Annotated in this window: 42 protein-coding genes (1 of these 42 running past the window's edge); 22 read left to right on the top strand and 20 right to left on the bottom strand. The window is 62.0% G+C overall.

Translation table 11 applies throughout. The features are described from left to right. On the top strand, nucleotides 1–809 hold the 3' portion of the coding sequence (locus tag JO015_03750) for an FKBP-type peptidyl-prolyl cis-trans isomerase (protein MBV9998208.1). It extends 115 nt beyond the left edge of the window; the window shows 809 of its 924 coding nt (coding positions 116–924); its start codon lies beyond the left edge, outside the window; the stop codon is at nucleotides 807–809. Between the two features lie 167 nt (nucleotides 810–976). On the opposite strand, the gene aspS is transcribed toward JO015_03750, so the two are convergent. Further along, nucleotides 977–2,743: an aspartate--tRNA ligase gene (aspS, locus tag JO015_03745; GenBank protein MBV9998207.1), complete on the bottom strand. Its 1,767-nt coding sequence runs from the start codon at nucleotides 2,741–2,743 to the stop codon at nucleotides 977–979. After that, nucleotides 2,721–3,992: a histidine--tRNA ligase gene (hisS, locus tag JO015_03740; GenBank protein MBV9998206.1), complete on the bottom strand. Its 1,272-nt coding sequence runs from the start codon at nucleotides 3,990–3,992 to the stop codon at nucleotides 2,721–2,723. The genes aspS and hisS overlap by 23 nt, the downstream gene beginning before the upstream one ends. 306 nt (nucleotides 3,993–4,298) lie before the next feature. On the opposite strand from hisS, the gene JO015_03735 reads away from it, so the two are divergent. From JO015_03735 to pyk, 3 genes are all read left to right on the top strand, one after another. Next, on the top strand, nucleotides 4,299–5,549 hold the full coding sequence (locus JO015_03735) for an MFS transporter (protein MBV9998205.1): 1,251 nt from the start codon (nucleotides 4,299–4,301) through the stop codon (nucleotides 5,547–5,549). Nucleotides 5,550–5,667: 118 nt separating this feature from the next. Next, nucleotides 5,668–6,063: an ACT domain-containing protein gene (locus tag JO015_03730; protein ID MBV9998204.1), complete on the top strand. Its 396-nt coding sequence runs from the start codon at nucleotides 5,668–5,670 to the stop codon at nucleotides 6,061–6,063. A 269-nt stretch (nucleotides 6,064–6,332) separates the two neighbouring features. Next, nucleotides 6,333–7,799, top strand: coding sequence for a pyruvate kinase (gene pyk, locus JO015_03725; protein MBV9998203.1), 1,467 nt, complete (start codon nucleotides 6,333–6,335; stop codon nucleotides 7,797–7,799). Nucleotides 7,800–8,209: 410 nt separating this feature from the next. Here pyk and JO015_03720 read toward each other — a convergent pair whose 3' ends face one another. Both JO015_03720 and JO015_03715 read right to left on the bottom strand, forming a co-directional pair. Continuing rightward, nucleotides 8,210–9,103 carry a TraB/GumN family protein gene (locus tag JO015_03720; GenBank protein ID MBV9998202.1) on the bottom strand — a complete coding sequence of 298 codons (894 nt, stop codon included), beginning with the start codon at nucleotides 9,101–9,103 and terminating at the stop codon, nucleotides 8,210–8,212. Between the two features lie 2 nt (nucleotides 9,104–9,105). After that, the gene (locus JO015_03715; protein ID MBV9998201.1) at nucleotides 9,106–9,990 is read right to left on the bottom strand and encodes a CHASE3 domain-containing protein; all 885 of its coding nucleotides are present in this window, start codon (nucleotides 9,988–9,990) and stop codon (nucleotides 9,106–9,108) included. A 92-nt stretch (nucleotides 9,991–10,082) separates the two neighbouring features. On the opposite strand from JO015_03715, the gene JO015_03710 reads away from it, so the two are divergent. Continuing rightward, on the top strand, nucleotides 10,083–10,727 hold the full coding sequence (locus JO015_03710; GenBank protein ID MBV9998200.1) for a C39 family peptidase: 645 nt from the start codon (nucleotides 10,083–10,085) through the stop codon (nucleotides 10,725–10,727). Between the two features lie 318 nt (nucleotides 10,728–11,045). On the opposite strand, the gene JO015_03705 is transcribed toward JO015_03710, so the two are convergent. Beyond that, on the bottom strand, nucleotides 11,046–12,437 hold the full coding sequence (locus JO015_03705) for a sugar transferase (protein MBV9998199.1): 1,392 nt from the start codon (nucleotides 12,435–12,437) through the stop codon (nucleotides 11,046–11,048). Between the two features lie 254 nt (nucleotides 12,438–12,691). Between JO015_03705 and JO015_03700 the strand changes: the two genes are divergently transcribed. Beyond that, nucleotides 12,692–13,426, top strand: coding sequence for a YdcF family protein (locus JO015_03700; GenBank protein MBV9998198.1), 735 nt, complete (start codon nucleotides 12,692–12,694; stop codon nucleotides 13,424–13,426). Nucleotides 13,427–13,492: 66 nt separating this feature from the next. Beyond that, the gene (locus tag JO015_03695) at nucleotides 13,493–13,849 is read left to right on the top strand and encodes an aspartate 1-decarboxylase (protein MBV9998197.1); all 357 of its coding nucleotides are present in this window, start codon (nucleotides 13,493–13,495) and stop codon (nucleotides 13,847–13,849) included. Between the two features lie 62 nt (nucleotides 13,850–13,911). Here the strand turns inward: JO015_03695 and rsmB are convergent, their stop codons facing one another. The 6 genes from rsmB to JO015_03665 all read right to left on the bottom strand — a co-directional run bounded on the left by rsmB (nucleotide 13,912) and on the right by JO015_03665 (nucleotide 22,384). Then, nucleotides 13,912–15,153, bottom strand: coding sequence for a 16S rRNA (cytosine(967)-C(5))-methyltransferase RsmB (gene rsmB, locus JO015_03690; GenBank protein MBV9998196.1), 1,242 nt, complete (start codon nucleotides 15,151–15,153; stop codon nucleotides 13,912–13,914). Between the two features lie 263 nt (nucleotides 15,154–15,416). Continuing rightward, the gene (locus tag JO015_03685; protein MBV9998195.1) at nucleotides 15,417–16,724 is read right to left on the bottom strand and encodes a UDP-glucose/GDP-mannose dehydrogenase family protein; all 1,308 of its coding nucleotides are present in this window, start codon (nucleotides 16,722–16,724) and stop codon (nucleotides 15,417–15,419) included. A gap of 83 nt (nucleotides 16,725–16,807) precedes the next feature. Next, nucleotides 16,808–19,069 (bottom strand): LPS-assembly protein LptD, encoded by a 2,262-nt coding sequence (locus JO015_03680; protein MBV9998194.1) that lies wholly within the window; start codon nucleotides 19,067–19,069, stop codon nucleotides 16,808–16,810. A 178-nt stretch (nucleotides 19,070–19,247) separates the two neighbouring features. Beyond that, nucleotides 19,248–19,679, bottom strand: coding sequence for a 3D domain-containing protein (locus JO015_03675; protein ID MBV9998193.1), 432 nt, complete (start codon nucleotides 19,677–19,679; stop codon nucleotides 19,248–19,250). A 185-nt stretch (nucleotides 19,680–19,864) separates the two neighbouring features. After that, nucleotides 19,865–20,680 (bottom strand): acyl-ACP--UDP-N-acetylglucosamine O-acyltransferase, encoded by an 816-nt coding sequence (lpxA, locus tag JO015_03670; protein ID MBV9998192.1) that lies wholly within the window; start codon nucleotides 20,678–20,680, stop codon nucleotides 19,865–19,867. A 156-nt stretch (nucleotides 20,681–20,836) separates the two neighbouring features. Further along, nucleotides 20,837–22,384, bottom strand: a complete 1,548-nt coding sequence (locus JO015_03665) for an MFS transporter (protein MBV9998191.1) — start codon at nucleotides 22,382–22,384, stop codon at nucleotides 20,837–20,839. A 95-nt stretch (nucleotides 22,385–22,479) separates the two neighbouring features. Between JO015_03665 and JO015_03660 the strand changes: the two genes are divergently transcribed. From JO015_03660 to JO015_03650, 3 genes are all read left to right on the top strand, one after another. After that, nucleotides 22,480–23,373: a LysR family transcriptional regulator gene (locus JO015_03660; protein MBV9998190.1), complete on the top strand. Its 894-nt coding sequence runs from the start codon at nucleotides 22,480–22,482 to the stop codon at nucleotides 23,371–23,373. Between the two features lie 350 nt (nucleotides 23,374–23,723). Beyond that, complete coding sequence (locus JO015_03655; protein MBV9998189.1) at nucleotides 23,724–27,905, top strand: PAS domain S-box protein; 4,182 nt, start codon at nucleotides 23,724–23,726, stop codon at nucleotides 27,903–27,905. Between the two features lie 56 nt (nucleotides 27,906–27,961). Further along, nucleotides 27,962–28,417, top strand: a complete 456-nt coding sequence (locus JO015_03650) for a response regulator (protein ID MBV9998188.1) — start codon at nucleotides 27,962–27,964, stop codon at nucleotides 28,415–28,417. Nucleotides 28,418–28,756: 339 nt separating this feature from the next. On the opposite strand, the gene JO015_03645 is transcribed toward JO015_03650, so the two are convergent. The 4 genes from JO015_03645 to JO015_03630 all read right to left on the bottom strand — a co-directional run bounded on the left by JO015_03645 (nucleotide 28,757) and on the right by JO015_03630 (nucleotide 32,432). Further along, the gene (locus JO015_03645) at nucleotides 28,757–28,978 is read right to left on the bottom strand and encodes a hypothetical protein (GenBank protein MBV9998187.1); all 222 of its coding nucleotides are present in this window, start codon (nucleotides 28,976–28,978) and stop codon (nucleotides 28,757–28,759) included. Nucleotides 28,979–29,691: 713 nt separating this feature from the next. After that, nucleotides 29,692–30,390 carry a DNA repair protein RadC gene (gene radC, locus JO015_03640; protein MBV9998186.1) on the bottom strand — a complete coding sequence of 233 codons (699 nt, stop codon included), beginning with the start codon at nucleotides 30,388–30,390 and terminating at the stop codon, nucleotides 29,692–29,694. 25 nt (nucleotides 30,391–30,415) lie between these two features. Continuing rightward, nucleotides 30,416–31,444 carry a polyprenyl synthetase family protein gene (locus tag JO015_03635; GenBank protein MBV9998185.1) on the bottom strand — a complete coding sequence of 343 codons (1,029 nt, stop codon included), beginning with the start codon at nucleotides 31,442–31,444 and terminating at the stop codon, nucleotides 30,416–30,418. 58 nt (nucleotides 31,445–31,502) lie between these two features. After that, a complete protein-coding gene (locus JO015_03630; GenBank protein ID MBV9998184.1) occupies nucleotides 31,503–32,432 on the bottom strand; it encodes a class I mannose-6-phosphate isomerase in 930 nt (309 codons plus the stop codon). Nucleotides 32,433–32,549: 117 nt separating this feature from the next. Here JO015_03630 and JO015_03625 point away from each other — a divergent pair, with 117 nt between their 5' ends. The 3 genes from JO015_03625 (at nucleotide 32,550) to rimO (ending at nucleotide 37,524) form a co-directional block, all read left to right on the top strand. Beyond that, nucleotides 32,550–34,967: a DNA translocase FtsK gene (locus JO015_03625; GenBank protein ID MBV9998183.1), complete on the top strand. Its 2,418-nt coding sequence runs from the start codon at nucleotides 32,550–32,552 to the stop codon at nucleotides 34,965–34,967. A 91-nt stretch (nucleotides 34,968–35,058) separates the two neighbouring features. Next, entirely contained in the window at nucleotides 35,059–36,093 is a 1,035-nt protein-coding gene (locus JO015_03620) for a helix-turn-helix domain-containing protein (GenBank protein ID MBV9998182.1), read from the top strand. Between the two features lie 78 nt (nucleotides 36,094–36,171). Beyond that, nucleotides 36,172–37,524 carry a 30S ribosomal protein S12 methylthiotransferase RimO gene (gene rimO / locus JO015_03615; protein ID MBV9998181.1) on the top strand — a complete coding sequence of 451 codons (1,353 nt, stop codon included), beginning with the start codon at nucleotides 36,172–36,174 and terminating at the stop codon, nucleotides 37,522–37,524. 89 nt (nucleotides 37,525–37,613) lie between these two features. Here the strand turns inward: rimO and JO015_03610 are convergent, their stop codons facing one another. Then, nucleotides 37,614–38,093 (bottom strand): hypothetical protein, encoded by a 480-nt coding sequence (locus JO015_03610; GenBank protein ID MBV9998180.1) that lies wholly within the window; start codon nucleotides 38,091–38,093, stop codon nucleotides 37,614–37,616. Nucleotides 38,094–38,211: 118 nt separating this feature from the next. On the opposite strand from JO015_03610, the gene JO015_03605 reads away from it, so the two are divergent. Further along, entirely contained in the window at nucleotides 38,212–39,420 is a 1,209-nt protein-coding gene (locus JO015_03605; protein ID MBV9998179.1) for a DegT/DnrJ/EryC1/StrS family aminotransferase, read from the top strand. Continuing rightward, nucleotides 39,421–40,743 carry a GTPase HflX gene (gene hflX / locus JO015_03600; protein ID MBV9998178.1) on the top strand — a complete coding sequence of 441 codons (1,323 nt, stop codon included), beginning with the start codon at nucleotides 39,421–39,423 and terminating at the stop codon, nucleotides 40,741–40,743. A gap of 125 nt (nucleotides 40,744–40,868) precedes the next feature. Here hflX and JO015_03595 read toward each other — a convergent pair whose 3' ends face one another. Then, entirely contained in the window at nucleotides 40,869–42,722 is a 1,854-nt protein-coding gene (locus JO015_03595; GenBank protein ID MBV9998177.1) for a tetratricopeptide repeat protein, read from the bottom strand. Nucleotides 42,723–42,946: 224 nt separating this feature from the next. After that, nucleotides 42,947–43,825, bottom strand: coding sequence for an ATP phosphoribosyltransferase (locus JO015_03590; protein ID MBV9998176.1), 879 nt, complete (start codon nucleotides 43,823–43,825; stop codon nucleotides 42,947–42,949). Nucleotides 43,826–43,958: 133 nt separating this feature from the next. Here JO015_03590 and tkt point away from each other — a divergent pair, with 133 nt between their 5' ends. From tkt to JO015_03565, 5 genes are all read left to right on the top strand, one after another. Beyond that, nucleotides 43,959–45,947, top strand: coding sequence for a transketolase (gene tkt, locus JO015_03585; protein ID MBV9998175.1), 1,989 nt, complete (start codon nucleotides 43,959–43,961; stop codon nucleotides 45,945–45,947). A 138-nt stretch (nucleotides 45,948–46,085) separates the two neighbouring features. Then, nucleotides 46,086–46,820 carry a phosphoadenylyl-sulfate reductase gene (locus JO015_03580; GenBank protein ID MBV9998174.1) on the top strand — a complete coding sequence of 245 codons (735 nt, stop codon included), beginning with the start codon at nucleotides 46,086–46,088 and terminating at the stop codon, nucleotides 46,818–46,820. Continuing rightward, entirely contained in the window at nucleotides 46,813–47,640 is an 828-nt protein-coding gene (locus JO015_03575; GenBank protein ID MBV9998173.1) for a sulfate adenylyltransferase subunit 2, read from the top strand. Before JO015_03580 ends, JO015_03575 begins: the two co-directional genes overlap by 8 nt. A gap of 137 nt (nucleotides 47,641–47,777) precedes the next feature. After that, the gene (cysC, locus tag JO015_03570) at nucleotides 47,778–49,682 is read left to right on the top strand and encodes an adenylyl-sulfate kinase (GenBank protein ID MBV9998172.1); all 1,905 of its coding nucleotides are present in this window, start codon (nucleotides 47,778–47,780) and stop codon (nucleotides 49,680–49,682) included. Nucleotides 49,683–49,897: 215 nt separating this feature from the next. Then, nucleotides 49,898–51,109 carry a hypothetical protein gene (locus JO015_03565; GenBank protein MBV9998171.1) on the top strand — a complete coding sequence of 404 codons (1,212 nt, stop codon included), beginning with the start codon at nucleotides 49,898–49,900 and terminating at the stop codon, nucleotides 51,107–51,109. A 382-nt stretch (nucleotides 51,110–51,491) separates the two neighbouring features. On the opposite strand, the gene JO015_03560 is transcribed toward JO015_03565, so the two are convergent. Then, nucleotides 51,492–52,472, bottom strand: a complete 981-nt coding sequence (locus JO015_03560; GenBank protein MBV9998170.1) for an alpha-E domain-containing protein — start codon at nucleotides 52,470–52,472, stop codon at nucleotides 51,492–51,494. A gap of 93 nt (nucleotides 52,473–52,565) precedes the next feature. After that, nucleotides 52,566–54,005, bottom strand: a complete 1,440-nt coding sequence (locus JO015_03555; GenBank protein MBV9998169.1) for a circularly permuted type 2 ATP-grasp protein — start codon at nucleotides 54,003–54,005, stop codon at nucleotides 52,566–52,568. 267 nt (nucleotides 54,006–54,272) lie between these two features. Between JO015_03555 and JO015_03550 the strand changes: the two genes are divergently transcribed. After that, nucleotides 54,273–54,962 (top strand): zinc metallopeptidase, encoded by a 690-nt coding sequence (locus JO015_03550; protein ID MBV9998168.1) that lies wholly within the window; start codon nucleotides 54,273–54,275, stop codon nucleotides 54,960–54,962. 210 nt (nucleotides 54,963–55,172) lie between these two features. Further along, nucleotides 55,173–57,371, top strand: coding sequence for a polyphosphate kinase 1 (gene ppk1 / locus JO015_03545; GenBank protein ID MBV9998167.1), 2,199 nt, complete (start codon nucleotides 55,173–55,175; stop codon nucleotides 57,369–57,371). The last annotated feature ends 300 nt before the right edge of the window (nucleotides 57,372–57,671 follow it).

Genomic DNA, 57,671 nt, shown 5'->3' with positions numbered 1-57,671 from the left:
CCGGTACCTCCACCCTGAAGGACGACAAGGACAAACTGAGCTACAGCCTGGGTGTAGACATCGCCCGCACGTTGCAGCGGCTTGACGTCGACCTTAACCAACAGGCTCTCGTTCAGGGACTCTCGGACATCCTGGCAAAGAGGTCTCCGGCGCTGAATGATCAGGAAATCCAGCAGACGCTGCAGGGCTTCCAGAAACAGCTGATTCAGAAGCAGCAGGCGGCGATGGCCAAGAAGCAGACCGAGATGAAGGATCTGGCCGAAAAAAACAAAGCCGAAGGGAAAAAGTTTCTGGACGAGAATGCGAAGAAGGCGGGGGTGAAGACGCTGCCGAGCGGCTTGCAGTACAAGGTGGAGAAAGACGGCAACGGCCCGAAGCCGAAGGATACGGACGTGGTTGAGACGAATTACCGCGGCACGTTGACGAACGGCCAGGAATTCGACAGCTCTGAAAAGAACGGGGGCCCGGTGAGTTTCCCCGTGAACGGGGTGATCAAGGGGTGGACGGAAGCGCTCAAGCTCATGCCGGTCGGTTCGAAGTGGAAGCTCTACATTCCTTCCGACCTGGCCTACGGTGATGAGGGTGCGGGCGACACGATCCAGCCGGGTTCGACCCTGGTGTTCGACGTGGAGCTTTTAGGTATCAAGAAGGAGGCGGCGGGTGCCGCTGCTGCTGGTGGTGCCGCGGCCGCTGCTGCCCAGCCGGGAGCCGGCGGGACGCCCGAAGCCGACAGCACGGGCGAGAACGAGGGCGCGGGAACGAACAAGGGTCCGGGCGCCGTCGGCAACCCGAGCCCCGGGAAGAAGTAGCGCGCTGGCGGCTCGCAAGAACGGGCCGGGGCCCGGGCTACAATCCTGGGCTTCGTTTCTTTGATCTTTGACCGTTTCGGGGTCAATGGGCGCGCGGGTCATCGTTACGCCCGTTCGCTCGCCCCGCCGGCACCCCGAAATTGAGCGGCATTGACCGCTGCTTGTCTCTACTGTGGTTTGCGGGCCTGGAGATGGAGTTCGCGAAGCTGGCGATCACTGACCGGGCTCGGCGCTTCCGTTAATAGGTCAAAACCACGGCTGTTTTTCGGAAAGGCGATCACGTCGCGGATGTTGGCGGTGTCCGTAATGAGCATCAGCAAACGGTCGATGCCCAAAGCGATGCCACCGTGCGGCGGTGCGCCGTACCGGAATGCTTCGAGCAAATGGCGGAACAGTTTTTGTTGCTGCTCGGGTGAAATGCCTAGTGCCGCGAACTGTTTTGCCTGCAGATCCCCCTCATGGATCCGGATGCTGCCCCCGCCGATCTCAACGCCATTAAGCACAACGTCGTAGGCTTCCGCGCGGACCTTGCCGTACTCACCGCGTTCCAGGAGCGGAATGTCCTCGGCTTTGGGCCGCGTAAACGGGTGGTGCATCGCGTTCCATTTGTTGTCCGCGGCATCATAGGCCATCAGCGGAAAATCGAGTACCCAAAGGAATTTGAGGTCAGCCGGATCGCGCTCCAGCGCGCAGAGTTCGGCGATGCGCAAGCGAATGCGCCCGAGAACCGTGCAGACCGTTTCCCATTGGCCGGCGCCGAACAGAATCAGATCGCCTTCCTCGATCGCCAGTTTCTCCTGCAAGGCTGCCTTTTCGAAATCGCTCAGGAACTTGGTGATCGGCGACTTCCACTCGCCGTTTTCGACCTTGATGAAGGCAAGGCCCCTGGCGCCGCTGGACTTGGCCAGTTCGGTGAGTTCGTCAATCTGGCCCGTGGTGACGCCGGCGAACCCTTTGGCGTTGATGGCCTTCACCACGCCTCCCTGGTCGAGTGCGCCCCGGAAAACCTTGAACTGGGAATCCCGGAATGTGTCGCTGAAATCGACCAGGTCGACGCCGAAGCGCATATCGGGCTTGTCGCTTCCGAAGCGGTCCATGGCCTCCCGATAGGTGAGCCGGAGGAATGGGACCGGCACGTTAATGCCGCGGGTTGCCCGGAAAATCTCGGCCAGAAGCCCTTCGACGAGCCGGATAACGTCCTCACGCTCGATGAACGAAGCTTCCAGGTCAATCTGGGTCAGTTCGGTGATGCGATCCGCACGCGGGTCCTCGTCACGGAAGCATTTGGCGATCTGATAATAACGCTCAATGCCGCCTACCATCAGGAGCTGTTTAAACTGCTGAGGTGATTGCGATAAAGCGTAGAACCGGCCGGGGTAAACGCGGCTCGGCACCAGGAATTCCCGGGCGCCCTCGGGGGTGCTTTTCGACAAAATGGGCGTTTCCACCTCGATGAAGCCGTGCCGGTCAAGGTACTCCCGCGTGACCCGGTTGAGGGTATGCCGCGTGCGCAGGTTTTGGAGCATGGCGGGACGCCGCAGGTCCAGGTAGCGGTAGGCCAGCCGCAGATCCTCGTTGCTGACGTGCGCGTCCAGGGGGAAGGGCAGGGGGGCGGCGCGGTTGAGGACGACGAGTTCGGACGCAACCACTTCGATTTCGCCCGTATCGAGTTTCGGGTTAACGGTCCCCGGGATTCGTTCCACCACCTTGCCGTGAACCTGGACGACGTCCTCATCGTGCACCGTGTGGGCCGCTTCCGCCACGCTCGCGTTTAATTCCGGGCGGAAAACGACCTGGGTCAGTCCTTCCCTGTCCCGGAGATCGATAAAGATCACGCCGCCATGGTCCCGGCGCGAGGCCACCCAGCCGGCCAGCGTCACTTGCCGGCCGATATCAGGCGATCGGAGTTCGTTACAGGTATGGGTGCGGTACATATGGGGGCGTCAGGCCAAGCTTTTGAGAAAGTTCCGGCAGCGACACGGTTTCCTCGACGCGGTCGGCGAGGCGTTTGATTTTGAGCGACGGCCATTCCTGGCCGACGACCAGCGCGTATTGTGCGCCGGCAGCTTCGGCCAGCTGAAATTGTTTGCCCACTTTCATCGGGTGCAGGCTGTAATCGGTGGCGCAGCCCTGGCTTCGCAGTTGCTCGACCAGCTTCAGGGCCTCGGCGCGCCGTTCTTCGGCGGCCACGATCACGAACGCCTGAAGCCGCGCCGCCCGCCGGTAGGCCTCGGCGCGGGTCCGGGCGTGCTCAACCTCCTCGATCAGATTGCCGAGAACCACGTCGCCGATGGCAAAACCGGCCGCCGGGAGATCGACGTCGCCGTCGCTGATGGTTTTGATAAGGCCGTCGTACCGGCCTCCCCCGGCCAGGGCCCGGTTTTGCCGGCTGCGGTCAAACACCTCGAAAACGAGACCGGTGTAGTAATCGAGGCCGCGCACGATGGTAAGGTCAACCTCAATGAACGGTTCCAACTCCCGGAGCTGCAGTTCCCGGAATAACTCTTCGAAGCCGGGCAGTTGGTCCGTCGGGGTGGCCACGAACCGTTTCACCTCCTCCAGGTTCAGCCCGAACGCGCCCAGTTTCTTTGACGTCGTGCCTTCTTCATCCCGTTCGAGCTTGTCGATGACGGCCAGAAATTCCGGCAGCCGCTCCGCCGGCATGCCGCGATCGGCGAGAAAGCGGGCCCAGAGTTCGCGGTTGTTGAGGCGAACGTAGAAATCATTTTGGGTCAGACCGAAAGAACGGAACAGCGCCACCGTAAGGGCGAGGAGTTCAGCATCCGCGGCCGGCGAGGCGTCGCCGATCAGGTCGCAATTGAGCTGGTAAAATTCGCGCAGCCGGCCCCGCTGCGCCTTCTCGAACCGGAAGAACGGCGCGATGCTGAACCATTTGATCGGTTTCCGGAAGTCGCGTTCCCGGGCCGCCACCAGCCGGGCCAGGGTGGGCGTCATTTCCGGCCGCATGCAGACATCACGCTCACCCGGGTCATCAAAGCGGAAGAGCTGCGTCTTCAGTTCCTCGCCGCTTTTTTTCCGGTAAAGGTCAGTCGGCTCAAGCGTGGGACCGTCATATTCCTGGAACCCGTAATTGCGCGCAACGCGGCGCCACGTTTCGAAAACGTAGTTTCGGAACGTGCATTCATTCGGGTAAAAGTCACGGAACCCTGGAAGCTTCTGCATGCCAAAGAGGGCTCACCATGCACTGCGACGAAGGATTTGCAACTCGAAGCCAGGGTGGGCCGGTGCCCGGGGCAAGCATTTTGGGAGTACCCGGATCCGGCTGCCGGGAATTACCGTCCCGCGTTTGCCAGCGGCGGGATTCCCGGGTTTAGTTGGCGGGTGCCCGGCAGTCCGGCACTCCCGATCTATGCGGCAGATTTTTTCGTTGCGCTCACCGCTTCCTGCCGGTAAGGCAGGCTGCGCAAGCCACCTTCCGGCCGTCGGGCCGGCCTGGGGTGCCGCGTTCAGGTGCGCCTGGCCGTCCTTATGAAGGCCGGCCCCCGCCCCGGTACCGGCGGTTGGGCTGCCTTCGCGGACCGCAACTTTGCGCTTTTCTGGAGCGCGCGTTTCCTGGGCGGCCTGGGTTGGCAGATGCAAACGGTTGCCATGGGCTGGCTCGTCTATTCGTTGTCCCACCGCCCGTTTGCGCTTGGCATCATCGGCCTGATGGGTTTTCTGCCCAGCGTCGCCTTGGCCCTGGTGACCGGCCACCTGGCTGACGTCATCGACCGGCGGAAGATCCTCCTTGCCTCTTACGGGGTGATGACGGGCTGCGCACTTGCGTTGATCAGTTTCACTGCACTGGGAATCGCCATAATCTGGCCGCTTTATGTTCTGGCCTTGCTGATCGGTTCAGCCAGGGCCTTCGCAAACCCTGCTTCTCAAGCTCTCCTCGCGAACCTTGTGCAGCCCGGCCGCCTCGGGAATGCGATCGCGTTAAGTTCCAGCGCCTGGCAACTGGCCAGCGTGGCCGGCCCGGCGTTGGGCGGTCTGCTCTATGCCTTCGGCGGTACGATGGTTTTCGGCGCCGTGGCCGCACTCTTTCTGGTGTGCCTGCTGCTCCTCGTGTTCCTCAGGACGCCGCGCCAGCAGGTGCCCCGGTCCCAGACCACCTGGAAGACGCTCGTCGCCGGGATCCATTACATCTGGGCGCGCCCGGTCATCTTCGGAGCGATCAGCCTTGACCTTTTCGCCGTGCTGTTCGGCGGGGCAACCGCTCTTTTGCCGATCTATGCGCGTGACCTTTATCATGCCGGCCCGTGGGGGCTGGGCCTCTTGCGGAGCATGCCCGCCCTGGGCGCACTCTTGATGGCCGGCATCATCGCCCACCGCCCGCTCGGACGCCGGACCGGCCTGCGCATGTTTCAAGCCGTGGCCGTCTTTGGGCTTGCCACGATCGGATTCGGCCTTTCACCTTCGCTGGCGTTTGCGCTGCCCTTCCTCTTTGTCCTCGGAGCCTCCGATATGGTGAGCGTGGTCATCCGCCAAACGCTGGTCCAGGCCGACACGCCCGACGCCATGCGCGGCCGGGTTGCCGCCGTGAATTCGGTGTTTATCGGCGCCTCAAATGAACTTGGAGAGTTTGAGTCGGGTACCGTCGCTGCCTTGATCGGGACGGTACCCTCCGTGGTGGCCGGCGGGCTCGGCACCCTCTTGGTGGTTGGGTTATGGATGCTCTGGTTCCCGGAATTGCGCCGCCGTGATCGTCTGGTCGAAACCGCGGAGGCGCGGGCTTGAGGCTCCGGCACCGGTCCCGGCCGATCGCCCGCCGGCTCCGCGCCTAAATTCCTGTTTGCGGTTTCGCAAATTTGCGCGAGGTTTTACATCCCACGCTAATACGGTCGATTACTCCGTTATGTCGCGCTCCAAGCTTACGGTTTCGATTTTACCTGAACACCTCGCCATCTGCCGCCTTGACGCCGGCGCTTCTGTCCCGGTATGGGCCGAAAAAGGAACGTTCGTTTCGATTACCCGTACCCGTGAGGACCTTACCGTAATCTGCCCCGAGGAATGTATCGCGCCGGAGATCGAGGCCAGCCGCGATTGGCGTGCTTTCCGGCTGCAGGGACCCTTTGACCTGAACCTGGTCGGTCTCCTGGTGTCGGTGGCTGCGCCGCTCGCCCAGGCAGGCGTCGGCATTTTGCCCATCGGCACCTACGATACCGATTACGTCCTTGTGCGCCAGACGCAGCTGGATGCGGCGATACGGGCCCTGAGATTCATCGGGATTGAGGTTCAGGACGCGGTCTGACCGGCAACGGCCTGCCCCGCCGGCTGTAACGGGTGACGGGAGATTCGTAGCCGGTACGCCCAGCGACAATCCGGCACCGGAAGCGGGCCCTGCGCCGTATCGCGTCAATTCCGCGTTTCGGCAACGGTGCCTCGCTGTTCCCCGCCGAACACCCGCTGCCGGTTGCAGGCCACGAGTCACCACGCACCTGCCAGGCGTTAACCTCATTCTTCAAAGAAGGTGTCGGTTCGCTCTTGTGGAGGTTTTCAGCATGAGCCACTGTGCCGCCGATGGCACGACCTGCGAAACGAACGAAAATTGTAGCGACAATCGGGCCCGCCAGCAACACCGAGGAGATGTTGCGACGCCTGATTGAGGCCGGGATGGACGTGGCGCGGTTAAACTTCTCCCACGGCCCGGCTGAACAGACGAGACCCCTCGTAGAAAGAATTCGTAAGGTGTCTCGAGAGATGGGCGTGTTTGTTGGTATCCTGGGTGACCTGCGCGGTCCGCGGATCCGAGTAGGCGAGATGCAGAATGGCGCGATCGAGTTGACGGTCGGCGGCCAGCTGGTTCTGACGTCCGAACCCGTCCTTGGTACGCCGGAGAAAGTGGCCGTCAGCTTCAAAGGATTGTCGCACGACGTTATTCCCGGGGCGGTGATCCTGCTGGATGACGGCAACATAGAATTGCACGTGCTTGAAATTCGCCCTAACCACGATGTGCTCTGTGAGGTCGCCCGTGGCGGAGAACTCAAGAGCAACAAGGGCGTGAATCTGAAGAACCGACTCGTCTCGCTTCCCTCACTGACCACCAAAGACTACATCGACCTCGACTTCGCGGTGACCGAGGGGTTCGATTTTCTGGCGCTCTCGTTTGTTCAGTCCGCTTCGGACGTGCGCCTCCTCAAGCAGGCGCTGGCTGAGCGGGGAGTCGAAGTCCCGGTGGTGGCGAAAATCGAGCGGCAAAACGCGCTGGAAGACATCGAAAATGTCGTAAAAGAGTCGTACGGCGTGATGGTGGCGCGAGGCGATCTGGCGCTGGAAATGAGTTTTGAAGACGTGCCGATTGCGCAGAAACGCATCATCGCCTCTTGCCGGCGCGTGGGTGTGCCGGTGATCACCGCCACGCAGATGCTGGAATCGATGATCACTTACCATAAGCCGACTCGGGCTGAGGCTGCGGACGTGGCAAATGCGATCCTGGACGGGACTGACGCTGTGATGCTGTCGGCCGAATCGGCGGTCGGAAAATTCCCGATTGAAGCGGTGTCGACGATGGCCACGATCGCCCTTCGTACCGAACAGGCCTGGATCAACGGCGAGTTGCCCGGACCCGCCGGCCTGGGCGAGAGCCCGGACCTGGATGCCGCGGTCGGGCAGGCGACGCAATTTATCGCGCGCTCGGTCTCGGCGCGCGCCATCGTTGCGGCCACCACCTCGGGCACAACCGCCCGCCGGGTGGCGTGCCATCGGCCCAGGATACCGGTCCTGGCCCTCTGCTCGAGTGAGGAGGCCTGCCGGCGTATGTCGTTGACCTGGGGGGTGCACCCGGTGCTGATGCCGCCCCTGACCTCTACGTCAGACCTGGTCAGGAAGAGCGCCGAAGCCGCCACCACGGTCTTGCACGCCAAAGGCGATGATGTTCTGGCGATCGCCGCCGGAACGCCTTACAACGCCCCGGGAAGAACCAACCTGATCAAGATCGAGAAGGTGTCCGAAGCGCTCCGGGCAGAGCCGGCGAGCCGGGACGAATAGGGAAAGTTCGGAGTGCGGGGTTCGGGGTTCGGAGCGGCAGAGAATGCCACAAATGCCACAAGCGGAAAAATGCCATAAATGAAGAAGTGGCGCCTAACGACTAACGGGTGTCGGCCACGAGCTTGGGGAAGAGTCGCCGACGTCAAGTCTGTATCTCTTCTCCCCGCCGTGGTCGCCGTGGCTCGCCGTGTGAACTCTTACGTCGTGCCCGCTACACCCGCTACGGCCGCCGTGTGACCTTAATCTGTGTCAATCTGTGTAATCTGTGGATGCTCTTTTCTTTGCTGCGTGTTCTGCGGATGATTCCGTCTTCCCGCCCGGTGAGCGTGACCCTCGGCGGTGATCGGACCCGGTTCTACGACGCCTCCGAACTCCGAGCTCCGAACTCCGAACTCCGAACCCGGCACCGGTCACATCTGCTGCACGTGGAAGCCGCGGCGGCGCAAGGTCTCGATCACGCCGTCGCTGCCGACCAGGTGCCCGGTGCCGACGACGACGAGCACGTTTTCCCGGCGGTGGGTAAAGCCTTCGATCTCCGGCAGCCATTTGGCGTTGCGATCGGCGAACAAGAGGCGAAACTCCCGCGGATCATTGCGCTCGTTCTGGTTCAATAATTGATCAAGCAGGTCAATCTGGCCGTTCTGCCATGCCGTGACCACCACGCGCAGCACGGCAGAATAGGCCGGCAACCCGGTCAGGGTCGACCGTAAATACTCCTCACTCTGACGGTCGGTAAAGCGGCTCAGAATCTCAGCCTGATCGCGGAGGGTTTCGAGTCCCTGGACCGCCTTGCGTCTGGCACGCGCCTGCCGGTAAAAGTATTCGTCGATGCCGAGGTCCGCATGGAAACCGACCGCTTCGATGTACCGCGAGCTTAACAGCTCAGCAAGGAACCACGGCCGGAAACGCTGCACGCTTTCCCACGAAATGCCCAGCTGAGGCAGTGTACGCCGCAGGATGGCGGCCGTACCCGGGGATACGTGTTCGGCGAGGGTCTCGCCGGGAGGATAGAACCCGGTGCGCTTGAATTCCTGGGTGACGTTCCGGGACGTAACGTTCCCGAGATTGATCTCGAAAACGACTCGCTGCGACTCATCGAAGGCCCGTTGCAAGGCGGGTTTCAGCGGGTAAGCGCTCCTGGGCAGCGTGTGAACCGACCCAAGGAGGTAAACGACGTTGTGCTCGCCTTGAATACGCCAAAGCGTGCTGCGGCTGCCCGATGAACTCCCAATGTCAGCGCAGCCGGCCAGACCAAGCAACAGCAGGCTGACGAACGCCGTAAGGACGAGGCGTGAAACGGGCAAGGCTAACCCCAACGCGTCGTCTGCCGCCCATCGTCGTGCTTCACCTCTGCCGCCCGGTCGCCGCGATGGTCGGAAACCGTGAGGTTCTTGCCAACGATACCCATCACCCCGTCAAACGCCTCCTCGGAAATTCCATGCGAAACTCTGACGCGAAACCGTTCCCAGAGGAATTCTTCCATGCGCATCCATCGTCCCTTATAATTCACGCGCTGGGTCCACGCGCAAATCGTAATGATGCCCTGCAACTGCTGGACGCGAAGCGCCAGGATGCCGGCCCCCACCACCACGCTCGCAGCCAGAAACAGTAATGCGGTAAACAGGTTTTCGCGGACCGTCATCTTGGTGCGAACGGCCTTTCGGCCCGCTGCGAGCACCTTTTGTTCCTCGTCGCCGATCACGTCCAGGGTTGCGCGGATGGAGCGCATTTTTTTCAGCCCGGCGTGCTCGTTGAAAAGCCGGACCGCGTCGTCCCGGCGGCGCGTCTCCACCAAGCCAATGAGCTGTTCCACGTCCGCAAACTTGTCGTGGATGGCGGTTCGCAGCTCCACCAGCCGTTGTGACTGCAGGAGGTCATCCTGCATCAATCGCTCCAGGTAAGGCAGCAGGATGAGGGACTGCAGACGCGCGTATCGGACATGCGTGAGGTAAAGGGGATCACCGGTCAGCAGGTATCCGCGTGCACCGCTTTCCGCTTCGTGCAGCGAGCGGCTCAGGTCGTTGACGCGTGCAATCACTTCGTTCGTACGGCGGAGTGCCTGCATCGCCCGCTCCTGATCGGCGCTCAGCTCCAACGACACAAGGTAAAAGACCCCTGCGACCACCAACGGTACGATGATCACTACGGCAAGTAGAACCTTGCGATTGTAATAGGAGGCGCTAAGGCTCATGAATCCGTATCGGTGAAAGTGGTAAGATCCACCGTAAGTCCGAGAGTAACACCAAAATTTTACACAGCAACTCCGCTGTTATAGAATTGGCGGTGGCCGGCGCACGACGGAGGTTTTGGTTTCGAATCATCGCGGGGTTAACGCTGATCGCGCTGTTCCTGTCTGCCCTGGGAGCGATCGGATCCTGGTATTACTTCGGGTTGCGGCGGGTCTCGGCTTCAGGGGGCCTTTACTTCATCAATCGGTATGAGTTGCCCGTGCGTCATTTCTGCCAAGCCGACCCGCGCTGGGCGGAGGAACCGCTCGGGCCGACCTCATCCTCTCTGGGCGCTGAGGGCTGCGCCGTGACCAGCGCCGCCATGGTCCTGGCTTATTATGGGGTGGAGGTTGATCCCGATCGGCTCAATCAGTTTTTGACCGCGCACGAAGGCTATACACCGCAGGGCTGGCTGTACTGGGAAAAGGCGGCTGCCGTCCAGCCGAAGCCGGTCGCTCACTATGAAGACCTGCCTTCTTACCACCTTATCGACGAGAACTTGTTGCGGAGAAATCCGGTGATTGTCCGGGTGCGTCTGGCCAGCGGGGTTACCCACTTTGTCGTGATCTCCGGCAAGCAAGGGTTCGATTACCTGATTCAGGATCCCGCCCAGCCGGATGAACGGACGGCTTACCCTTTGAAGGAACTGGTGTCCGAGGTCGACGCGTTGCGGTTCTACGAGCCGATCGGCGCCCGATGAGGAGTGGATGGAATGCTACAAATGCCACAAGCGGAAAAATGCCACAAATAGAAGCGGAAGCGTACCTGATTCGGGACCTCCCTCCCTGACACCACACGGCTGAGGAATCAAAAGATTCCACCGGCGTGGTAAAGCAGGATGCCACAGCTGGGGCGCCGGTCATCCATGGCGTCCATGCCGTTTTACCGCTTGTGGCATCCTCATCGTTGCAGGCGAACCAATGCCACGAGCCGAAGAACGCCAGGCAATCTACAAACCGAAATCGGTCATGCGTGGCATTTTTCCGCTTGTGGCATTTGTGGCGTTTCACTGGCCGCCCTACGTGGCTCCGTCGGCGAACAAGACCGCCGGCACGGTGTGCAGGAGGATGCGAACATCCAGCCAGATCGACCAGTTATCGATGTACTCAAGGTCGAGCTTCACCCAGGTTTCAAAGTCCCGGACTTTGTTGCGCCCGCTGATCTGCCAGAGGCAGGTCAACCCGGGTTTCACGCTCAAGCGCCGGCGCTGCGCCGTGTTGGCGAAGTTTTCAACCTCATAAGTCGGCAGCGGGCGCGGCCCCACGAGGCTCATGTGCCCGAGCAACACGTTCACCAATTGCGGGAGTTCGTCGATGCTGTACTTCCGCAGGATGCGCCCGAGCGGGGTGATGCGCGGGTCGTCATCGAGCTTGAAGACCGGGCCGCTCATCTGGTTGTACGCTTCCAGTTCGTGCCGTCGCTGCTCGGCATCCGAGTACATGGACCGGAATTTGTACATGCGGAACGGCCGCCCGTGTTTGCCGCAGCGTTCCTGCGAGAAGATGGCCGGGCCCGGGCTGGTCAGTTTTATCGCCAGGGCGGCGACAAGCAGGAGGGGAGCCAGCAGCACCAGACCCGCGAGCGCTCCGAGCAGGTCAATCGTGCGCTTGACCAGGAGCGTCCACGAGACATCGGGGGTCGAACGAAAGACCAGCATCGGTTGGGCGCCGAACGCGTCGAAGGCCGGTCGAGCAATCGACGTCCTGATAAAATCCGCCACCAGCCATGCTTCGACCCCTTCAACCTCGCAGGCGGCAATCGCTTCTTCGACCCTGCTGAGTTCGGCGCGGGAAGCGGAAAAGATCACCCGGCCGACGGAATGTTGATGCAAGGCCCGCACCAGGTTGGGAATGGGTTCGCGCGAGATGTCGATGGTCTCGACAATATCCACTTCCGCCATCATGTCTGTGCCGGCCCGGCGGGTAAATTGTTCAATTTCTTCCGTTGATCCCGCCAGCACCACCCGTTCCCGATACTGGCCTCGCCGGGCGCGGTTGCGCAGGTAAGCGATCCGGATTCGCTCCTTCAGAAGCAGGGCCACGGCGCTGATGCCGGTGAACAGGATCAACACGGAGCGGCTGCTGATCCTGAGTTTGAAAAGAATCGCGCACGCCCCGATAAGGACGCAAAGCCATAACAGGGCCTGCATGGCTTGGGAAAAGGTTCGTACGGCCGTTTTCCGGAGGGAAACGTTATAAAAACCCTGAAGGTCCAGGAGCAACGGCCCGAACGGGATGATCAGCACGACCAGCCAGAGGTATGCGGTGGTGGACTCCAGCGGGTCGAGGCTCGGGATCTGGGTACTTAGGAACTTCCGGAACGCGTACGCAAGGTAAAGGCATGCGACCAGGATGGCGGCGTCGATGAGCTGGTTAAGCTGCAGATTGATCTCCTGGCGCCGGCCGAGCATCGCCGGTTGCCGCCCGTCAGGGCGTGCCCTGCCCGGCGGGACGAGCAGCGGTGAGCGTACGCCCGATGATCCGTCGACACGCCCCGGGCCGGGCAACTGTGAGTTTACGGGAGCGGGCATTTTTTTCGGATGTGCAGGCGCGGCCTGTGCTTTGACGCCCTGCTGGGAACTCCGGGAACTGCGCATCGACATATCGGCAGCGAATCAACCGGAACGTTTAGCAGAACCCCGAACGGTCGCATACCTTAAAATCGATGCCGTCCGGTTTTGAAGCCTGGAATCCTGTGCATCTTTCCCCTAACGTTGCCGGCCATGCCCGGAAGAACGAGAACGCCATGAGCTTACGGAGTTTTCAGTCCTGGATCAACGGAGTTCTCCCGTGGGTGCCGGCGGGATTGGTCGTTTCGGGTGTTATCTTTGCCGGAACGGCAGTCTGGGCCCAGTACCTGGTGGGCAGCGCCGGCCGGGGCCGTCTCTATGATGACCTCGACGCGGTGCCCACGCGCGAGATCGGCCTCGTCCTGGGGACATCCCGGTTAGCCCCTTCCGGGCGGCCCAACCAATATTTCCGGGCACGCGTGGAGGCGGCCGCTGCCCTTTACCACGGCGGGAAGGTTCGCAAGTTGATCCTAAGCGGCAACGGTACCGAGCCGGACTGCAATGAGCCCGAAGACATGCGGCGTGCGCTGATGAATCGCGGGATTCCCGCCGAGGTGCTGCTCCTCGACCCCGCGGGGGTGCGCACCATTGACTCGATTCTGCGCGCCCGGACCGTGTTTTCAGCCCGCGAGTTAACCGTCATTTCGCAAAGGTTTCATAATGAACGAGCCCTCTTCCTGTGCCGCGCCTATGGAATTGACGCGATCGCGTTCGACGCCGATGCCGTGAGGAAAGTATCCGGGCACCGCGCCGAATTACGCGAGGTGCTCGCACGGTTGGTGGCCGTTTGGGAGGCGTGCATCGTGCGCCGGGATGGCCATGCGCAATGACCGGCCGTTTCGGTTTCGCACCGCCATCGACTTTTCAATGCGTCGATCCGCGCTACAATCAACGCTGTGCAATTTACGCTCCTGAAATCAAAGATCCACCGCGCTTGCGTCACCGCTGCCAACGTGAATTACGAGGGCAGCCTGACGATTTCGGCTGACTTGGCCGAGCGGGTAGGCCTGGAGGAGTACGAGCGAATTTTGGTCGGCAACATGGGTAACGGGGAGCGCTTCGAGACTTACGTCATCTACGGCGTTCGTGAACAAGGCCTCATCGAGTTAAACGGCGCGACCGCTTACCTGGGAAAGCCGGGTGACCGGCTCACGATCATGAGCTTCGGTCTTTTCACGACGGAAGAGGCGAGGACCCACCAGCCTCAGATTATCATCGTCAACGAGCGCAATCAGGTGGTGGGCCAGCACTGAGCCTGCATCCCTTACCCGGCCGTGCCGGTCACCGAGGGATTCGCGAGGGATGCACGCAGAGGCTATTGGGTCCGGCGCAGCAGGGCGGCGTATGCACCGTCCAGTTCGTCGCGAGTCGGCACGACCTGGCGGGTGGTGACCAGTTCGACTTCGGGAGAATGCGCCAGTACCTGGTGCACAACTTCGTCATTTTCGTCCGCTTCGATGCTGCAGGTGCTGTAGACAACGCGTCCGCCCACCTTCAGGTAGGGCAGCACCGATTCCAGGATGCGGATTTGCAAGCGCTGCATCCGGCCAAAATCCTGCGGCGTCAGACGCCAGCGCACGTCGGTCCGGCGCCGTATGACGCCGGTGTTGGTGCAAGGGGCGTCGATCAGAATCGCGTCGAACGTCTGCGGCGGAAAAGGCGGGGTCGCGTGCAGCCAGTCCAGCTGCAGCACGGTCGCATTTGCGACGCCGAGCCGGTCCAGGTTGTGCTCCAGCCGGTGCAGCCGGACCTTTTCATAATCGGTCGCCACCAGCCGGCCCCGGTTTTCCATGAGCTGGGCCAGGTAGCCGGTTTTTCCGCCAGGCGCGGCGCATGCATCCAGCACAGTTTCGGCCGGCTGAGCGGCGAGGAGGTCGCACGCCATCAGCGTGCTCGGGTCCTGTACGTACGCCACCCCCGAATTGATCCATGACATCGGGAGGTGCGGCACCTGGAGGCAGTCGGGGTGTTCGGGAAGCGGCTTGGCCTCGGGCAGGCTTTCCAGCAATTCACCCGGCGTAACGCGCAGACGATTTGCCCGCACGAAAATGCGGGCCGGCTGGTTGTTCCAGACGCACAAACGTTCGGCGTTCACCGGTCCATGCTGATTCTCCCAGCGACGAAAGAGAAATTCCGGGTGCGAGTACCGGATGTAGACCGGCGCCTGCTCGAGTTCACCCAGCACTTCGTTTTTCTGGACGATCGAACGGCGCAGGATGGCGTTGACCAGGGTCCGCGCCGGTCCGGCGATGTTCACCGTCTCGTAGACCGCCGCGTGGTCCGGGATTCGCATCTTGTAAAGCTGATACACCCCCAGCCGCAAAACCTGACGCGTCGGGAGATCCAGACCGCTGCTGCGAAAGTGCTGGATGATAAAGTCAAGGTACGAACGGTTCCGGATCACCCCGTAGAACGTCTCCGTGACGAACGAGCGGTTCACCCCGTTCAACCCGGAATGCTGCAGGGTGTCGTGCAGCACGTCGTCGGCAAATTCGCGCCCCGCTTCCCAGCGCTGCAGCGCTTTTAGACAACATAAGCGCGGGTTCTTTCCTAGCATAAGCCTCTCTCCACCCTGCCGAAAAACAATGCCCTAGGGGGAAACATCGGGGGCAGGACGGATGGCTTAAAATTCCACAAGACTCGTCCGTTGTCACCGGATTCTCATGCGCGGGCCGCGCAACTTCGCGTGCCCGCAAGCAAGCTCGTCCGGTGCCTTCACGCGCGACGGAATTCAACGTGCGCCACGACGGCCGGGGTGCAGCCGGATGAAGCGCAACGGTGACGACAACAAGGACCTGACTGACGTGCGCGACGTCTCGCCTACGCGACGTCGCCGCGTCCAATCGCGTAATACCGGAATCCGAGGTCTTTCATCGTCGCCGGATCGAACTGATTACGGCCATCGAACACGATCGGGGTATGCATGATCTTGCGGACGTGCTCGAGGTTGATCGCCTCAAACTCGTTCCATTCCGTGGCGATCACCAGCGCTTCGGCGTCGCGCACGGCGTCCAGGGCCGAATCGGCCAGCATGGCACCCTTGCACAGGTTCCATTCACGAACTTTGTCCATGCCCTTGGGATCATAGGCAACCACGTCGGCGCCTTCCCGCAGCAAGTCGTTGACGACATCAATCGCCACGGAACTGCGCACGTCGTCCGTATCCGGTTTGAACGTGAGCCCCCAAACCGCGATCCGCTTGCCTTTCAACACCCACAGGGTCTCCCGAACCCTCTTCACGAAACGCTCGCGCTGCGTCCGGTTGATTCTTTGAACCTCTTTGAGCAGATTGAACGGAACGCCCAGTTCGTCGCTGATGGCGATAAATGCGGCCAGGTCCTTCGGAAAACACGAGCCGCCGTAGCCGAGACCCGCATTCAGGAAGGCGCGTCCGATCCGTTTGTCGGCCCCGATGCCGTCGGCCACTTTCTCCACGTCGGCGCCGCTGGCTTCGCAGATCGCCGAGATCGCGTTGATGTAAGAAATCTTGAGGGCCAGGAACGAGTTTGCAGCGTGTTTGATAAGCTCCGCACTGTTGATGTCGGTGACCATGATCGGCGCCATAAACGGCTCGTATACCTTCTTCATCAACGCCAGCGCCCGGTCGTTGCTGGAACCGATCACGATGCGATCGGGGCACATCAGGTCATGAACCGCACAACCTTCACGGAGAAATTCAGGGTTGCTGACCACGTCGAAATCGACCCCTGCCTTGTTGTAGCGCCGGATCGTGTTGGCCACCTTTTCGCCCGTCTTGACCGGAACGGTGCTCTTATCAACGATGACCCGGTAATCTTTCATCACCGCGGCGATCTCGCGCGCCACCTGTTCGATGTACGTCATGTCAACGCTGCCGTCCGCCTGGGGCGGCGTGGGTACGGCTATGAAGACCACCTGCGACCGGTCGACGCCATCTTCGATGCTGCTCGTAAAATGCAGCCGGTGCGCCGAAACGTTCCGATGCACGAGTTCTTCGAGGCCCGGTTCGAAAATCGGAATGTGACCGGCCAGCAGCGTTTTGACCTTCCGCTCGTCGTTGTCGACGCAGATAACGTTGTGGCCGACATCGGCGAAACAGGCTCCGGTAACCAGCCCGACGTACCCGGACCCTATAATTGCTATATCCATAGAAGAAATAAGAGAACAGTTTTAATACGGCTAAACCAGCTTTTGTCCAGACGCGATTCGCTTTACCTACCTATTCGCTTTACCTATTGAAGGGCGCTGCTCGGCAGAAGGTTGACCGGCAGGCCAAATTGCGGCAGCGCCTTCAGCGTGAGGGCAAGCGACAGGGTTACGCTGCGTTTGCCGCCCCCGTTGTCCTGCACCTGCAGGCTGAGCGTTCCGACCCAGCTGCTCAGGTCCCGGTGAATCTGGTAACGTTGCAGCTGCCATTGGCCCGAAAACGTCTCGTATTGCTCGTAGACGCTCAAGCCCCAGTTCTCATTCAGCCGAAGGTACGTCTGCACGCTGATCTGGTGGCTGTCCGGCAGGCTCGGATTGTGGGTCAGGTAGGCGTCCCCGAGCGAGACAAACACGCTCGGGTTGACCGTCCAGGTCAAGTAAGTATCGACCTCGGTGAATCCGTTGCGGTAGAGAACCGGCAGTTGGCTGTTGAGGGTGAGGCTGAGCCACGGCACCGGGTTAAAGCGTACTCGTGTGACGAGGTCGGAATAGGAGCCCAGTTCATACGGGTTCTTGAAATTCACGTCGATAAACGAGTCGATGTCGATCCAGTTCAGGGTCGAGTTGTCACGCCGGGTCTGCAACCGGTTGCGCACCCCGATCCGCCAGATGGTCCAGTGATCGATCGAGTCGATGGAATTGAATTGCGGGAATTCGATCGGCGGCTCCTGGGTGCCCGGGATGTAGCGGTCGAATGGCAGGATGTCCCCGGGTTGCGCGATCGGGTTGATCGGGCTCTGAGGTTTAAGGGTGGGAGTGTTGACGTACGAAAAATCGGTGTAGGGCTGGATCACGTGCCGGAGCCCGTCCAGGCCGAGCCAGCGCGACTGCACGTCCTCGAAGGCGCGCGACAGCTTGAAGGAAGCCTCCACCCCGAGGTTGTAGAGAAACCGGATTCCGGGACTTCTGCGCTCGATCGTGCCGGGAGGGGCGCCGGTGGGCGGCGGCGTGAACACGGTGCCGCTGTCGGGACTCGGGATGAAGGTGCCGGTCGGGTTGTAGTAGGTGGCCCGGAGGCCGGCCCGCGGTACGACCGACAAAAAGCCGAATAAGGTCTCGGGCGCGGTAAGTTGGTGGAACGTATCGATCCGGTACGAGCCGTAACTCGGGTTCGGGCTGCCGCCGTTAAAGCTCCGGTACAGGTTGGCCAGACCGGTTTGGCCTTCGTAGAAAACGGGCCCGTTAAAGAGCGGTACCCGAGCCACCTCCCCAAGGAGTTCCGGCAGCCGTTCCGTGGTCTCGAAAAACCGGTTGGCCTGAAACCGGGTCAAGGCCGTCAGCGTGTAAGCCTCCCCACGTTTTTGCAATTCGGCGAAGTTATCCGGCTCCGGGTCGACCTGGAACTCGGCGGCGAAATAGTCCTGCAGAATGTAGGGGTCGCTGAGCTTGTTGATGTTGACCTGGGCAACCAGATCGGTGGTGATGTACGCGCGCGACTGGTAACTGATCCGATACCGGCCCGGAGAAATCGGCGCCCGGTCCAGCGAGGTTTCGTTGACGTTGGGGTTCGTGTCGTAAAGCGCGTAGGTGCGCAGCCTGCCGGTGATCTGGTCCTGGTCACCGAACGAGTAATTCACGTCGAAGCCGAGCGCCGGCCCGCGGTTGCTGCGCAGGTCGATGTGAGCCGTCGCGTCGATGTCGTCCGTGATCGGAAAGGTGACGATCGTGAGCAGGTAGGCGCCCCAGGTGCTGGTGTAGCCCGGAGAAAGGTTGTAAGAAAACTGCTCGTTCAGCGACTGGTACAGGTACGGGAACCAGAAGACCGGGATGTCGTGCACGTACAGGGTGACGTTGGAGAAAATGACGCGGTCATTAGAATAGATGCGTACCCGGCGCGCCCGGATTTCATAGTCCGGGATCGACGAGTCGCTGGTCGTCAGAGATGCATGCCAAATGGTGGTCCGATTGTCAGCCGTATTGACCACGTTCTCGCCGAGGACTTGAAATGGGAGCCTCTGCCCCCCGAAATCAGCCGCTTTGAACTCTTTGGTTTGCAAATTGTAAAACGCCCGATCGCAGGTGAAGGCACTGCCTTCGCGGTAGATCCGTACGTGCCCGCGCGCCATCACTTCGTGGGTGTCGGGGTTGTACTCGGCGTGGTCACAGTAGATGGCCGCGTCGCCGTAGATAACCTGCACGTTGTTATCCGCGATCGCGACCCCGCCCTCGAAGCGCGTTCCGCCGTCCGAAGTGATCTCGACCGGGCCTTGATTCTTTTGGGCCGCCTGCCCGAAGAGTGGCGCGCTAACGGCAAAAGTTAAAGCGAACGCAAGCAGCAGTAACCTCATGGGAAAGCTGAAAGAGCTTCCACATGTAGCGTGAAATGCAGCGCAGGGACAATCGCAAAGAGCAGGGATCGCAAGGTTGCGCTCACCCCAGGCCACGCCGCGCCGCCTCCGGCGCGGCGTGAGAATCTTGTCGTCCGGATTGCCGGTGGCGGGCGGCAATCGAGGGATGACGGCGCCCTTACCGCCTCTCCAGCGCGTGCAGCATCCGGCGGACGTAACCCGAGTGGCGCGCGCGGCCCTTCAGGATCTGGCGGCTCTTCTCGAAATCGCCCATTTCCAGCAGTTCGATGTCGGCGTGGCGGACGCCCCAGTGATTCATCGACCGGTGGGATGGCATGTACAGGTCGATCGTGTTCGTGCCGACGAGGGCGGACCCGTAATCATCAACCATAAAAACCTCGCCTCGCCCTCGTAGCCGGAAACGGGTGCCGTAAGGAAAACGCGACCAGTCAGCAGCCGCGCTCCCGACGTGGAGTCGAGCACCATGCGCATTGAGGCGTCCTCCCCGACCCCCCTCCGAATGGGTGTAGGCGGTCAACCGGACGTGACGGACGTCGCCGGAAGTCGCCGCACTGGCTGCGTTCGGGATGGTTGATGTTACGACCGTCAAGGCCGCACCAAATATTCCGTATAGTGGTGCTCTTCTAATCATGGGCGCCCTTACTAGGTGAGGAATCAGGGTTCAGCAACCCGAAATTTTCGGGGCGCCACTCGTCCAACTGCATTGCCGCGCTTGAAGGGGAGGGCCGGAGAACGGGGCGGCGCGCCTGCCAATCCCGGGCCGCCGCGCACCATTCAATCCTCACTGCCCTCGACCAGGCCGCCCTTGACCCGGCTCCAGGCTGCGAGCCCGCAAATGCCGCGTTTGGAGGTGCCCACGAATGCCCAGAAGGGCGCAACCTCCAGTGCCCACGCTTGCTCAGCGGCTGCGGCCCGCGCCTGCGCCGTGTTCAGCCCGGCCCGGTAAAGCAAGTCAAAAGCGCGCTTCGCTTCGTTGCGTAACGCCAGGTTGAACCCGGCCCGTTTCAGGCCGACCACGTTGAGCGCCACCACGCTGTTCCGTCCCGCCGCGATCGCAAACGGGGGAATGTCCCTGCTGACGCCCGTCATCCCTTGCAGGAGTGCGATCGGGCCGATCCTGGTGAACTGATGGACCACAGAGCCGCCCCCCAGAAACGCGCGGTCACCCACGGTCACGTACCCTCCCAACAGAACGTTGTTGGCGAGAATCACCTGGTTGCCGATCTCGACGTTGTGGCCGGCGTGAGCGCCTGCCATCAGGAAGTTATGCGAGCCCAGCACGGTCGCCGAGTCCGGCTTGGTGCCGCGATGAATGGTGCAGTGCTCCCGGATAACGTTATGGTCACCAATCTGAACGAATGACGTGCTGCCCGGGTCGAAGCTGAGGTCCTGCGGGAAGCCGCCGACCACGGCCCCGTACCCGATCACGTTGTCGGTGCCGGCCGTCACCGGGCCGGTTATCACCGCGTGACTCTGGACCCGGGTGCGTGCGCCGATCACGGCCGGACCGTCAATCACTGCGTAAGGTTCGATGACCGCGGTCGGATCGATCTGCGCGTCGGGGTGGACGAAGGCGGACGGGTGAATCATGGGTGCGTTTCCTTGCGAAGGAAAATATGCGGGAAACCCGCGGTTTCACGCGCGAACGCCCAAGGTTCTCGCATGCCTGCCCCCAGGTTCTAAAACCGGGAGCCGCCCCCCTTGCCAACCTTGCCGCGTCCGCAAAAGCCCTGAACGGCCGCCGCCTCAGGCTTCCATAACCGATTCAGTTTGCTGCCCGGGGTCTTTTCCGCGCCCCTTCGGGATACGAAAAATCAGGAGTGAGGCGATCGCCAGCATCCCCAGGTTGATGAGGGTGGAAACCAGGAACCCATGGGCGTAATCAGCCGGGGCAGGGTGCCTGGGCATGACGCTGAACACCACTGCGCCAATCAGGGCGATGCCGATCGAATTCGCCACTTGCTGCATGGTTGAAACCAAGCCGGATGCCGCCCCGGCGTCTGCCGCCGGCACGCCGCTCAAAACCGTGTTGTAAAGGGGCGCGGTCACGAAGCCCCGGCCGATGCCGTAACAGAAGCAGGTAAAGGCGAAAACAAACGTCTCATGCCCGGGCGCTGCCCGCACTTCCAGCAGCAAGGCAACGAGCGACGCGGCCAGGACCAGCGCGCCCAGGTGCAACGCGTTCCGCCCGAGCAAACCATTGATTTTCCCCGACACGGCGGATCCCACCAGAAAACCGAAGGAAAAGGGCACCAGGGCCAACCCGGCATACATCGGGGCCAGTCCCAGGCTCAACTGCAGATAAAGGCTCAGCACCAGCACCATCGAGGTATGGCCGGAAAAGTAGATGCACGTTACCGCCATCCCCACCACGAAACCCCGGTCGCGGAAGAGGCGCGGTTGGAGCAAGGGCGTCCGCCCGCGGCCGACTTCGTACTTTTCGAATCGGTAGAAAAGCGCCAGGACCGGTATCGAAGCCAGCAGGCAGGCCCACGCCCACCATGGCCAGCCAGCTTCCCGCCCTTCCAGGAAGGGGAGGGAAAACAGGCCGAGCCCCAGCGTAACGATCAACATGCCGATCGGATCCAGGGTGGGCGCATCATCCGCCTTGGATTCGGTCAACAACGCCTTGGCCGCGACGATCGTAATCAATCCCAGAGGCAGATTGATCAGGAAAATCGGCCGCCAACTCAGTCCCCACAGGTTAGCCTGGATGAGCAGCCCGCCAAGGATCTGGCCGGTGATGGAGCCAAATCCGAGCATGGCGCCGTAAAGTGAAAAAGCCAGCCGCTTTTGGGCCCCTGAAAAAGTGACGTGGATGTACGAAAGCGCCTGCGGAAACATCATCGCGGCGCTACACCCCTGGAGCATTCGCCAGGCAACCAGCACATAGGCATTCGGGGCGAACCCGCACAGCGCCGAGGCAAGGGTGAAACCCGCCATGCCGAGCAGGAACGTCCGGCGCCGCCCGAAAATGTCCCCCAACCGGCCACCGGTGATCAGGCAGACGGCGTAGCTCAATCCGTAGCCGGCGATGATCAATTCGACCTGGCTGAACGTCGCGTGAAGTTCGCGTCGAATCACGGGAACGGCGAGGTTCGCGATGAAAAAGTCGATCGTGCCCAGAAAAGGTCCGACCAGAATGATCCACAGCCCCAACCATGCCGTCTTTCGGCGCGGCTTGGCCGCACCGGACGATGCCGGCTGCCCGTATGCCGCCCGGCCGGCCGGTTTGGGGAACGTACCGCAACCTGAACGGTTCACCCGATTCATCAACTCAACCCCCATCTCCATAGGCCGTAAATATCGGGGCGGTGGCACGATCAGAAAAATAGCTTGTTTCGCTAGCTGTTATCTTTAAAAGAGATCAACCCGTCCCGGAGGACCACGTGGAGCTGCGTCATTTGCGATATTTTGTCGCCGTTGCGGATGAACTCAGCTTCACGCGGGCGGCTCAGACGCTGCACGTGGCGCAATCGGCCGTGAGCGCTCAGGTGCACGATCTGGAGCAGCAGATCGGCGTCGCGCTCTTCGACCGGAATAGCCGGCGGGTAAGGCTGACGCCGGCCGGCCGGGCGTTTCAGGAAAGCGCGCTTGGCATTCTGCGGGCGGCGGATGACGCCGTGCGCCACGCCCGCCGGGTTGGCCAGGCGGGCTACGGCACGTTGGCGGTCGGATTCAGCGGGGCGCAAAGCCACGAATGGATGCCGCGGATCCTCCGGCGTTTCCGGCAGGCCTACCCGGCAACGGAAGTGACCTTATCGGAGATGGTGCCGGCGGTGCAGATCGAAGCTCTGCTGGCACGCAAACTCGACGTCGGCTTCATCGGAGCCGTCGAAGCACGGCCGCCGCCCGGCCTGCACGTCGAGTGCATTGCGGAGGAACGGCCGCTTCTCGGCATACCGAGCGATCACCCCTTGGCGTGCCGCGCCGCCGTGAAACTCAGCGCACTGCGCGATGAGGGCTTCATTCTGACTTCACGCCAGAACTCGCCCAGTTTCCGAGCGTGGCTTGCCCGTTTCTTTCAAGCCGGCGGTTTTGCGCCCCGAATCGTTCAGGAGGTTGACCGCGTCCGGACGGGCGTCCAATACGTGGCGGCCGGTTTTGGGTTGTCCATTTTTCCCGAGCACATCAGCCGGTTGCCGGCCCCGGGGGTGATTTTTTTGCCGCTGCTGGGAACGCGGATGAAAATCCGGTACGGGCTGGCGTGGCGGAAAGGCCCGGAAGACGAAACCGTCGAGCGGTTCGTCGCGTACGCCCGGGAACTGGCGGGTGAGGGGTGAATCGGTTCGCGTTGGCCCTCGCCGCCCTTTCCTAGCCGGTTCGCGGAGCAACCCGAGCCCAACCCTTGCCGGACCGAGGTTCAACCGTGAGCAGCCTCCTGTTTTATGAGATCCGCTTCAAGAGCGGGTGCAACTTGGATGATCACCTTATCCAATGACCGGCTGGGAATTTGCCAGATTTTCTTCACACAGCACCTCACGGGCCAAGCACGGGTAAACTATCCGGTTGATCCGCAATCGGTATTAAGTGAAGTGCAGCACGCGACGGGCTGACCACAGTTGCAATCACTCCCTAGAAATTTTACATTCAGGCGACGGGCGCGAGGCGCCCGGCAAACGTCCTGTCGCATATGCCTGAGGACTTCTCTGGTTCCTCTTCGGAGTCGAGCGTGGCTCGCCCGCAAGCCGGCGACGCGCCGGAGGCCATGCCCACCCCGCATCCAGCGGCATCGGCCGAAGCCGCGCCAGGGTCCGGCGAGGCGCTCGACGAACGGCTGGACGAGGTCATCCCGGGCCCCCAAGAGGACGGCGTGCCGGTGGTGGGGTTGGGCGGTTCGGCCGGCAGCTTAGGGGCCTTGCAGACCTTTTTTCAAGCGACGCCAGCCGATAGCGGCTTAGCTTTTGTGGTCGTCGTGCATTTGGCGCCGGAGCACGAAAGCGCGCTGGCCGAGATCCTGCAGCGCGCGACGCCCATGCCGGTCCGGCAGGTGCGCGAGGCAGTCCGGGTGGAACCCAACTGCGTGTACGTCATCCCGTCGGCCAAGGAGCTGTCGTTGGCGCACGGGCGGTTGCGGCTTTCGGAGCCGTGGCCCGAACGGGCCAAACGGGGGACCGTCGACCTGTTTTTCCGTGCCCTGGCCGATGCCCAGGGGCTGCGGGCTAGCGCCATTGTCTTGTCGGGGGCCAACGGCGACGGGGCGATCGGCCTCAAGCGGGTCAAGGAGCGCGGCGGGCTGACCATCGCGCAAGAGCCGGGTGAGGCTGAGCACGACGGTATGCCGCGCGCGGCGATCGCCACCGGCATGGTCGATTGGGTGCTGCCGGCGGCCGAGATGCCCGAGCGGCTGCTGGGCTTCTACCGCCAGGCGGAGCGGCTGCGGCTGCCCTCCGAAGCGTCGCCTGCAGAGGGCTCCGACGCCGAGGCAGCCTTGCGCGAGGTGCTGGCTTTCCTTCGGGTGCGCACCGGCCACGACTTCAACGCTTACAAGCGCGCCACGGTCTTGCGCCGGCTGGCGCGCCGGCTGCAGGTCAACGGGCTGGCCGATTTGCCGAGTTACGTTCAGTTCCTGCGCACCCATCCGGGCGAGGCGGGTGCGCTGCTGCAAGACCTCTTGATCAGCGTGACCAACTTCTTCCGCGACCCCGCGGCCTTTCAGGCCTTGGACGCCGAGGTGCCGCGCTTTTTCCACGAGAAGAAGGGCGGCGATCACGTGCGCGTCTGGGTGGCGGGCTGCGCCACGGGCGAGGAGGCCTATTCAATTGCCATGCTCCTGGCCGAGCACGCCGCCGCGCAGACGTCACCTCCCTCGATCCAGGTCTTTGCCACCGATTTGGACGAGGCGTCGCTGCGGGCGGCGCGCGCGGGCCTCTACCCCGACACGATCGCCGCGGACGTGTCCGAGGAGCGGCTGCGGCGTTTTTTCACCCCCAGCCCCGACGGTTACCGGGTCAACCGCGCGTTGCGCGAGACGGTGCTCTTTGCTGTGCACGACGTGCTGCGCGACTCACCCTTTTCGCACCTGGACCTGGTGTCGTGCCGCAACTTGCTCATTTACCTGAACCGCGAGGCCCAGGGGCGCGCGCTCAGCCTGTTTCACTTTGCGCTGCGGCCGAAGGGGGTGCTGTTCCTGGGCTCAGCCGAATCGGTCGACGAGGCTAGCGCGTTATTCGCGGCGCGCGACAAAAAGCACCGGCTCTACGCGCGCCAAGCCGTGGAGCGGCCGGTGTTGCCGCCGCCGTTGCCGGGTGCGCCTACCCGGCCTGGGGCGCTTGAACCGCGCCTTCACCCCTCGCTCGTCAAGGGCAGGCGCCCGGTCCCGACGGCCCTTACGCCCGCGTCGCCCGAGCCTGGGGGCTTGGACGAACCGTCCCCCTTTATGTGGGAGGCGTTGCATTTTCGGGCCGTGGAACGCTTTGCGCCCGCCTCGCTCCTCATCGATTCGGAACACCGCATCGTCCACCTGTCTGCGCGGGCCGATCGCTACCTGCAGTTTAGCCGCGGCCAACCCAGCTTGGAGCTGCTGCGCGTCGTGCACCCGATGCTGCGCCTGGAGCTGCGCACGGCCTTGTTCCGCGCGGTTCAAACCGGCAAGCCGGCGGAAGTTGGCGGCGTCCCGGTGGAGCTGGACGGCGCGCTCCGGCGCGTCACCCTGCGGGTGCAACCTGCCGAGAGGCTCGTGCCTGGCTTGCTGCTGGTGATCTTTGAAGAGCAGATGGTCACGGAGCTTGAACAGCTCGAGGCCGCTCCGGCGCCGCCGGCCGAGCCCGTCAGCCGTCACCTCGAGGCGGAGCTCGAGCAGCTCAAGGCCCAGCAACGCGCGACGGTGGAGGAATACGAGGCCTCCCTGGAGGAGTTGAAGTCCTCCAACGAAGAACTGCAGGCCATCAACGAGGAGCTGGGCACCGTCAACCAGGAACTCAAAGCGCGGGTTGAGGAGGTAGCCCGTGCCAACAACGACCTGCAGAACCTGATGGCTGCGACCGACATCGCCACCATCTTTTTGGACCACCAGTTACGGATTCAGCGCTACACGCCGGCGGCGGTCAAGCTGTTTAGCCTCATCCAGACCGACGTGGGCCGGCCGTTGGCCGACCAGCGTCACCGGCTGGACTACGCGTCGCTGGATGCCGATGCCGCACAGGCATTGGAACAGCTTGCGCCCCTGGAGCGCGAGGTGGCCAGTGCCGGGAGCCGCTGGTACTTGGCGCGACTCTTGCCTTACCGCAACGCCGAGGACCACGTCGCCGGGGTGGTGCTCACGTTCGTGGACATCACCGAGCGCAAAGCGGCCGAAGAGGCGCTTCGCGCCAGCGAAGCGCGCCTGCGGCTCATCGTGGAGGGCGCGCGCGACCACGCCATTTTCACCGTGGACATCCAGGGACTCGTTACCTCCTGGAATTCCGGTGCGGAAGCTATCCTGGGCTACGCCAGCGCCGAGATCGTCGGCCACAGCGGCGACGTGATTTTCACCCCGGAAGACCGCGCCGGGGGCACGCCGCAAAACGAACGCGAGACGGCCCGGCGCGCGGGGCACGCCGAAGACGAACGTTGGTACCTGCGCAAGGACGGCAGCCGTTTCTGGGGCAGCGGCACCATGGCGCCGCTGCCCAATGGCGGCCGGGCGCCCGGTTTTCTCAAGATCCTGCGCGACCTGACCGCGATGCACCAAGCCCAACTGGCCCGCCGGCAAGCTGAGGAACGCTTCCGGCTCTTGGTCCATTCGGTCCAGGACTACGCCATTATCCTGCTGAACCCCGGAGGCCGCGTCACTCACTGGAACGAGGGAGCCGCGCGGCTCAAGGGCTACGCGGAATCGGAGGTGCTGGGCCGGCACGTCTCGATGTTTTACCCGCCCGAGCAGGTGGCCGCCGGCCGGCCGCAGCGCCAGTTGCAAGAAGCGGCCGCCCACGGCCGTTCGCACGAGGAAGACTGGCGGGTACGCAAAGGCGGCGAGCGCTTCTGGGGCGACGAGCTCATCGTATCGCTACGAGATGAGGAAACCGGGACCTTGCTGGGCTTTGCCAAGATCTGCCGCGACCTGACCGAGCGCAAAGCCGCCGAAGATGAGCGGGCGCGACTGCTGGCCGCCGAGCAGGCCGCTCGCAAGGAGGCCGAGGAAGCGAACCGGGCCAAGGACCGGTTTTTGGCGGCGCTCTCTCACGAATTGCGCACACCCTTGACCCCCATTCAGCTGACCCTGTTCGCCTTGGAGCAGGACGCCCAGTTCTCAGCCGCCGCCCGGGACGCCCTTGCGCTGATCGGCCGCAACGTGGAGGTGGAAGCCCAGCTCATCGACGATCTGCTGGACGTCTCCCGGGTGGTGCACGGCAAACTCGAGTTGAGGCCCGTGCCCCTGGACCTGCACGCCTGCGTGCGCGAAGGCCTGGAGATCTGCCGGGGCGACCTGGCCGCCAAGGGCTTGCAAGTCACGGTGAATCTGGAGGCGAGCCGGCCCCGGCTCACGGGCGACCCGGCACGCCTGCGACAGGTGTTTTGGAATCTCCTGCAGAACGCGGCCAAATTCACGCCGGAAGGCGGCGCGGTCACCGTGCGCAGCCGCGACTTGGCAGGCGGGGGCGTGGCCGTCGAGGTGGCCGATACCGGCGCCGGGATCAGCCCGGAGCTGCTGCCAAGAATCTTTGACGCGTTCGAACGGGGAGCCTCCAATGTGCCGCTGGCCCTCGGTGGCCTGGGGTTGGGACTGGCGATCGCGCAAGCCATCGTTCAGGCCCACGGCGGCCGGCTTTTGGCCGCCAGCGCCGGGGAGGGTCAAGGGGCCACCTTCACGGTGGAGTTGCCTGCGCCCGCCTGAAAACGGCGCGGGCAGGGAAACCGCCTGGGCCGCGAGCCGCGAGTAGCCACTACGGGATGAAGAGTTCTCCCAGTGACGACGCGCGATGCCCAACGCCCAAGCGGCCCCTGCGCATCCTGGTCGTCGAGGACCACGCCGACACCCGTCAAAGCCTCGCCCTGTTTTTGGGGGTGCTCGGCCACCAGGCGCGTTTCGCCCAGGGCCTGCAGGAGGCCCTGGCCCTTGCCGCGGTCGAGGAGCCGTTTGACCTGCTCTTAAGCGACCTGCAGTTGCCCGACGGCGACGGCTGGGAGCTGCTGCTGCGTCTGCGGGAGGCAAACCGCGCGCCGGCGTGGGCCATCGCCATAAGCGGCTGGGGCAGCCACCAGGCCAAAGCCAGAAGTCAGGCCGCCGGCTTTCGTGCGCACCTGGTAAAGCCGGCGCCGCCGCAAGTCTTGGCGACGGTGTTGCGCGAAGCGGCCGAGGGGATCCAAACGGCCCAAAGCCCTCATCGGTGCGAAAACAGGGGGTAACGTATTTGGTTAGATTCCAACACAGATAGGACAAGCGACATGGAAAATGTGTGATGGAACGGTCCTCGGAGGGGCAAAGACGGCTGAAAAAAACGTGAAAACTGGTGTAAAGCCGCAGCGGTGCGCCAGCGCATCGAAGCCGGCGGCTGCCAGTTGGCGTTCTTGCCGCGCTAGAGCCCGGATTTACAACCCGATCGAGGGCGCCTTTTCGAAGCTCAAGACGTTTTTACGCCGGCTACAGGCGCGCACGCGCAAAGCGCTGGAGGCGGCCATTGATGCCAGAGGCTCAACCATCCTTTTTGCGGTCCGGCGCCGGCAGTCGGGATCGGCGTTCGTCCTTCAAAACCTGAACGTTCCCGGCGTGAAATACAGCGTGAGGCGTTTATCGGCCCGCTGAAAGGTGATGCGGGCTTCACCCAACTCGTACTGCACGCTGACGAATTGCCAGCCGCAATCAAGCCCCGCGGCTGCCCGGGCGCGTTCAACGTCCTGATCACTTGTTTGATCCGCCCGGACGCCCGAAACACCCATCAGCAGCGCTAGAACGATGGTCAACCTCATGGCGCTTTCCATGAAAGACGATGACGTCGCGTTTGGCAAGCAAGACGAATCCCGGCCGAGACGGTGACCCTGGCCGGGTTTCCGGGCGCGTTCCGGCGGCGATGGGGCAGGGTGGCGGCGCCACGTCGCACCGCGCCGGGATAGCACATCTATAAAATAAATTACCTGGGGGCGGTGCGAGCTGAGCCGGGCGCCTGCTTCCGACGTTGCAAAACGGCCCCCGCACCCGCGGTGGCCGTATATGCAACCTTTGCTTCCTCAGAACTTCAGGGGTGCGGATTCGGAACACGCCCTACCCTTCCGTCAGGGTCGTAGCCTATACGACGGGCTGCCGCCTTCCAGCCTGCTTTGCCGTCGAATTTCTAACCGTTCAATTCTTTAGAGTAGTTATGGCACCCCTGGCAGGTCACGTTTGGGGCCGGTCTGCCCAGCCGCTACGGGCCATGCCGCTCGCGCGACGCCGGCTCAGCCCCGGCGGGTGTTGTCGAGGCGCAGGCGCCGGGACCCCCTGAGCCGACCTTCTACCGGGATAACTGTCTGGATGGTATTATACCATTCTCAGGAAGGTTGAGCCGGTCTTTGCCCCGGAAGGGCAGCAAGCCGGAAAACGGGCCGTCGGCCCCTCAGCGCTGACGGTCAATCAAAGGCCCGCGCGGGATCGGCCCTGCGACCCCCTTTCGCCTCGAAAAGCACGAGCCCCTGGCGGAGATCCCTCACCCGAGCAGGCCGGCCTCTTTAAAGCTGAAATAGCCCGGCTTACCGTTGCCGGCCACCCCGCAGATCAGGTGATCGAGCATCTGGATCTGCAGGAGACCCGCGGCTTCGCGAACTTTGCGGGTGAGCCGTAAATCGGCATCGCTGGGCGAGGGGTCGCCGGACGGGTGGTTATGGGCCAGGACAAAGGCGTAAGCGGAATGCGTAATCGCGGGCTTAAAAATCTCGCGCGGGTGGGCGAGGCTCTCGTTGACCGTTCCGCGGGAGACCTCGCGCACGGCGATCAGCCGGTAACGGGTGTCGAGCAGGACCACCCGCAGCGATTCCCGGTCGAGCAGACGAAACTCCTGCCAGAGGAGCTGATAGATGAGTTCGGGCGTGTCCAGGGCTCCGCCGAACGCCTTCTCTGTGGCCAGACGTGAACCCAGCCCGAATGCGGCGCTCAACTGAACCGCTTTTGCTTGGCCGACGCCGTGGTGCCCGGCGAGTTCAAGGGCGGGAGCGCGGGCCAGCTGGGCGAGGGACCCGTAATGCGCGAGCAGGTCCTGCGCGAGGGTCACCGCGTTCTTGCCGGAAACGCCTGTGCGCAAGAGGATCGCCAGGATTTCAGCATCCGTGAGGCTGTCGATTCCACGGGTCAAAAGTTTCTCCCGCGGCCTCTCCTGCGACGGCAATTCCTGGATCGTGACGTGGCGCATGCACTCAGAACACGCGCAAACGATGTTAGGCCACGGCGGCTAGCTGATCAACCGTATTCGACAAAAACGCGGCCACGTCCTGCAGGGCCACCGCATAACGGTTGCGCGCGAGGGGCTGAATTTCCGTCTGCGCCTCGATCACCATCTTTTTGGCCGTTTCCACGGCGCGCCGGAGACAACCCCGCCGCACCACCTCTTTCACGAGGTCCGCCAAGGCGTTTTCCGGCGTGGCGCGGAGCAAGATTTCGCTGAACTGCCGGTGTTCCTCACGGCTGGCCTCCTGCAGAAGGTAAAGAACGGGCAGGGTCAGCTTGCCTCGCCGGAGGTCAAGGCCGAGGGTCTTGCCGACGCTGTCCTCACTTCCGGCGAGGTCAAGGCAGTCATCGTACACCTGGTAGGCTGTGCCCAGCTTGAGCCCATACGTTTTCAAGGCCAGGACCAGGCCCGGATCCGCGTCGCTGACGTAGGCGCCGAGTTCCCCCGCCGCCGCAAACAGTGCAGCGGTCTTCATTTCAATGATGCGAAAATAATCGGGAATGGTCAGCTTAAGATCAAACCGGTGCCGCGTCTGAATGATTTCCCCTGAGCAAACGTTGCTGGCCGCCTCCGCGATCCGGCGGCAGATTTCGTTATCCGGGAAAGAGGCGGCAAGCTTTAACGCATGGGCAAAAAGGCAGTCCCCGAGTAGAACGGCCAGCGTGTTGCCCCATTTGGCATTGGTGGTCGGTTTCGAGCGCCGGATCTCCGCCCCGTCCATGATGTCGTCATGGACCAGGGTGGCCAGGTGGATAAGTTCAAGGATAACCGCCAGGTCCACGTGCCCGGACTCGAGGGGCCCCGTTGCCGCCCCGGCCAGAAGAACCAGAACCGGCCGCAGCCGTTTTCCGTTTGTGCCGCAGGCATAGGCGACGTAGTCTTCGATGGCCGGGTCAAAAGCACGGGCCTGCTCGCGGATGCGCTCTTCGACGGTAGCAAGCTGAGGTCGAATCAGCTCAACCGCATTCTGAAGCTTCGCCGCAGCGGAAGCGCGGAGAGCCGACCTTGTGAAAAGTATCACAAGGCCAGCCTAACAATAAACCCTCGCGAGTCAATTTATCGCGGGGTGCAAACTCTCAGCCCGCGACGGTCCGAAGCAACACGACCGGCCCCCGAACCGGCGCAACGGTCGCGGCGGAAACTGCCGGAACCAGGAAAAGGTCGCCCGCATTGAAAAGTCGCCCGCCACAACGCACGACACCCTGCGCGACCTGAAAGACGGCAAAATGACCCGGCTCATGTGCCCGCCGCTCCGTTTGCAGCTGCCATCGTTCCACGCGGAAATGCCGGCAATGGACCAGCTGTTCGCCTTCCGCCTGGCCGAGCCCGGGTTCGTGGTCGTCAAAATCGATCGCCGCAAGCGACTCGTCCACGTGCAGCCGGCGCGGCTTCCCATCAAGGCCGAGCCGGTTCCAATCGAAAACGCGGTAAGTGGTATCGCTGTTCTGTTGGATTTCGAAAATCACGTTTCCGGCGTCAATGGCGTGCAGCCGGCCACTCGGGATGAAAATAAATTCGCCGGCTCGCGTCGCCAGCCGGTGCAGGCAGTCCACCACCGAGCCGTCGGCCAGGGCCCGTTCAAACCCTTCCCGGGTGGTTCCGCCTTTCAGGCCGGAGTAGATGGCCGCTCCGGGGCTGGCCTGAACGAAATACCAGATTTCACATTTAGGCTCACCTGCGAGCTTTTGGGCTACGGCGGCCGGGGGATGCACCTGGACCGACAGCACCGTAGCCGCATCAAGGATCTTGACCAGCAGGGGGAAGCGCTCTCCGGCCAGGCCGGCTCCGAAAACCTCCGAGCGGCGCTCCTGCCATAATTCATGCAGCGTGGTGCCGGCCAGATCGCCGTGGTTCACAACGCTCTGCGCGTCGGCACGATCCACCAGCTCCCATGACTCCCCAATCGGCTTTTCGACCGGCAACTTGCGATTGAAAATCGTTCTCAGAGCGCGTCCGCCCCATACTCGAGGCATGTAAACCGGCGCGAACGTTAGGCACGATTCCATAAAAACTCCTAAAGAACGGACGAACAAGAGCGCGGTTGAATCATCATTTAAATCAAAATGTGAATCCACCGAATCTGGATTGAAAGGCGAGCCCAAAAATTTAACACTGAACCGCAAATGGCGCAGCCGTGGAAACACAATGGGTGGAACGAGGTTTTGGGGCTCATCTTCCTCGGCTTCGGTACCGTCCTGTTTCTTGCCCTGATCTCATACACGCCCAAGGATATTCCGTCCTGGATTTGGTTCAGTAACGAGAGTCCCGCCAACAATCCCGCCCAGAATTTGATCGGCCCGACCGGGGCGGTGATCGCCGGGTTTTTGTACATGACGGTCGGGGTGGCTTCCTACCTGGTAGTGTCGATTTTGCTCGGGTTTGGAGGGGCGAAACTTTTTTTCCCCGGGTTTCAGATCAGCAAACGCCTGTTATGGGCGCTGGTTTTCGTGGCCAGCGGGGCCTCAATGGCGCACCTGCAGCCTTGGTTCCTGCATTCGTTGACCTGGAAACACGAGTTTGTCGATCTGGGGCCGGGGGGCTGGGTGGGTTCCAACCTCGGCGGCAAGCTGTTCCAGTATGCGCTCGGCCAGATCGGTTCCGTCATTGCGCTCGCGATCGTTTACCTGGTCAGCCTGATCTGGCTTACCGGGATCCGGCCGGTCCTCGTGGTCAAACAACTGCTTCACGGAGCGCGTGACTGCCTCCTGCGCCTGAAGCAGGCCCGGGAGCGCCGGCGCCTGGCCGCCGCAGATGAGCGGGGCCGCCTGGAAGCGGATCAGAAGCGTATCCGGCGCGAGATCCGCAGGCAGGAAAAAGAGCTCAAGCGCAAAGGCGTGCCCGTGGGTGATCCGGCCGACGAAGGCGCCTACCCTGAACCCAAGATCATTGACACGTCGGCCGTAACGCCGGCGAAGGCTGGATTGTCTTTGGCCGACGCGAAAAACGGCAAACCCAAGGAGCCTTCCCTGCCGTTGCCCAGCCAGAATATCGAACACTACGAACTGCCGTCCGTCGACTTGCTGGCCCGGATCGACGTCGAGGTTCGCAAGGCGGCCGACCCGGCCGAACTCAAACAAACCCAAAGTACCCTGATCGATACCCTCAAGCAGTTTAACATTGAAGCCAGCCCGGGTGACATTACCCGGGGTCCGACCATCACTCGGTACGAGGTGTACCCGGCCCGCGGCGTGCGCGTGGATAAGATCTCCAGCCTGGAGCGCGATCTGGCGCGTGCCACCCGGGCGGAGCGCATCAACATCCTGGCCCCGATTCCCGGTAAAGACACCGTCGGCATCGAGATCGCCAATACGAAAAAAATCAAGGTGGTCCTCCGTGAGATCCTTGAGTCCGAAGAATGGGTGCACACCAGCTACCGCATCCCGATCGTGCTGGGAAAGGACGTGTACGGCAAGATCATCCTGGGCGACCTCGCCCAGATGCCGCATTGCCTCGTCGCCGGGACTACCGGCAGCGGCAAGAGCGTCTGCGTAAACGCGATCATCGCCAGCATGCTTTATCGCTTCAGGCCGGATGAACTGCGTTTTGTGATGATTGACCCCAAGGTCGTCGAGATGCAGGTCTACAACACCCTGCCGCACCTGGTGATGCCCGTCGTGACCGACCCGAAGAAAGTGCTGCTGGCCTTGCGGTGGGTCATCAATGAGATGGAGAACCGCTATAAAATTTTCGCCAAGGTCAACGTGCGTAACATCACGGGGTTCAATTCCCGGCCGAAACCCAAATCCCAGAAGGAGCTTGACGCCGAAAAGGCGGTCTCCATGGACCCGGATGAAGTCGCCCGCGACGATGGGGCGCTCCGAGGAACGGCGGAGCCGGCTCCCGTGCGCGTGCCGCGCGATGACGACCTGATTGTTCCCGACAAGATGCCTTTCGTGGTGGTTATCATCGATGAGTTGGCCGATCTGATGCAGACGGCTCCGGCTGACGTCGAGGCGGCCATTGCCCGGATCACCCAGATGGCGCGGGCAGCCGGCATTCACATGATCGTCGCCACCCAGACGCCCCGGGCTGACGTGGTCACCGGCGTGATCAAAGCCAATATCCCGACCAGAATCGCCTTCCAGGTTGCGTCTGCCCTCGATAGCCGGGTCATCCTCGATGAGAACGGCGCCGAGCGTCTCCTCGGGCAGGGAGACATGTTCTACCGGCCGCCGGGCACGTCGCGCCTCGTCCGATCCCAGGGCGTACTGGTCACCGACGAGGAAATCCGTGAGCTGGTCGATTTTGTGGGCGCCCAGGCCCTGCCGATGTTCGATCCCGACATCCAGAATCAGCTCGCCTCGGGCGGCAGCTCCGAGGAAGACGACGTCACCGAGGAAGACGAGGCCCTCGTCGAAAAGTGCCTCGACATTATCCGTCAGGAAAAACGGGCTTCCACTTCGATGCTGCAACGCCGGCTGCGCCTGGGTTACACCCGCGCAGCCCGGGTGGTTGACATCTTGGAACGGCGCGGCATTTTGGGTCCCGGAGAAGGCGCGAAACCCCGAGAAATTCTAATAGATTTAGACGCGCTAGTTTAGCTGGTATATATAACCCCCGTACCCAATCACGGTCGCCCGCACCCAAGGATAGGCGCCGGGCCCTTTTATGTCTTTATTACAGTCTGTTGCCATGGTTGAGACAGTTGGAACGAGGTTGCAGAACGCCCGCTTACAACGCGGGTGGGAAGTCGACCAAGTGGCGGAAATCACGAAAATCCGGCCGGAACGTGTTCTGGACCTTGAGGCCGATGATTACTCGGAATTTCCGAGCCTGGTCTATGCCAGGAGCTTTCTGGCAAAATACGCCGGCCTTCTCGGGGTCGATATTCGAAGCGAGTTGGACAATTTGCGGGTCAGCCAGTCAATCTCGCTGGTTGACTACCAATACCTGCGCTCCACGCCTCTTAAGGACGCGCCTGCCTCGCGACCGATCGAGCCGCGTGCCTTCCGGGTGCCGCCTCTGCTGGTGGCCTTCCTGGCGTTGACGGTGCTGGTCGGCCTGCCGGTTTTCGCGTACCTCGCGATCGGCCTGGCTCGTCTGCAGCCGCGTTATGCGGGCGAGTTGACGGTGCCGGCTGAGGCGGTCACCGGAGCGGTCGTTCCGGTGCCGGTGCAGCCTTCGCCGGCTGACACTCTACAATCCCTCGTTAAGGACGCCCCGTCCCCGGCTGGAATCGCGAGCGCAACGGCGCCCGCCAGGCCGCTGCGAACTTCACCGCCGACGACCGCGGATGCCGTCGCGGCGGCGGCGACCATCCCCAGCCCTTCACCGGTAACCGCGACGTCTCCGGGGCCGGATTTTTCGCCGGTTGCAGCGCTGGCTGGGCAGGGTTCGAACCCGGAAAACAGCCCGGATTCTGGCCGGTCGCAGGTCGTGGCCGCGGGGAGCCCCGCCGCCGCCACTGCGCCGGGCCCGGAGGCCAGTCCGGCGCCCGCGGAGGGTAAACGCCTGGAAGTTCGGGCCCTCCGGCGTACCTACATCAGGGTGGTCCGCGACCATCGCGGCTCCCAGCCGGTTTTCTCGGGCTACGCTTCGCCGAAGGCTGAGCCCATCGTCGTGGAGGGAAAACGCTTCTGGCTCAAAGTGTCAGACCGGCGGGCGGTGGAAATTCTTGAAGACGGGCAGGTTGTGCATGTGCGTTCCGCGAATATCGTAATCGACTGATTACGACGATTGATGGATACACTTTCTAAGCCCGGCGGCCCTGGCGCCGGTCCCGTTGCCGCCCCCGTAAAAGTTGGCATGATCAGCCTTGGTTGTGCCAAAAACCTCGTGGATGCGGAGATCATGCTCGGCGGCATTCGCTCCCGCGGCATGGAAATCACCTCAGACGCGGCCGACGCGGATGTGGTGATCGTGAACACCTGCGCCTTCATCGACTCAGCGAAGGAGGAATCGATTGAGGCGATCCTCGAGGCGCACCAGGAGCGAGGGTTGGCCAAAGGAGGAGGACAGAAGCTGATCGTCAGCGGTTGCATGGCGCAGCGTTTTTCCAGGGAACTCGCCGCCGAATTGCCCGAGGTCGACGCCTTCCTGGGCCTGGACCAGGTCGCTCAGGCCGGCGAGATCATCGAGCGGGTCCTCCGAACCGACAAACCGCGCCCGCAACCGCCCCTGAATTTCGTTACGCCGAAATCCCGATACCTTCCCGATTATGACACGCCCCGGTTTCGTCTGACGCCGTCCCACTACGCTTTCGTGAAGATTGCGGAGGGCTGCAATCATCCCTGCAGTTTCTGCGTCATTCCCCAGATGCGCGGCCGTCACCGGAGCCGCTCGATCGATTCCATTGAAGCGGAGGTTCGGCGGTTGACGGCGGAGGGGGTGAAGGAATTTAACTTGATCAGCCAGGACACGACCTATTTCGGGATGGATCGCTGGACTGAAAAGGCCGGGCCCCGGCAGCCCGTCGATTCGCGGCGGGGTCCGACCCTCAGCCGGCTTATCGAACGGCTCGATACGATTCCCGGTGATTTCTGGGTCCGCTTGCTCTACACGCATCCGGCCCACTGGAGCGATGAGTTGATCAGCACGATCGCGCAGAGCCGCCGCGTGATACCCTACATCGACATGCCTCTGCAGCATATCGACGGGGCGATGCTCGCGTCGATGCGCCGGGAAACGTCCCGGGAGCACATTGAAGACCTGATCGCGAGGCTGCGCGAGGGAATTCCCGGGCTTACCCTGCGAACCACATTTATCGTCGGTTTTCCCGGAGAGACGGATCAGCAATTTGAGACCCTGCTGGAATTCATCAGCCGGGTTCGCTTCGAACGGCTCGGCGTTTTCCTGTATTCGCAGGAGGAAGGGTCGCGCGCGGCGCGGATGCCCGACCAGGTTCCTCCGCCGATCAAGAAAGCGCGTTACCGCCGTGCGATGGCGCTGCAGCAGAGGATCGCGGCGGAAACGGCGGCCGCGAGGGTAGGGTCAAACCTGCGGGTGCTGGTGGACCAACCGCTCGTGGCGCGCACCATGGGCGATGCTCCCGAGGTTGACGCCAAGGTCTTGCTGGATCGGCCCGCCCCGGTCGGTGGCTTTGCCAGCGTCGTCGTAACCGGGACGCAGGTTTATGATCTCCGGGCTCGCCTGGCCTGAGCCCTGAACAGGCTATGGCCGTTCAACCGGACGAGCCGCGCCCGTAACGGCGCAGCGTAAGGTCCGCCGGATGCGTATTCGCGGAGCGCTTAAGTGCCCGGCGTGGCGGTTGGCTCCGTAACCGGAGTCGTTGCAGGCGTGATCGCGGGAGTGGCCATGGGGGTTGCCACAGGAGTGGCCATGGGGGTTGCCACCGGCGCCGGTGCGGGCGTCGTCAGCGGAGTGGTTGCAGGCGTCGCTTCCGGCGTCGCGGCCGGCGAAGGGCTCGCTTCCGGCGAAGGGCTGGCTTTCGCTTTCGCCGCGGTATTCGTCGTGGCGCGGTGGCGGTGGTGGCTTGCCGTTCGCCGGGATTTGCTGGTGCCGCCGGTCTCCTTCTTTATCGTACGCTCAGTGCTTTGCGCGCCGTGCTTGAGGGTTCGGCCGGTCGCCTGCGCACCGTGCTCAATGGTTCTACCTGTAGCCTTGGCACCTTTTTCCAAAGTGCGACCCGTGTTCTCAACCGGATTTTGCCCGTAAGCCGCCAGGGAGACCAGAAGTGCGAAAGCGATCGTGAGTGCGGAGCGTTTCATAACGGTCCTTTTGCAGTAGACGCATCGGCAAATAAAGACTATTCGGACGCATTGGCGCGATTGTTTGCTCCGCTGCCCTGCGCCTCCGCGTTTGCGCCGCGCGCGCAAAGGGAAAGACATGAGATTGGATTCGGACGTGACGCAAATTCCCTTCTTCGACCTGCGACGTCAGTTCGCCCGGTTGCGTTCTGACCTGATGGCTGAACTCGCTGCCGTCTGCGATGAACAAAGCTTTGTGCTGGGACCCTGGGTTCAAGCTTTCGAAAATCAGGTGAAAGCCGTGACGGGCACGTTACACGCATTCGGCGTCTCTTCCGGTACCGATGCGGAGTTGCTCATCCTGATGAGCCTGGGCCTCGGCCCCGGGGAGGCCGTCATCACCACGCCCCTCAGCTTCTTCTCCACCGCCGGTTGCATCGCGCGGGTCGGAGCGCGGCCCATCTTCGTGGATATCGATCCCCAGACGCTGAATTTGTCGGCCGACGCCTTGGAGGATTTTCTTACCTGCCGCTGTATCCTGACCTCGCGCGGATTGATGACCGATGGCGGCATGCGCGTTCGCGCCGTCATCCCGGTCCACCTGTTCGGCTTATGCGCGGATCTGGACCGGCTGCGAAACCTTTGTGACCGCTACGGGATCGCTCTGGTTGAGGATGCCGCCCAGGCTATTGGGGCCGTTTATCCCGGCCGGTCCGGACGGCGCCTGGCCGGATCGGTTGGCGATGCGGGATTCTTCAGCTTTTATCCGACCAAGAATCTGGGTGCGTTCGGGGATGCCGGCCTGGCGGTAACCTCCGATGATGAGATGGCCGACAAACTCCGCATCGGGCGCAATCACGGGATGGATCCCCGCTATTACCATCACACGATCGGCGGCAACTTTCGAATGGACGCCCTCCAGGCTGCCGTGCTGAGCCGGAAATTGCGCGACCTCGAACGCTGGTCGACGCGCCGGTGGCAGATTGCCCAGCGGTACCGGGAGGTTCTGGCCCCGATCGAGGGCCGGTTTTTGCAGTTGCCAGCCGAGCCTTACCGGGGTATCTTGGGAGCCTGCGGACATATTTATCACCAGTTTGTTGTCCGTAGCCCGAAACGCGATGCATTACGTGCTTTTCTGACCGAACGCGGGATTGGTACGGAGGTCTATTACCCGGTTGCCTTGCATCGGCAGCCTTGTTTCGCCAGCCTCGGCTACCAGTCCGGCGACCTTCCCGTGGCCGAACAAGCAGCGGGAGAGGTACTGGCGCTTCCGATCTTCCCTGAGTTGACGGAGGAAGAAGTCGAATGCGTCGCGCAGACAGTCTGCAGTTTCTTTTCCGATCTCTGAATGTTTGAAATTAAAGAAAAACCTCGCCAAGTCGAGAAAGCCCTTCTCGTCGGTGTTTATTCTGAACCCGCCCGGCAGCACGATGCCCGGAGTTTGCTGGATGAACTTGCCTCGCTCGTAGAAACGTTGGGACTTGAGGTGCTCGACCGGTTACTCGTCCGGGTCCCCGTGCCTTCGGCCCGTTGGTTTGTCGGGTCCGGCAAAGCGGAAGAAATCGCGGCACGCGCTCAGGCGCTGGGTGCCGATGTGATCGTATTTGACAACGAGTTACACCCCGCGCAACAGCGCAATTGGGAAGCCCTCGCCAAATTGGCGGTGATCGACCGCCAGGAAGTCATTCTTGATATTTTTGCGGGTCGCGCTCAGACCAAGGAAGCCCGATTGCAGGTTGATCTGGCCCGGCTGGAGTATTCGCTCCCGCGGCTGACGCGTGCCTGGGGCCACCTGGGCCGCCAAGCCGGCGGCGTTGGCGGTAAAGGTGAAGGCGAAACCCAGTTGGAAGCCGATCGCCGGCTGATCCGGCGGCAGATCGACCGTCTCAAGGAAGACCTTGAGCTGGTCCGCGCACGCCGCGCCACCCAGCGTAAATTGCGTGACCGGCTGCCCTTGCCCCACGCCGCGATCGTCGGCTACACCAATGCCGGCAAGTCGTCCCTGCTGAAAACGCTGACCGGGGCGGATGTGCGGGTGGAAGACAAGCTGTTCGCAACGTTGGATCCGACCACCCGCAAAGTCGTGTTGCCCACCGGCCAAAGCCTGTTGCTGACCGATACCGTCGGTTTCGTCCGCAACCTGCCGCACCGGTTGGTGGAGGCTTTCAAAGCGACCCTGGAAGAGGCCGTGCTCGCCGATTTCCTGGTGCACGTTCTTGATGCCAGCCATCCGCAGGTCTACGACTTTTACGAGACGACCATGCGCGTACTCGAAGAGCTCGGGGCTGACAAAAAGCGGGTCGTCACGGTCCTGAACAAGGTCGATCTGGTGCCCGACCAGAGCACGCTGCACGTATTGCGGGTGCATTTCCCCGACGCCGTCTTTGTTTCAGCCGAGCACGGGGAAGGTCTGGATGAATTGCTGCACCGCATGGCTGACCTGTTGACGGGCCGGGTCCAACGGGTGGAATTGGCGTTGCCGTTGGAACGCGCCGACCTCCTTTCGCTCCTGCACCGGACCAGCAAAGTCCTGAGCCTGGAGTACCAGCCGTCCATCGCCAAGGTCGTCGCTTCCGTGTCGCCCAAGGTGTTGGCCCGGGTCGCACCCTTTGTATTGCCGGGGCCGCCCGAGCTGCAACCCGCGGGCTGCCTCGACTCTCAGGCAGACTGATCCGGTCGTCTCTTCGTTGCGGCCGGGGAGGTTGCTGACATGTCACCCCGGCGCGGCGGTTCAACGCCGGCCGCGAGCCACCCCGGGCCAAAGCGCCGCGGCGCGAAGTTCAAGAGCCGAACCTGTCAGGGCGTCGCCGTCGGGGTTGCGCTCGGAGCGGCCGGTTCCGGCGCGGCCGGCGGCATGCCTTGACCGGGGCCCGGGATTCCAAGCGTCGCCTGGTTGGCGCTGACTTTCGCCTTTTCCCGGTCTATCTTGGCGGCCAACCCCCGGTTCTGGGTATCCAGGGCCAGCGCTTTCTGCCACAGGTTGATCGCCTGTGCGGGATTGCCCAATGCCTGGTAAGTGTCGCCAACGTGCTCTAAAACGACCGGATCCGCGGGTTTTAGCAGTTCTGCGGCACGCAAGAGCTCGACGAGCGCTTTGCCGTACTCGCCCCGTTTGTAGTAGAACCATCCCAGGCTGTCGAGGTACGCGCCGTTCTGCGGATCGAGTTCAAGCGCTTTCTTGATCATGTCGCCCGCCTCATCAAGGTGCTGGCCCCGTTCCACCCACATGTAGCCGAGAAAATTGTAAGCCTGAGCGGCTTTGGACGGGTCGAGAGCGATCGCCTTTTTCAGCAAAGTGGCCGCCTTGTCAATCAGACCCGCCTGTTCTGACGCCACCGCGTAGCTGAAGTAAAAGCCGGCATCAAAAGGTTCCTGGCCCTCGGCATCCGCTTCCTGCAATGCCGATTCGAACGCAGGGAGGGCGTCGCTAAACCGCTTTGCCTGGCTGAAAGCAATCGCCAGCGCATACGTGATTTGGGGGATCGCAAACCGGCGGCGCGCTTCGGTCAAAGTGGCGATGGCATCATTCTCTTTCCGCAACTGGAGTTGGACCTCAGCGGCGTGCAGGTAATTTTCAGGATCGTTCGGCGCCAGGAGTAACGCCTGCTGGAAGTTCGCCAACGCCCGGTCCCGGTCACTGTTCTCTTCGTAAAGCCGACCAAGAAATTCATAGATTTCCGGCTTCAACGGATTGGATTTGACCATCTCCTCAAGCGCCGAGATTGCCGCATCCCGCTGCCCCGTCTGCAGGAAACTCTGCGCCAGTTTGTAACGGACTTCGCTGTTCCCGCGGTTAAGTTCCAGCGCCCGCAAGTAGAGGGGGATGGCCGAGGGAACCTGGTTGATCGTGGTATAATCGTCCGCCGTGCGGGCGAGGGCCTCCGGGTTATCTCCCGCCAGCGTGGCCGCCCGCTGCAGGAAAGGCGTCACCCCGGGAATTTTGGCGGCCGGAAAACTTCCGTTGTCCGTCCGGTAGAGCCGGATTGCCAGCTCGGCCAGGGTGAGCCAGAAATCGGGGTCACCGCTGTCGAGTTGTTCAGCTCGTCGGAGCATCTGCTCAGCGTCGTGCCTCCGCTTCAGCGCGAAGTAGACGTCGAATAGCGTCTGGTAACTCGCCAGATTCGCGGGCGCGATCCGGGCCGCTTCCTCCGCATACCTGAGCGCGAGGTCCGGTTTCTTCAGCTCGTTAAGGTAAAATCCGGCGAGCGTCAGCTGCGCCGAGACGTCGTCGCGCCGCGCCTTGGCCAGGTCCTTCAGCAAATCGATCCCCGTCGCCACGTCGCCGCGCTTCGCGTACTCGCGGGCGATGCGTACCGTAAGTTCGGGATTACCGCCGGGATCCAGCTGGAGCGCGGCAGTGTAATTCCGGAGGGCATCGTCAAAAGCCCCTTCGTCCTCGGCAATGATTCCCTGGATGAAAGCGGCCTCGGCTTCAGCCTTTTTTTCGAGCGGCTTTTGAAGCAGCTGTTCAGGCCCGGCCAGGCGGACGTCGGAGTAAAAAATCTCCTCGCCGAGGCGCGGGCGCACCCTGCCGCCTTCCCGGACGTCACCCCTTACTGGCCCGCCCGCAATGGCGCCGAGACCGGCTGCGAACAGCATACGAACAGCACGGCAGCGCAGCGCCCGACGCGCCAGCCTCAGAACCTTCATGGGGCCAGTCTAAAAGCTAGGATTTACAGCGAAAACGCTATTATATTAATTACCACTGATTACGACTTATAACGCAGACGCTTCTTATGACGGTTCTCCTTCATGCGTTTGCGGCGCTTGTGTTTGGCGATCTTAGCTTTTCGACGTTTCTTCAGTGAACCCATAAATAACTTAAGGCTCGCCCGCACCGGTTCCTTTCCGAACGAACGAGTCTGAACTGATAACTAATAAACCACTTTATTCAACGGATACTCGATGATGCCCTCGGCTCCGAGCTCTTTCAGCCGGGGGATAATTTCACGGACCACCATTTCGTCAATCACCGTTTCGATGGCCACCCATCCTTCCTGGGTCAGCGGCGCCACGGTCGGATTCCGCAGGGATGGAAGGAGCCCGAGTAATCTGCCGAGTTGCTCCTGACGCAGATTCATCTTTAAACCGACCTTGTTGCGGGCGTTGAGGGCGCCCTGCAGAAGCAGGACGAGACGTTCCAGCTTGGAACGTTTCCAGGTATCGGCCATCGCGGTGCGGTTACCGATCACCAGCGGGTACGACTCCGTCAGCACGTCGACCACACGCAGGTGATTGGCTTTCAACGAGGTGCCCGTTTCGGTAATTTCAACGATGGCATCAACCAGTTCGGGAACTTTGACCTCGGTGGCGCCCCAGCTGAATTCGATTTTTGCCGAGACCCCGTGCGTTTCGAAGAACTTACGGGTTAATCCGACCGCCTCTGTGGCGATGCGCTTGCCCTCCAGGTCGCGCACGCTCTGGACGGGTGAATTTTCCGGTACGACCAGCACCCAACGCGTGGGGCTCGACGTCGCCTTACTATACTCGAGCCGCGCCAGGACCTCGACGTCCGAATCGTTCTCCTCGATCCAGTCTTTTCCGGTAATGCCGCCGTCCAGAAAGCCGGCCTCCACGTAGCGGCTGATCTCCTGCGCGCGTAACAGCCGGACTTCCAGCTCAGGGTCGTCGATGGCCGGCTTGTACGAACGCCTCGTCCCGGTAATCCGGTAGCCGGCTTTCGCAAACAAGTCGATCGTCGCGTCATGAAGGCTGCCGGACGGTAAGCCGAGGCGAAGGCGGGTTGCGGTCATGCCAAAAGAAAAAAGGGCCGGTCTGCAAATGCAAGTTCAAGCGGGAGCCAAAATTTCTGCACTGAGGGCGAAAGCGGGGTGAGATGCCGATTGCGCGAGGGCGGTTGGCAGGCTTATCGGTGAGGCAAATCCTATGGCGCTTGATACACAAATACTGTCAAAGGCCGCATTGGAGGCAAGGGGATTAGCGATGGATGCGGTGCAGGCCGCGAGTTCAGGTCACCTTGGCCTGCCTTTGGGAGCGGCGGAAATGGGTGCTGTCTTGTTTGGACACGCCTTGAGGTTTTATCCTGACGATCCGGTTTGGCTCAATCGCGATCGCTTCGTGTTGTCTGCCGGCCACGGCAGTATGTTTTTGTATTCCTGGCTCCACCTGAGCGGTTACGATCTGTCCCTGGAGGAAATCAAGAATTTTCGCCAGCTCCACAGCAAGACGCCGGGCCACCCTGAGGTTCACGAAACCCCCGGGGTCGAGTGCACCACCGGTCCGCTCGGGCAGGGCGTCGGCAACGCGGTCGGCATGGCCATCGCGGCCAAGATGACGGAAGCCCGGTTTAACCGGCCGGATCAGACCATCTTCGATCACAAAATCGTCTGCCTGGCCGGTGACGGGTGCCTGCAGGAAGGGGTCGCGGCGGAAGCGGCTTCCCTGGGCGCTCATCTCCGCCTGGACAACCTGATCCTCATTTACGATTCCAACGACGTAACCCTCGACGCCATGGCGGCCGTCAGCCAGAGCGAGGATACGGCCAAACGCTTTGAGGCTTACGGGTTCGAGGTGCACCACGCCGACGGCAACAACATGGAGGAGTTCCTCACCGTGTTTGAGCGGGCGCGCAGTTCCACCTCCGGGCGAGCCCAGTTTATCGTCGCGAAAACCGTTATCGGGAAGGGGATCCCCGAAGTCGCCGGCACGAATAAAGCCCACGGCGAAGCCGGCGTTAAGTTTGTCAATGCCGCCCGCAAGGCCCTGGGATTGCCTGACGAAAAGTTCTACGTCTCAAACGAGGTCCGGGAGTATTTTCAGCGCCGGAAAGCCGAACTCAAGCGGGCCTACGACGATTGGCAGGAGAGGTTTGCGGCCTGGAAAAAGGCAAACCCGGAACTGGCTAAAATCCTTCACCAGGGGGTAACTCGCGAGATCCCGGCCGACCTGCTGAGCCAGATTCCCGTCAGTAAACCGGAAGATAAGGTCGCCACGCGCAAAGCCGGCAGCGACGTGCTTCAACCGATCGCGAAGGCCCTGCCCGTTTTGATCAGCGGCAGCGCCGATCTCCACGGCTCGACCCTGAACTATATCAAGGACGGAGGGGATTTCTCCGCCAAGGACCGCTCAGGCCGTAACATCCATTTCGGCATCCGCGAACACGGGATGTGCGCGGTCCTTAACGGGATCGGCTATCACGGCATCTTTCGGGCCTCAGGAGCCACCTTCCTGGTCTTTGCCGATTACTGTCGTGCGTCGATCCGCCTTGCCGCCCTTACGGGAAGCCCGATCATTTACATCTTCACTCACGATTCCGTCGGCGTCGGCGAGGACGGCCCCACCCACGAACCGGTCGAAACAGTGAGCGGGCTGCGGCTGATCCCGCACCTGGACGTGATCCGCCCGGCCGACGCGGAAGAAACGGCCGGAGCTTTCGTCGCCGCCGTCCAACGGATCGATGGGCCGACCCTGCTCGCGCTTTCGCGGCAAGCCTTGCCGAACCTGTCCGAAGCGTCTCCGGATGAACGCCGGCAAGGAACCCTGCGCGGCGCTTACGTGATCCGTAAGGAACAAGGTGAACTCAAGCTGATTCTGCTCGCCACGGGAAGCGAAGTTCAACACGCGCTGAACGCCGCCAAGCAATTGGGCGAGGGCGTTCGGGTCGTTTCGCTGCCGTCTTTCGAACGCTTCAATCGCCAGGACGAGGCGTACCGAAACGAGGTGCTGCCGCCCGGCTGCCGCAAACGGGTCGCGATCGAAGCCGGCGTAACGGACATCTGGTACAAATACGTCGGCCTGGAAGGCAAGGTGATCGGGATTGACCGGTTCGGTTTAAGCGCGCCGGGCGGTACCGTGATGAAGGAGTTGGGCATCACTCCCGAGCACGTCCTCGAGGTGGCCAAAACGCTGCTGTAAAGCTGCGGCTCCGTCCTGCAGATTTTCGCTCCGCAAGGCCGGCTCCCTGAGTGTGGCTGGCCGTTGCGGGGCGGCACCTTTGCACAAAGTCCGATAAAGGGGTTGCGAATTCTCTATCTTCATATAGAGAATTGGCTAATGCCCGCTGAGCTCGTCCCTGATGTCGATGACGTCCGCCGTTTGAATGCCGGCTTTGAGGAGGCCGCCCCGGTGGATCTGCTGCGATGGGCCTACTCGCGTTTCGGTGACCGGGCCGCCATCGGTACCAGCTTCCAGGCTGCAGGCCTGGTCTTGCTGCACCAGGCCGTTTCGGCCGGGATCCATCTGCCGTGTTTTACCATTGATACCGGCCTGCTCTTCCCTGAGACGGTCGCGCTCCGGCAGGAGGTCGAAAAGTTTTTCGGAATCCAGATCGAGGTTCTACGCCCGGAGCTCTCTCTGGAGCAGCAAGCCAACGACTTCGGCCCGGAGTTGTGGACGCGCCAGCCCGACACGTGTTGTACCCTTCGCAAGGTGATGCCGCTCCAGAAGCGGTTGGCTGCGCTTGATGCATGGATCACCGGGTTGCGCCGCGACCAAAGCGGGACCAGGCGCGGCATCGACCGGTTTGAGCTTTACTGTTTTGACCCGCTCCGGGACAAGTTCGTGTTAAAAGTCAATCCGCTCGCCGGTTGGTCCGCTGAGCAGGTCTGGGATTACGTGCACGAACACCAGATCCCCTATAACCCGCTCGTCGAGCAGGGGTTCCGCAGCATCGGGTGCCGGCCGTGCACTCGGCCCGTCGGGGCGCAAGAGGACGAACGCGCCGGCCGCTGGACCGGTTTCCAAAAGACTGAATGCGGGCTGCACACCTTCATGGGAACACATGTCTAATCGTCAGCGCTATTCGCACCTGGACGCCCTCGAGAACCAAAGCGTTTACATCATTCGCGAGGCGTATCAGAAATTCGGCAATCTCGGCTTGCTCTGGAGCATCGGGAAAGACTCTTCCGTGCTGCTTTGGCTGCTTCGAAAAGCGTTTTTCGGGCATACCCCGGTTCCGTGCGTTCACGTCGATACCGGCTACAAGCTGCGCGAGATGATTGAGTTTCGTGACCGTTTGGCCGCTGAGTGGGGCCTCGACCTGGTCGTCGGGCAGAATCGCGCGGTGCTGGCCGAAGGGCGCACCTTCCCGAATGGGCGGTTGACCCGCGTGGAGTGCTGCGGGGCGCTTAAGAAAGACGCGCTCCAGGCCATCATCGAGGAAAAAGGATACGATGCCGTTATCGTCGGCATCCGTCGCGATGAGGAAGGCACTCGCGCCAAAGAACGCTATTTCTCACCCCGCAACCGCAACTTTGAATGGGACTTCAAAGAGCAGCCGCCGGAGCTCTGGGATCAGTTTAAGACCGATTACGAACCCGGCACCCACATCCGGGTGCACCCGCTGTTGCACTGGACGGAGTTGAACGTTTGGGAATACATCGATCGTGAGGGCATTCCCATCGTCGACCTGTACCTGGCTCGCAACGGGATGCGCTACCGCAGCCTCGGCTGCGCGCCGTGCACGAGACCCGTTCCGTCAACGGCGCGGTCGGTTCGCGAAATCATTGCCGAGTTGCAAACGACCAGAACGTCCGAGCGCAGCACGCGCGCCCAGGACCAGGAGTCGGAGGACGCCTTTGAGCGCCTGCGGGCCAGCGGTTACATGTAATCCATCCCGCCTTGCCTCTTGTCGAGCCCGACGACCGGCCTGGAACGATTTTCGCCGGTGCCGGTGCCACCTTCCCGATTTTCACCCGATCCGAAAAGAACGCCTTGAGTGCCGTTTCGTTACCCAGCCAACCCCGTATCCTTGACCAGCCTGCACCTGCGAACGACCGTCGCGCTTTGCGTGTGGTCATCGTGGGGCACGTAGACCACGGCAAGTCGACGCTAGTCGGCCGCCTGCTCTATGAGACGCAATCGCTGCCCGAGGGTAAATTCGAACAGATCCAGGCGGTTTGCAGCCGCCGCGGCATGCCGTTCGAATGGGCATTCCTGATGGATGCATTGCAGGCTGAGCGCGACCAAAACATCACCATCGACGTATCCCAGATCTGGTTCCATTCCGAGACCCGTCCCTACGTGATCATCGATGCGCCGGGACATAAGGAATTCCTCAAAAACATGGTGACGGGCGCGGCGACGGCTGACGCCGCGGTGCTGCTGATTGCCGCCAACGAGGGAGTCCAGGAGCAAAGCCGCCGGCACGCCTATCTGCTCAGCATGCTCGGCGTTGGCCAGGTAATTGTGCTGGTCAACAAGATGGACCTGGTCGGCTACTCCGACGCTGTGTTCCGCGAAATCGAGGCTCAATACCGTGCATTCCTGGAAAAGCTCGGGGTTTATCCGTTGACCTTCGTGCCCATTGCCGCTCGGGACGGCTTGAATCTGGTGCAGCCGGCGCCGGAGCAGATGCCCTGGTACCGGGGCAGCACGCTCCTGCAAGCCTTGGATCGCCTCGAGCCTGCCGCCGTTCCCGCCGACAAACCGCTGCGCTTTGTCGTCCAGGATGTCTATCGTTTTGACGAGCGCCGGATCATTGCCGGGCGCGTCGAGTCCGGCGCGGTTTCCGTGGGCGACCGGTTGTTCTTCGCCCCGCAGGACAAGGAGTCATCCGTCGCCACCATCGAACGTTGGAACGCGCCTCCGCAAGCGTCGGCAGTGGCCGGTGAATCGATCGGTATCACCCTGACCGAGCAGATTTTCGTCGAACGAGGCCAGGTGGCGGTGCACGAGCATGCCCCCCTCATCGAGACCAATCGGTTCCGGGCCCGCGTTTTCTGGATGGGACAACGGCCCCTTGCGCTTGGACGGACGTACCGCCTCAAGCTGCTGACGCAGGAAGCGGAGTGCTCGGTAGCCTCCATCGACCGCGTCATCGATGCCAGCACCCTGGATGCATCCTCGAGCATCCGCCGTGCGGTGGCCAGGAACGAAGTGGCTGAGCTTACCCTGCAAACCCGCGGCGTGGTGGCCATGGACAACTACGACGTCAATCCCGTGACCGGCCGGTTTGTGCTGGTCGATGACAAGGATGTCGCGGGTGGCGGAATCGTTTTTGGCGGCCGGTACGTTAACCGGGCCGCCGTGCGCAGTGAAAATATTTATTGGTCGGAAGCGTCCACCACGCCCCGGTCACGCCGGGAGCGAAACGGCCACGTGCCGCTGGTGGTCTGGCTGACCGGGCTCTCCGGTTCGGGTAAGTCGACGCTGGCCCGCTCCCTGGAACGCGAGTTGTTCGATCGCTTGATGCAGGTTTACGTGCTCGACGGGGACAATGTGCGGCACGGTCTGAATTCCGACCTCGGTTTTTCCCCCGAAGACCGCGTCGAAAACATCCGGCGGGTGGCGGAAGTTGCCAAGCTGATGGCCGAAGCCGGGATGGTGGTGATCACCTCGTTCATTTCTCCCTACCGCGAAGACCGGCGGCGGGCCCGCCAGATCGTCGAAGCCGGCAAAATCCGGTTTATGGAAGTATACGTCGCCGCCTCGCTCGCCGCGTGCGAAGAGCGGGACCCGAAACACCTTTACCGCAAGGCTCGGGCCGGGGAAATCAAAGGTTTTACCGGCATTGACGCTCCTTACGAGGCGCCGCTACGACCGGACCTGGTGTTGCCCACGGAAGAACTATCCGCCGAGGCCTGCGTTGAACGTCTGCTCGATGTCCTCTTGCCTCGGCTTCGCCTGGACGCCGCCGAGTACGAAATCTAGAAGGCAGGTGAGGCCGCTCGCGGAGGATTTACCCGAAACCCCTGGGTCTGACTCGCATCGCAAGGGCCGTGTTTACCGGTTTGAACGCCCTTCAAACGCCGGGATGCAGCGCGAAAATCAGGGCCGACTCTGAGTGTGCCCCGCAGAGAACCGCCAGCCCGCGGGACGTGCAGTCAGGTTGCAACCTGGAAGCCCTTTTACGATAATTTTACTCGATGATGACCCCGCCAGGTAAACTGCTTCGTTGCTGGGTAGGGTTTTTGTTGTTTTGTGCCGGTTGCGAGCCCGGTTTTTGTGGCGAGGACGACTCGCTCCTTCCTGAACACCAGGAACCGATTGTTCCAGTCTGGACGCGCAAACTCGATGTGGCTTTGTACAGCATCGCCTGGGCTCCGGACGGAGGTACGCTGGCTGCCGGCGGCCGTAACACCATCTGGCTCTACCGCTGTCCCGATTTCTTCGAACAGGCGCAGTTGCATGCCGACCAGGGTGAGGTTTCCGGCCTGGCCTGGTCGCCCGACGGCCGTACGCTCGCCTCCGGAGGCAGGGACGGCGTGATCCGATTGTGGGCCGACGGCAAAATCGTGCGGCGCCTCAACCAGGGCGCGTGGGTCCTGGACCTCGCGTGGGAACCCCGGATGGGCAGCGTTCTCGCGGCGGTCGACGAGTCGGGCCTCGTAAAGCTGTGGGATCGTGCCGGTACCCAGTTGGCCTCAATTCAGTTGGACGGAAATGGGCTGGCCCTCGATTGGTCTCCCAAGGGCGGTTTCGTCGCGGTTTCAACCGGGCAGGACGGCTCTAACCTGGCTGCCATTGACGTATCCCAATCCCAGATCCGCTGGCGAGAGAAAGACATACCGTCCGGGTACAAGGCCCCGTTCGGGTATGGCCAGGATGAGGTAAATGGAGCGGTTTACTCTCCGGACGGGCGCCTGATCGCCACCACCCACCAGGACGGCCGTCTCCTGGTGTGGCAGGCCGATTCAGGGCGCAAACTCACTTCGGTCCAGGTTCATGGATCGGGCGTTTCCGGCGCGCGCCGCGTGGCGTGGTCGCCTGACCAGAACTGGTTGTGCACGTGCGGTGAGGACGGCGACGTCAACCTCGTGCCTTACCCTAAGATGGACTACCGGATCCCGTTGCTGGACAGCAGTCGCCCGGTCTGGTCCGTGCGTTTCTCGCCGGACGGCAGGTACCTTGCCGCCGTGGGTGATACCGGGGAAATCTGGGTCTGGGCGGTGCCGGCCGTGGAAAACACCCACTCGGACGAGCATTTGGTCGACGCACCCACGCCTCCATCAAGTCCGGCCGAGCGGGCGCCAACCGCCGCTTTGCGCCGTCACCGCCCCAGCCCCAGCCCGAGCCCCAAACCACCCCGGATCGCCCATCGCCGGACCGAACCTAAGCGGCACTGGTGGTTCTGGTAAGAACAATGCCACAAATGAGGAGGAGTGGCGGGTGTCGGGTGTCGAGTGTCGGGCGTCGGGTCACGGCGGTAAGGTAGAATCATCCGCAGAACACGCAGAGAACGCAGAAAAGAGAAAACATCCACAGATTACACAGATTGACACAGATTAGGAGGACCGGGCGGCAACTCTAAGGTTGGCACTCGCATCCCCCATGCTGCCGCTGCGAACTCCGAACCCTTTCCTCTTTCCGCCGTGGTCGCCGTGGCTCGCCGTGGTCGCCGTGTGAACTCAGTCGTTGTGCCCGCCAACCCCGCCGCGCCCGCCCTGTGACCCGACACCCGACACTCGTTACCCGTTACCCGTTACCCGTTACCCGCCACTCCTCATTTGTGGCATTCCTTTACGCCGCCGGCGTTTCCAGCCATTCGCAAAAGGCCTTGTGGATCCCATTGTTGATCTCGCTGAGCCGCAACTGGACGGTGTCAAGGTATTCGTGCAGCCCGGTACGCAGGATGTCGCCTATGCTGATGAACGACAGGTCGGCCAGCAGTTTACCCGAGAGCCGTTCCGCTTCGACCTTGTAAAGGTGATCTGCGCGATCAATGCCGGTGATTTCGTGCATTGACTGGTCAAGACGGTCAGCGCAGAACCGGATCGAGCGCGGGAAGTTCTGGTCCTTGATGAGGAATTCCGCCACTTTCCACGGCGCGATGAGATCGCGGTAATGCCTGCGGTACGGTTCCAGCGCGCTGCACGATTTCAGGACCGCCATCCACTGGGTCATATCTACGTTTCCGCCCACCCGTTCCCCGCTCGGCAACAGGATGTGGTACTTGATGTCCAGAATGCGTGAAGTGCGGTCGGCCCGCTCCAGGAATTTGCCCGCCTGAATGAAGTCCCAGCCTTCGTCGTGCGACATCGTGGCATCGGTCGTGCCGTTAAACAGTTGGCAGCCTTCGACCACCCACGTGAAAAATTCGAAGCTGCTGGAACGAAAGAGCCGTTCTGCATCTCCCGAACGGAAGCGGAGAAACATCCGGTTCAGTTGTTCCCACATCTCGGTCGAAATCTGCTCGCGCACGGTGCGGGCATTCTCACGGGCGTGCGTAAAACACGAATAAATCGAGTTGGGATTGCGTCGCTCGAAAATGACAAAATCCACCACCGCATCCCCGGTGATCCCGGCGTAGAGCCCCTGGAACAGCTTCGTATCTTCCAGAGAATAAATGATCGATTCCCAAAGCTGATCGACGTTTACGTTGTTGACCATCTGCGCGTCAGGCATGAGTTGGAGGTTGACGTCCAGCATGCGCGCATTGTTTTCGGCTCGTTCGACATAGCGGCTGAGCCAGTAAAGTGCGTCGGCTACTCGGCAAAGCATGGTTTGTCAGTGGGTTTCGGAAAAAAACAGTCAGTCGGTCAGTCAGTCAGTTAATCAGTCAGCCGGGTTAGGGAGTCCGGCGCGGCGTTGTGCCTATTCGTGGAGCACCCAGGTATCTTTGCTGCCTCCACCCTGTGAGGAATTCACCACCAGGGATCCTTTCCTGAGGGCAACGCGGGTAAGCCCGCCCGGGACGATGCTGATTTTGTCCCCGTACAGGATGAATGGCCGCAGGTCGATGTGGCGGCCTTCCACCCGGCCTTCACACACGGCGGGTACCCGCGACAGGCTCACCATGGGCTGGGCGACGTAGTTACGCGGGTTCTGCCGGATCGCCTGCGCAAAACGCTCCCGCTCTTCGGCCGATGCCTGCGGTCCCATCAGCATCCCGTACCCGCCGCTCTCGTTAGCCGACTTGACGACTAACCGGTCAAGGTGTTCGAGGATGTAAGCCCGATCTTGGTCAAAGTACGAAAGGTAGGTCTCGACGTTAGGCAGAATCGGATCCTGGTCCAGGTAGTACCGGATCATGGCCGGCACGAAATAGTACACCACCTTGTCGTCCGCCACGCCCGTGCCGATCGCGTTCGCCAGGCTGACATTGCCTTTGCGGTAGGCCTCGACGATCCCCGGCACCCCCAGAACGGACTCCTTGCGGAACACCTTAGGATCCAGGAAGTCGTCATCGATCCGTCGATAGATCACGTCCACTTTCTTCAGGCCGGAAGTCGTTTTCATCCAGACCCGGTCGTCCCGGACGAGCAGGTCGGCGCCGACCACGATCTCGATCCCCATGCTGCGGGCCAGAAATGAATGTTCAAAGTAAGCGGAATTGTAAATTCCCGGCGTGAGCAGCACGACCGTCGGATCGTCCGTCCCGGCCGGGGCCACGTGGCGAAGAAGGTTGAGCAGGTCCGAGCCGTAAGCATCGACGGGGCGGACCAGGTACCGGGCAAAAAGGTTCGGGAACACCCGCTTCATCGCCTGCCGGTTTTGTAAAAGGTAAGAAACGCCGGACGGACAGCGCCCGTTGTCCTCCAGCACCATGTAGCGGCCCTGGTCATCACGGATGAGGTCCGTTCCGCAAATGTGGATATAGGCGTCTTTCGGAACCGAAAGCCCCACCATCTCCGGCCGGAAATGGACCGCGCTCCGTATGATTCCCTCCGGGATCACCTTGTCGGCAATGATTTTCTGCTCGTGATAGATGTCGCGCAGAAACAAGTTGAGCGCCGTGATCCTTTGGGTCAGGCCGCGCTCGATCAAGTCCCATTCGGCAGCCGGAATGATTCTCGGAATCAGGTCGAAAGGGAAGATTCGCTCCGTCCCCTGCTCGTTGTTGTAGACCGTGAACGTAACGCCCTGCGTCATGAACGCCCGCTCCGCGACCAGGTGTTTGCGCGTGACGTCTTCGGCGCTCATTTCGGTAAAACGGTTGTAGAGACGCTGGTAATGACTGCGAACGCGGCCCCCCGGAGCAAACATCTCGTCAAAAAACGGACCTTCCTCGTACTGGGCAAACAGACCGACCATGCCGACATTGTTAACGCCCGCGTCGCCCAGGCGAAAGTGAATTTTCAGGGGCGTCCCGGCCGCGGCGCTCGGCGGGCCTGCTCCGGACGATTCCGAGCCGCATTCCCCCGGGCCGCCGGGGCCGGGACCCGTGCCGGGGGGAGACCCTTCGCGGCCTGCGAGGCGTTGAACCCCGGCGCCCGCCGAGCCGTTTATCAAATATGATACTCAATTCTGATCGGGCACCCCCTTTGATCTTGTTGCCCGTCTGGGCTATAATCCCGTCAAATGATAGGTCTTAGCTATCTCATCTTCTTCGGGACGCTCGCCATCTCCTTGTGGGCGACCTGGAGGGTGCGGGCTGCATACGCCAAATACAGCCAGGTGCCCGCTTCCTCCGGTCTGACGGGGGCGGAAGTCGCTTACCGCATCCTGGCGGCGGCCGGTATTTCCAACGTTCAAATTTATGAAGGCAACCAGCCCATGGGCGATCATTACGACCCCATCAACCGGCGGCTGGTGCTCTCGAGTCAGAATTTTCGCGGGGCCTCCGCCGCGGCGGTCGGCGTCGCGGCGCACGAGTGCGGCCACGCTTTGCAGCACCAGGCGGCTTACGCGCCGTTAAATTGGCGCATGGCTTCGGTCAGCACGGTCGGTTTCGCCAGCAACGCGGTGATGATTCTGCCGATCCTCGGGTACCTGACGGGTCTGATCCGGCCGATGCTTCTGATCCTCTGTCTCGGGTGGGGAGTGATCATGCTGTTCAACCTGATCACCCTGCCGGTGGAGTTCGACGCGTCGGCCCGCGCCAAGCGGGTGCTGCGCGACATGGGGTTCATCCGCGGGAGCGGGGAAGCGGCGGCGGTCAGCCGTGTGCTCGATGCGGCGGCCTTGACCTACGTGGCCGCGTTTATCACGTCGCTTGCTTACCTGATGTATTACCTGCTGCCGCTTATCGGCGGCGGACGGCGCGACTGACGCGGCCTCGGCAGCATCACCAGCCACGTCGCTGAGGACTGCGGCGGACAGCGTGCATTTTAGCGAACGCCCGGGAATGATTTTCCCGGGCGTTTTCGCTTACGGAAACCGATTACGGCTGCAGACTCGCCGGCAAGGGGTATATGTTGTGCTGAACCTGCAGCGAGGGCATGGTCATTACGGGACCCCGCTGGAGGATATCGAAGCATCATGTCACCGCAACGACGCAAACTTCACCACTCGAAAAAGAAAACCAGCCCGCAGGACCCCGCTCCTTCCGTGTGTGACCCTCAGCGTTTCGTCAACCGCGACCTGAGCTGGCTTGAGTTCAACCAACGCGTGCTTGAGGAAGCCCAGGACACCTCGAACCCTCTCCTGGAGCGCTTGAAGTTCCTTTGCATCGTCAGCTCCAACCTGGACGAATTCTTCGAAATCCGGGTTGCCGGGATCCGGCAACAACAGCTGAGCAACGTCAGCCAGACCGGACCGGACTGCATGGGCCCCAGCGAGGTGCTCAGCGCCATCGCGCGGCGGGTTCGAAAAATGGTTGCGGACCAATACCGGCTCTGGAACGAGGATCTGGCGCCGGCGCTGGAAAACCAAAACGTCTTATTTCTGCATTGGGACGAACTGACCAGCGAAGAAAAACAGTATTACACCCGCTACTTCCAAACGTCGGTTTACCCGGTGCTGACGCCGTTGGCAGTCGATCCGGTGCACCCATTCCCGCAGTTGCTCAACAAAAGCCTGAACGTTGCCGTCGAACTGGAGGGCAAGGAGCTTAGTACCAATCTCGCCGTGGTCCAGGTCCCGCGCATCCTGCCACGGCTGCTTCCGTACCGCGCCGGAGAGAGCGGCATCTATCGTTACATCTTTATCGGCAACCTCATCCAGGCCCACGTGCACTCGCTTTTCCACGGCGTCACCGTGCGAGGCGCTTACCCGTTCCGGGTGACGCGCAACAGCGATCTGTACCTGGATGAGGAAGAAGTCGCCAACCTCCTGAAGGCGATCGAGACCGAGTTGCGCAAGCGCAGCCGCGGCGATGCGGTCCGCCTGGAAGTTCAAAGCGATTGTCCCGAGCATATCGCCGGCCAGTTGCTGCAAACCTTCGGCCTGGCTAACGCTGACCTCTATAAGGCCGATGGTCCGATCAATTTCCTGCGGCTAATGCCCATCATCAGCACGGTCGACCGGCCTGAACTTAAGTATAAGCCGTTTGTGCCTCGGATCGTCACCGGAACCGGCGACCACGAAGATATTTTCGCCCAAATCCGCCGGCACTCGATTTTGTTGCATCACCCGTTCGATAGTTTTTACAACGTTCTTGATTTCGTCGAGCAGGCCGCCGAGGACGCGAACGTACTCGCCATCAAGCAAACCCTTTACCGGACCAGTGGTGATTCGCCGATCGTAACCGCCCTGGCGGAGGCGGCGCAGAGCGGTAAGCAGGTTACCGTCGTCATCGAACTCAAGGCCCGGTTTGATGAGGCGGCCAACATCAAATGGGCACGCACGCTCCAGGAAGCCGGGGTCCACGTCGTGTTCGGCATCGTCGGCCTGAAAACGCATGCGAAGCTGGCGCTGGTGGTACGCAAGGAAGAAGACGGTATCCGGCGCTACCTCCACCTTGGTACCGGCAATTACCATCCATCGACGGCCAACCTCTACACTGACCTCGGCGTGCTGACGTGCGACCCCGTCCTGACCAATGACTGCGCGGAATTGTTCAACTGGCTGACGGGCGTCTCAGTGTTTCCGGAGCTCACCAAGATCAAGGCCGCTCCCAACGCCCTTCATGATTTTGTGATCGCGATGATCGAACGCGAAGCTGAACACGCCAAAGCCGGCAGACCGGCGGGCATCTATGCAAAATTTAATGCCCTGGTGGATCCGGACGTGATCCAGGCGTTATACGCTGCTTCGCAGGCAGGAGTGAACATCAGGCTGCTGGTCCGCGGCATGTGCGGCCTGCGAAGCCGCCTCCCGGGAGTAAGCGAACGGATTACGGTGCGCAGCATCGTGGGCCGGTTCCTGGAGCACAGCCGGGTGTTCCGCTTCGAAAACGGGGGTCAGTCCGAGACCTATCTGGCGAGCGCCGATTGGATGCCGCGGAACTTCTTCAGACGCGTCGAGACGTGTTTCCCGGTTGACGAACCGGCGCTTAAGGAACAGCTCGAGCACATCCTGGAGGTCTATTGGCGGGATAACGTGAAGGCCCGGCAGCAAGGCAAAGGTCTCACCTATGAACGCATTGTCGATCCGCATGGGGAACGGTTTGACGCGCAGGCCTATTTTCTCGACCAGATCGCCCGGCGCAAGCGGCCGGACCTTGAGGCCAAACCAATCGTGATCAAGGCCGCCTCCAAACCGCGTGAACTCGAAGACGCAGTCAGCCAGCCGGCCTGAGGGAGAATGCCATAAATGAAGAGGGTGGCGGGTAGCGAGTAACGGGTGTCGGGTGTCGGGTGTCGGGTGTCGGGTGTCGGGTGTCGGGTGTCGGGTGTCGGGTGTCGGGTGTCGGGTGTCGGGGCAATCGTGGTAGAACGCTGCCCCTGTCAAGCTTGTAATTCCTCTTCCCGCCGTGTTCGCCGTGTTCGCCGTGTGAACTCTTGCGCCGTGCCCGCCTTTTCGCTGTGCCCGTGGTGTGACCGTGTGTTCTACCGGATTTCGTCACGAGGCGATTCCGGTGGCGCCAAAGAGACGACG

It is taken from the genome of Verrucomicrobiota bacterium, from assembly GCA_019247695.1.
GTDB lineage: Bacteria > Verrucomicrobiota > Verrucomicrobiia > Chthoniobacterales > JAFAMB01 > JAFBAP01.
This window is presented reverse-complemented; position numbering and strand designations above follow the sequence as displayed.

Bases quoted from the DNA above. Each gene is read 5' to 3' on its own strand.
- JO015_03655 (MBV9998189.1), top strand. From the start codon at position 23,724: ATGCCTGAGGACTTCTCTGGTTCCTCTTCGGAGTCGAGCGTGGCTCGC.
- JO015_03630 (MBV9998184.1), bottom strand. From the start codon at position 32,432: ATGGAATCGTGCCTAACGTTCGCGCCGGTTTACATGCCTCGAGTATGG.
- JO015_03590 (MBV9998176.1), bottom strand. From the start codon at position 43,825: ATGACCGCAACCCGCCTTCGCCTCGGCTTACCGTCCGGCAGCCTTCAT.
- JO015_03680 (MBV9998194.1), bottom strand. From the start codon at position 19,069: ATGAGGTTACTGCTGCTTGCGTTCGCTTTAACTTTTGCCGTTAGCGCG.
- JO015_03610 (MBV9998180.1), bottom strand. From the start codon at position 38,093: ATGAAACGCTCCGCACTCACGATCGCTTTCGCACTTCTGGTCTCCCTG.
- JO015_03650 (MBV9998188.1), top strand. From the start codon at position 27,962: ATGAAGAGTTCTCCCAGTGACGACGCGCGATGCCCAACGCCCAAGCGG.
- JO015_03685 (MBV9998195.1), bottom strand. From the start codon at position 16,724: ATGGATATAGCAATTATAGGGTCCGGGTACGTCGGGCTGGTTACCGGA.
- hflX (MBV9998178.1), top strand. From the start codon at position 39,421: ATGTTTGAAATTAAAGAAAAACCTCGCCAAGTCGAGAAAGCCCTTCTC.
- JO015_03735 (MBV9998205.1), top strand. From the start codon at position 4,299: ATGAAGGCCGGCCCCCGCCCCGGTACCGGCGGTTGGGCTGCCTTCGCG.
- radC (MBV9998186.1), bottom strand. From the start codon at position 30,390: ATGCGCCACGTCACGATCCAGGAATTGCCGTCGCAGGAGAGGCCGCGG.
- aspS (MBV9998207.1), bottom strand. From the start codon at position 2,743: ATGTACCGCACCCATACCTGTAACGAACTCCGATCGCCTGATATCGGC.
- ppk1 (MBV9998167.1), top strand. From the start codon at position 55,173: ATGTCACCGCAACGACGCAAACTTCACCACTCGAAAAAGAAAACCAGC.
- JO015_03575 (MBV9998173.1), top strand. From the start codon at position 46,813: ATGTCTAATCGTCAGCGCTATTCGCACCTGGACGCCCTCGAGAACCAA.
- JO015_03700 (MBV9998198.1), top strand. From the start codon at position 12,692: ATGCCGTCCGGTTTTGAAGCCTGGAATCCTGTGCATCTTTCCCCTAAC.
- JO015_03620 (MBV9998182.1), top strand. From the start codon at position 35,059: ATGGTTGAGACAGTTGGAACGAGGTTGCAGAACGCCCGCTTACAACGC.
- JO015_03555 (MBV9998169.1), bottom strand. From the start codon at position 54,005: ATGGTCGGTCTGTTTGCCCAGTACGAGGAAGGTCCGTTTTTTGACGAG.
- JO015_03715 (MBV9998201.1), bottom strand. From the start codon at position 9,990: ATGAGCCTTAGCGCCTCCTATTACAATCGCAAGGTTCTACTTGCCGTA.
- JO015_03645 (MBV9998187.1), bottom strand. From the start codon at position 28,978: ATGAGGTTGACCATCGTTCTAGCGCTGCTGATGGGTGTTTCGGGCGTC.
- JO015_03580 (MBV9998174.1), top strand. From the start codon at position 46,086: ATGCCCGCTGAGCTCGTCCCTGATGTCGATGACGTCCGCCGTTTGAAT.
- rsmB (MBV9998196.1), bottom strand. From the start codon at position 15,153: ATGCTAGGAAAGAACCCGCGCTTATGTTGTCTAAAAGCGCTGCAGCGC.
- JO015_03605 (MBV9998179.1), top strand. From the start codon at position 38,212: ATGAGATTGGATTCGGACGTGACGCAAATTCCCTTCTTCGACCTGCGA.
- JO015_03730 (MBV9998204.1), top strand. From the start codon at position 5,668: ATGTCGCGCTCCAAGCTTACGGTTTCGATTTTACCTGAACACCTCGCC.
- hisS (MBV9998206.1), bottom strand. From the start codon at position 3,992: ATGCAGAAGCTTCCAGGGTTCCGTGACTTTTACCCGAATGAATGCACG.
- pyk (MBV9998203.1), top strand. From the start codon at position 6,333: ATGGCACGACCTGCGAAACGAACGAAAATTGTAGCGACAATCGGGCCC.
- JO015_03625 (MBV9998183.1), top strand. From the start codon at position 32,550: ATGGCGCAGCCGTGGAAACACAATGGGTGGAACGAGGTTTTGGGGCTC.
- JO015_03565 (MBV9998171.1), top strand. From the start codon at position 49,898: ATGATGACCCCGCCAGGTAAACTGCTTCGTTGCTGGGTAGGGTTTTTG.
- rimO (MBV9998181.1), top strand. From the start codon at position 36,172: ATGATCAGCCTTGGTTGTGCCAAAAACCTCGTGGATGCGGAGATCATG.
- JO015_03705 (MBV9998199.1), bottom strand. From the start codon at position 12,437: ATGCTCGGCCGGCGCCAGGAGATCAATCTGCAGCTTAACCAGCTCATC.
- JO015_03665 (MBV9998191.1), bottom strand. From the start codon at position 22,384: ATGGAGATGGGGGTTGAGTTGATGAATCGGGTGAACCGTTCAGGTTGC.
- JO015_03550 (MBV9998168.1), top strand. From the start codon at position 54,273: ATGATAGGTCTTAGCTATCTCATCTTCTTCGGGACGCTCGCCATCTCC.
- lpxA (MBV9998192.1), bottom strand. From the start codon at position 20,680: ATGATTCACCCGTCCGCCTTCGTCCACCCCGACGCGCAGATCGATCCG.
- tkt (MBV9998175.1), top strand. From the start codon at position 43,959: ATGGCGCTTGATACACAAATACTGTCAAAGGCCGCATTGGAGGCAAGG.
- JO015_03595 (MBV9998177.1), bottom strand. From the start codon at position 42,722: ATGAAGGTTCTGAGGCTGGCGCGTCGGGCGCTGCGCTGCCGTGCTGTT.
- JO015_03560 (MBV9998170.1), bottom strand. From the start codon at position 52,472: ATGCTTTGCCGAGTAGCCGACGCACTTTACTGGCTCAGCCGCTATGTC.